The following is a 56,020-nucleotide window of genomic DNA, read 5'->3' as shown; positions in this document are numbered from 1 at the left end:
TCCATCGGCGGACCTTGCGTCCGACCGTTGAGGGTCGATGATACATTCACTTACATCCTGTTCGATAGCGTGCTTATGTTTGCATTGGTTTGTTCAACATTCATGACCGGAGGATTGCAATGTTTCGTCAGCAGCTTCGCCACACCGCAACGATTGTCCTGATCAGCCTGCTGGGCGCGACGAGCGTGCAGGCCGCCGATGCACCGGGGATGCGCTTCGGCGTGCGCGGCGAGATCACCGGGGTCAGCCCGGACAGCTTGAAAGTCCACGTCAACAGCGGCGAGAACGTGGTGATTCAGTTGACCGGCGACACCAAGGTTCGCGCCGTCACTCTGGGCAATATCGAAGACATCAAACCCGGCAGTTACATTGGTTCGGCGGCAATGCCCCAGGAAGATGGCACGCTCAAGGCGCTGGAAGTGCATGTGTTTCCGCCGGAATTGGCCGGAAGTGGCGATGGTCATCGGCCGTTCGATCTGGCCAAGGGCAGCAGCATGACCAATGGCAGCGTCGGCGATCTGGTGGTGAGCAACGGGCGGGTGCTGACGGTGAACTACAAGGGCGGGCAACAGAAGATCCTGGTGCCGGAGGATGTGCCGATCGTCAATTTGACACCTGGCGACAGAAGCTTGCTGAAGGTAGGGGTGAAGATCGTCACCTTCGTCACGCAAAGTGCGGAAGGCACGCTGACAGCGCAATCGATCTCCGCCGGCAAGGACGGCGTCACCCCACCGATGTAATCGCCTAAACACAATCCCCCTGTAGGAGCTGCCGAAGGCTGCGATCTTTTGATCTTGTATTTAAGATCAAGATCAAAAGATCGCAGCCTGCGGCAGCTCCTACATGAGGTCAGGTGTTACTGGCCGCTGTAAATCTGGTCGAAGACACCGCCGTCATTGAAGTGAGTCTTTTGCACGGTGCGCCAGTCGCCGAAGGTCTTTTCTACCGACAGAAAATCAACTTTCGGGAAGCGATCGGTGTACTTCGCCAGCACTGCCGGATCACGCGGACGCAGGTAGTTTGCCGCCGCAATCTCCTGACCTTCAGGCGACCACAGGTACTTCAGATATTCATCCGCCGCCGCGCGCGAACCTTTCTTGTCGACGACTTTATCGACCACCGACACCGGTGGCTCAGCCTCAGCCGAAACGCTCGGGTAGATCACTTCAAACTGATCACGACCGAACTCGCGGGCAATCATTTCCGCTTCGTTTTCGAAGGTCACCAGCACGTCGCCGATCTGGTTGGTCATGAAGGTTGTGGTCGCGGCGCGGCCACCGGTGTCCAGCACCGGCGCTTGCTTGAACAGTTTGCCGACGAAATCCTTGGCCTTGTTCTCGTCACCACCATTTTTCAGTACATAACCCCAGGCCGACAGGTAGGTGTAGCGGCCGTTACCCGAGGTTTTCGGGTTTGGCACGATCACTTGCACGCCATCCTTGAGCAGATCCGGCCAGTCTTTCAGGGCTTTCGGGTTGCCTTTGCGGACGATGAACACGGTGGCGGAGGTGAATGGCGCGCTGTTGTTCGGCAGACGGGTGACCCAGTTCTCAGGCACCAGTTTGCCGTTGTCGGCGAGGGCGTTGATGTCGGTGGCCATGTTCATGGTGATGACGTCAGCCGGCAGGCCGTCGATCACCGAACGCGCTTGCTTGCTCGAACCGCCGAAGGACATCTGTACGGTGATGTTTTCGTTGTGCTCGGCTTGCCAGTGTTTCTGGAACGCAGTGTTGTAGTCCTTGTAGAAATCGCGCATCACGTCGTAGGAAACGTTGAGCAGCGTCGGGGCTGCCTGAGCGATGTTGGCCAAGGCCAGGCCGGCGGCGAGAAGTGAGGCGCCAAAGAGTTTTTTCACTGCGCATTCCTTGTTATCTATTTATGTAGGAGCTGCCGAAGGCTGCGATCTTTTGATCTTGATCTTATAAAAACAAGATCAAAAGATCGCAGCCTTCGGCAGCTCCTACAGGGGGGGGGTGATGTTCAATTGCCACTGACTATAACGGGGCACGTATAGTCGTTTAAAGATTAAAAAGCTCTTTGCTTATTCCAGTTTTTTGAACAGCGCATTACCGCAGCGCGAGCAGAACGCCGCGCCATGTTCGTGGCTGTTTTTCTTGCACACCGGGCAGTCATGTTGCAGCTGTTCGCCGCGCATGGCGTTGGCCAGTTCGGCGGTGAAAATTCCCGTCGGCACAGCGATGATCGAGTAACCGGTGATCATCACCAGCGACGAAATCACCTGGCCCAGCGGAGTCTTCGGCACGATGTCGCCGAAGCCCACGGTGGTCAACGTGACGATAGCCCAATAGATGCCTTTGGGAATGCTGGTGAAGCCATGCTCCGGGCCTTCGATCACGTACATCAACGTGCCAAACACCGTCACCAGCGTGCAGACACTGACCAGAAACACGACGATCTTCTGCTTGCTGCCGCGCAGCGCCGACATCAAATAGTTGGCTTGTTTGAGGTACGGGCTGAGCTTGAGCACGCGGAAGATCCGCAGCATACGGATGATCCGAATGATCAGCAGGTACTGCGCATCGCTGTAATACAGGGCGAGGATGCCGGGCACAATTGCCAGCAAATCCACCAGCCCGTAAAAGCTGAAGGCATAGCGCAGCGGCTTCGGTGAGCAGTACAGGCGCAGGATGTACTCGCCGAGAAAGATGATCGTGAAGCCCCACTCGATGTAGGCCAGCACGTCGGCGTAGTTGCGGTGAATGCTGTCGATGCTGTCGAGCATCACGATCACCAGGCTGGCGAGGATGATCAACAGCAAGATGCCGTCGAAGCGACGCCCGGCGAGGGTGTCGCTCTGGAAAATCATCACGTAAAGCCGTTCGCGCCAACTATTGCTGCTGTCCATGGAAAATGCCTGAATCGAAGATCAGCGCAGCCTAGGTTGATTCTCCCCATGAGCGCAAGGCGCATGCTCGACCGGGGTTTTACCGAGCATCTGGATGCCGGCGCGGATCAGCCAGCCGGCGAGGATGAAGGGCGCGGTCAAAGTGGCCAGGCCGATGGCGGCAAACAGCGGTGTCACCAGCAGCGCGAGAACGATGCCGAGCAGCGGCAGCCACGGTTGTTGGCGTTGGCTGCTGAAGGCGAGGGCGGCCAGTACGGCGTTGTAGCTGCCCAGGCCTAAAAGCGCAGCGCTGGTTTCGTGGTGCAGCAGGCTCGAGCCGAGGCCGATCAGCGACGCCAGCAACGCCCAGCAAAAGGCCCGGCGATCAGCGATCAGCAAACCGATGGCGATCAGCGCGCCGGCCAGTGGATGACCGAGGAACATTACCTGGCCCAAACCACGCAGTTCGGCGGCGAGCAGGTTCAGCGTGGTCATCTCGATAGGCGCCATCGGCGCCGACGGTTCGGCGAACAGCAGCAATACCCAACTCATCGCCACGAACGGCGAGGTGTAGGCCGGAATCGATCGGCTGCTGTAAACATGTTTGAGCCATTGCTGTGTGACCATTGCACTCAAACCGCCAGCGGCGAGAATCAGCGGCGGCAGCATTGGCGACCACGGGAAATACAGGCTCAGCAGCAAGCCGAGCAAGATGCCGTTGTAGCTGAACAGTCCGGCCTGACGATCAGCCTTGGCGTAGTTGCGCCGTTGCGCGGTGAGCAAACCGGCGACGGCGCCGAGCAGCGCACCGGCGAACAGCACCGGCGCGGTCAGCAGGATCGCCAACAGGCACAGCAGGCCGCACAACGGATGGCGCTGGAGGAATATTTGACTGAAACCGTTGAGTAAAGCCTCGGCCCAGTCGGGGCAGTGGGTGTTGAAATGATTGGCAGGCATGTTGAGAAAATCTGGGCAGTTGATCGTTCCCACGCTCTGCGTGGGAATGCCTCAAAGGACGCTCTGCGTCTGCTCTTGGGACGCAGAGCGTCCCGGGCCGCATTCCCACGCAGAGCGTGGGAACGATCATGGTGGGCGGTTAAATCAATGTTTCGATACGCAGCGAGTTAGTCGATCCAGGCTGACCAAACGGCACGCCGGCGGTGATCAGCAGCGTGTCACCACGTTCGGCCATGCCTTGGGCCTGGGCGATTTCCAGTGCGGTTGAGCAGACTTCGTCGACCTGACGCAGGCGATCGTTGACCACCGAATGAATGCCCCACGCCACGCTCAGACGCCGCGCGGTTTGCAGGTTCGGCGTCAGATTGAGGATCGGCGCTTTCGGCCGTTCCCGCGCTGCACGCAGACTCGAGGTGCCCGACTCGCTGTAGTTGACCAGCACCGCCACCGGCAGCACGTTGCTGATGCGACGGATCGCGCAGCTGATCGCATCGGACACGGTCGCTTCAGCCTTCGGCCGGCTGACGTCGAGCTGGGTCTGATAATCCGGGCCGTTCTCCACCTGGCGGATGATCTTGCTCATCATCTGCACGGCTTCCAGCGGGTACTCGCCGGACGCAGTTTCTGCCGACAGCATCACCGCGTCAGCGCCTTCGGCCACGGCGTTGGCGACGTCAGTCACCTCGGCGCGGGTCGGGGCAGGGGAGAAGCGCATCGACTCGAGCATCTGCGTCGCGACCACCACCGGTTTGCCCAGTTCGCGGCAGGTAGTGATGATATTTTTCTGGATCTGCGGCACGCTCTCGGCCGGCACTTCGACGCCGAGGTCACCGCGAGCCACCATGATCGCGTCACTCAATTCAGCGATTTCGCGCAGTTGTTCAACGGCGGAAGGCTTTTCGATTTTCGCCATCAGAAAGGCTTTGTCGCCGATCAGTGCGCGGGCTTCGATGATGTCCTGCGGACGCTGCACAAACGACAGCGCGACCCAGTCCACACCCAATTCCAGACCGAAGCTCAAATCACGGCGATCCTTGGCGGTCAGCGGGCTGAGGTCGAGTACGGCTTGCGGAACGTTGACGCCTTTGCGGTCCGACAATTCGCCGCCATTGAGCACGGTGGTGTCGATCGCATCGTCGTACTTGGTCACCACACGCAGACGCAGTTTGCCGTCGTCGAGCAGCAGATCCATGCCCGCTTCCAGCGCGGCAATGATTTCCGGATGCGGCAGATTCACCCGGCGCTCATCGCCCGGCGTTGCGTCCAGATCGAGACGGAAGGCCTGACCGCGATGCAGTTGCACCTTGCCGTCAGCGAACTTGCCGACGCGCAGTTTCGGCCCCTGCAAGTCCATCAGAATGCCCAGCGGGTAGTTGAGCTGGCGCTCGACTTCGCGGATCCACTGATAGCGCTTGGCGTGGTCGGCGTGATCGCCGTGGCTGAAGTTCAGGCGGAAGATATTCACCCCGGCCTCGACCAGTTCGCGGATGTCTTCGATGCCATCGACAGCAGGTCCGAGGGTGGCGAGGATTTTGACCTTTTTATCAGGCGTCATGATTTGCAGCTCTCAAGGATCAGAATGGCGCGGAAGTCGTTGACGTTGGTGCGGGTCGGCTCGGTGACGATCAGCGCATCGAGCGCCGAGAAATAGCCGTAGCCGTTGTTGTTATCCAGCTCGTCGCTGGCGCTCAAACCGAGGGCGGCGGCGCGGGCGTAGCTGTCCGGGGTCATGATCGCGCCGGCGTTGTCTTCCGAGCCGTCGATGCCGTCGGTGTCACCGGCCAGGGCATAGACGCCCGGCTGGCCTTTGAGATTTTCGGTCAGGCTCAGAAGGAATTCGGCGTTGCGTCCGCCACGGCCATTGCCGCGCACGGTCACGGTGGTTTCGCCACCGGACAAAATCACGCACGGCGCTGCCAATGGCTGACCGTGGTTGATGATCTGGCGGGCGATGCCGGCGTGGACTTTCGCCACTTCGCGCGACTCGCCTTCGAGGTCGCCAAGGATCAGCGTGCTGAAACCGGCCTGACGACATTTCACCGCAGCGGCATCCAGCGATTGCTGAGGACGGGCGATCAACTGGAAGTGGCTGCGCGCGAGGCTTGGGTCGCCGGGTTTGACGGTTTCCGACTCAGGGCTTTGCAGCCAGGTGCGCACGGAAGCCGGGATCTCGATGCCGTAGCGTTTGATGATTGCCAGCGCTTCGGCAGAGGTGCTTGGGTCGGCCACGGTCGGGCCGGACGCGATGACCGTGGCGAGGTCGCCCGGTACATCGGAAATCGCGTAGGTGTAGACAGTGGCGGGCCAGCAGGCCTTGCCGAGACGGCCACCCTTGATCGCCGAGAGGTGCTTGCGCACGCAGTTCATCTCGCCGATGGTCGCGCCGGATTTGAGCAAGGCTTTGTTGATCGATTGCTTGTCGGCGAGGGTGATGCCTGCGGCCGGCAACGCCAGCAGGGCCGAGCCGCCACCGGAGAGCAGGAAGATTACGCGGTCGTCTTCGGTCAGGTTGCTGACCAGTTCGAGTACGCGTTTGGCCACGGCCAGACCGGCAGCGTCCGGAACGGGATGCGCGGCTTCGACCACTTCGATTTTTTCGCACGGGGCGCCGTGACCGTAACGGGTCACAACCAGGCCAGAGACTTCACCTTCCCAGCAGCGCTCGACCACTTGCGCCATGGCAGCGGCGGCTTTGCCGGCGCCGATGACGATCACCCGGCCGGTACGATCGGCAGGCAGATGGGCTTCGAGAACCTGGTTCGGATGGGCCGCGTCGATGGCTGTGGCAAACAGCTCGCGCAGCAGTTGTTGCGGATCGACCGACATGGCGGGCTCCCAATCTTATTGTTCTTGGTTAATGCTGATGATCGTTCCCACGCTCTGCGTGGGAATGCCTCAATGGACGCTCTGCGTCCGCTTCGGCAGGGACGCGGAGCGTCCCGGGCTGCGTTCCCACGCAGAGCGTGGGAACGAGCGACGGGGCAGTGGCTTATTTGTTGTCGCGAATCGAGAAGTTGGCCATGTGTTCCAGACCTTTGATCAGCGCCGAGTGATCCCAGTTGCTGCCACCGATCGCTGCGCAGGTGCTGAACACTTGCTGGGCGTTGGCGGTGTTCGGCAGGTTGATGTTCAGCTCCTTGGCGCCTTGCAGGGCCAGGTTCAGGTCTTTCTGGTGCAGGCTGATGCGGAAGCCTGGATCGAAAGTGCCTTTGATCATGCGCTCGCCGTGCACTTCAAGGATCTTCGAGGACGCGAAACCGCCCATCAGTGCTTCACGCACCTTGGCTGGATCGGCACCGTTTTTCGAAGCGAACAGCAGGGCTTCAGCGACGGCCTGAATGTTCAGGGCAACGATGATCTGATTCGCGACTTTGGCGGTTTGACCGTCGCCATTGCCACCGACCAGGGTGATGTTCTTGCCCATGGCCTGGAACAGCGGCAGGGCGCGTTCGAAGGCATCGGCGTCGCCACCGATCATGATGCTCAGGGTCGCAGCTTTGGCGCCGACTTCACCACCGGATACCGGTGCGTCGAGGTATTGCGCGCCTTTCTCGTTGATCTTCGCGGCGAAAGCTTTGGTGGCGGTCGGCGAGATCGAGCTCATGTCGATGACGATTTTGCCTTTGCTCAGGCCAGCGGCAACGCCGTCGGCGCGGAACAGTACGTCGTCAACCTGTGGGGTATCCGGCACCATGACGATGATGAATTCAGCTTCCTGCGCGACTTCGCGCGGGTTGGCCAGGGCGACGGCGCCAGCGGCAACCAGGTCGGCCGGGGCGGCGTCGTGGTGCGCCGACAGGAACAGGCTGTGACCGGCTTTCTGCAGGTTCGAAGCCATTGGGTGGCCCATGATGCCGGTGCCGATAAATCCGATTTTAGCCATGAGAAAATCCTCTTGTTTTTGTATGTCTCCCTGTAGGAGCTGCCGCAGGCTGCGATCTTTTGATCTTGATCTTCAAAATAACAAGATCAAAAGATCGCAGCCTGCGGCAGCTCCTACAGGGTCATGTGTTTGTCAGATTGCGTTGTGCGACTTCAACCAGCCGAGGCCTGCTTCGGTGGTGGTCAGCGGCTTGTACTCGCAACCGACCCAACCCTGATAACCGATGCGATCCAGGTGTTCGAACAGGAAGCGGTAGTTGATCTCACCGGTGCCTGGTTCGTTGCGCCCCGGGTTGTCCGCGAGCTGAACATGGTTGATCTCGCCCAGGTGCGATTGCAGGGTGCGGGCCAGATCGCCTTCCATGATTTGCATGTGATAGATGTCGTATTGCAGGAACAGATTGGCGCTGCCGACCTGTTCGCGAATCGACAGGGCTTGCGCCGTGTTGTTCAGGTAGAAACCCGGGATGTCGCGGGTGTTGATCGCTTCCATCACCAGTTTGATGCCCGCCGCTTGCAGCTTGTCGGCCGCGTATTTCAGGTTGGCAACGAAGGTTTTTTCTACCGTGACATCATCAACGCCTTGTGGACGAATACCGGCCAGGCAGTTGATCTGGGTGTTGCCCAGCACTTGTGCGTAAGCAATCGCCAGATCGACACCGGCGCGGAACTCTTCAACCCGATCCGGCAGGCAGGCGATACCGCGCTCGCCCTTGGCCCAGTCACCGGCCGGCAGGTTGAACAGCACTTGGGTCAGACCGTTGGCGTCGAGCTTGGCCTTGATTTCGGCAGAGCTGAAATCGTACGGGAACAGGTACTCGACACCGCTGAAACCAGCCTTGGCGGCGGCGTCGAAACGGGCAAGGAAATCCTGTTCGGTGAACAGCATGGACAGGTTGGCTGCGAAACGCGGCATGGTGGTCTCCCGTTCTAGATTCTCGTTCCCACGCTCTGCGTGGGAATGCCTCAATGGACGCTCTGCGTCCGCTTTGGGACGCAGAGCGTCCCGGGCTGCGTTCCCACGCAGAGCGTGGGAACGATCAGCGGTCAGCAGTTAATCAAGCAGCGAAATCGCCGTTGGCGCATCGTTGCCGACCAGCGCCAGGTCTTCGAATTCGTTGACGGCGTTGATCTCGGTACCCATGGAGATGTTGGTCACACGCTCCAGAATGATCTCGACGATGACCGGCACCTTGAACTCTTCGATCATCTGTTCGGCCTTGCGCAGGGCAGGGGCGATTTCCGATGGCTCGAACACACGCAGCGCTTTACAGCCAAGGCCTTCAGCCACTGCGACGTGGTCAACACCGTAACCGTTGAGTTCCGGCGCGTTCAGGTTATCGAAGGACAGCTGCACGCAGTAGTCCATTTCGAACCCGCGCTGTGCCTGACGGATCAGACCCAGGTACGAGTTGTTCACCACGACGTGGATGTACGGCAGTTTGAACTGAGCGCCGACCGCCAGTTCTTCGATCATGAACTGGAAGTCATAGTCCCCCGACAGGGCCACGACTTTGCGGTTCGGATCGGCCTTCACCACGCCCAGCGCTGCCGGAATGGTCCAGCCCAACGGGCCTGCCTGGCCGCAGTTGATCCAGTGACGCGGCTTGTAGACGTGCAGGAACTGCGCGCCGGCAATCTGCGACAGACCAATGGTGCTGACGTAGCAGGTGTCCTTGCCGAACACCTGGTTCATTTCTTCGTAAACGCGCTGTGGTTTTACCGGCACGTTGTCGAAGTGGGTTTTGCGATGCAGGCTGGCTTTGCGCTGCTGGCAATCTTGCAGCCAGGCACTGCGGTTTTTCAGCTTGCCGGCGGCTTGCCATTCACGCGCCACTTCGATGAACACGGTCAGCGCAGCGGCGGCGTCGGACACGATGCCCAGATCCGGCGTGAACACACGGCCGATCTGCGTGCCTTCGATGTCGACGTGAATGAACTTGCGGCCTTCGGTGTAAACGTCAACCGAACCGGTGTGGCGGTTGGCCCAGCGGTTACCGATCCCCAACACCACGTCGGATTTCAGCATGGTCGCGTTGCCGTAGCGGTGCGAAGTCTGCAGACCGACCATGCCGACCATCAGCGGGTGATCGTCCGGGATGGTGCCCCAGCCCATCAGGGTAGGGATCACCGGGATGCCGGTCAGCTCAGCGAATTCAACCAGCAGATCGCTGGCGTCGGCGTTGATGATGCCGCCGCCGGCAACCAGCAATGGACGCTCAGCCTGATCGAGCAGCGCCAACGCTTTCTCGACCTGAATGCGGGTCGCGGTTGGCTTGGCCAATGGCAGCGGCTGGTAAGCGTCGATGTCGAATTCGATTTCGGCCATCTGCACGTCGAACGGCAGGTCGATCAGCACCGGGCCTGGACGGCCGGAACGCATTTCAAAGAAGGCTTTCTGGAACGCGTAAGGCACTTGGCCCGGCTCCAGAACAGTGGTTGCCCACTTGGTGACCGGCTTGACGATGCTGGTGATGTCGACAGCCTGGAAGTCTTCCTTGTGCATACGGGCGCGGGGTGCCTGGCCGGTAATGCAGAGGATTGGAATCGAGTCGGCCGAGGCGCTGTAGAGCCCGGTGACCATGTCGGTACCGGCAGGGCCGGAAGTACCGATGCACACGCCGATGTTGCCGGCCTTGGTGCGGGTGTAGCCCTCGGCCATGTGCGAGGCGCCTTCAACGTGGCGAGCAAGGACGTGATCGATGCCACCGACTTTTTGCAAGGCGGAGTACAGCGGGTTGATGGCAGCGCCCGGGATGCCAAAAGCGGTATCAACCCCTTCACGGCGCATCACCAGAACGGCGGCTTCGATTGCTCTCATTTTGCTCATGGTTTTGTGCCTCTTTACGTTTTGTAATTGTATACAAGTGGCTTTGCGCAGAGTGTATTCACGGCGGACGGCGCAGGTCAATCCATTTTCTCAAGCGCCTGTTTCATTCGTCGGAAGCCTGTCTGACTGTGGCTTTTCGTCGCATGTGGCGCTTTTCGAGAATTATTGTATACAAAAAAATAACTCATTGTGTTCTATTTGTTGCATCGGGCTGCGGCAGAAAAGCGCAGCCCCACGACTTTCCCAATAACAAAATGAGGACGGCACCATGAGCGCTTTAACCTTGAAAGTCGCAGTCAAGCTGGTCAACGAAGCCATCAACGCCGGGCGCGGTATCAACGCCGCGCCGCTGACCATCGCGGTACTCGATACCGGCGGCCACCTGATCACCCTGCAACGTGAAGACGGCGCGAGCCTGCTGCGCCCGGATATCGCCATCGGCAAAGCCTGGGGCGCGATTGCCCTGGGTAAAGGCTCGCGCCTGCTCGCACTCGACGCGCAACAACGCCCGGCCTTTATTGCTGCGCTGAACAGCATGGGTCAGGGCAGCGTCGTGCCGGCACCGGGCGGTGTGTTGATTCGTGATCAGGCCGGCAATGTGCTGGGAGCGATCGGCATCAGCGGCGATCTGTCGGACATCGATGAGCAAGTCGCCATTAAAGCGGTGGAGGCGCTCGAGCTGCGCGCGGATGCGGGGGTGGCGGCCTGACCGGAAAATAAATCAGCACGTCTGATGGCGTGATGATGACGAAGCGGGGCGGGGTCTATAGACTGCCGCCCCTCTCGTTTATGTATCAAGGAAGATCTGCGTGAAGACGCTATTTGCCATGACGATGGCCGCCGCCATCACCCTCTGCACGCCCGTCCTGCATGCGACGGAAGCCCCCGACGCCGACGAAATCGCCTTTAACGCGCTGAGCCCGGTGGTTTCTGCACTGCTCAACGCCGACGATGTACCGGAGTTGATGGAGCGGGCCGAGAAGCTCGAAGAAACCGACACGTTGCAGGCAATTGCGGTTTACCTGGCAGCCTCCCGTGAAGATCCCAAGCAACTGCTGGCGCCTTATCAGGTGGCGGCGCTGTTTGCCCGCCGTGGCGATGACCGACTGGCGCTGCGCTATCTGCAGGAGGCCGATGACCGTGGCCTGTGGTTCGGCCCGCTGCTGGCAGGGGACGAAGACTTCTCCGAGCTCCGCGACACTGCCACCTACAAATCCGTACTGGCCAGCGCGCAGCAGCGTTACAAGAAAATCGCCGAGGGCAAGGTTGGCGCGATTTCCGTGCTCAATCCGTCGGCGAAGATCCCTGCGCCCAAAGCCTGCCGCCCGGTGGTGGTGTGGCTGCACGGTTACGGCGTCAATGGCGAGCTGGATGCAGACTACCAGCCGCTGGCCGACACCGGCGCAATCATTCTGGGGATCAACGGCACGCAAATGATCAACGCGGTCGACAGCTTCCGCTGGATCGGCCCCGGTTTCGAAGGCACCCATCAAACCGTGCAGAAAGGCCTCAAAGCCCTCGAAGCCCAGCAATGCATCGACCGCAAACGCGTGTTTCTGATGGGCTTCTCGCAAGGTTCGCAACACGCCGGCGCGCTGTTGGCGCAACACCCGGACGATTACGCCGGCGCACTGCTGCTGTCACCCGGCGGCAATCAACCGACGCCCATCGAAAGCAAGGCGCGCGGCAAGCGTGTGTTTGTCATCAATGGCAAAAAAGAAGGGCCGGGCAATCTACAGATGAGCGCCGATTTCCGCCAATTGTTCAGCGACGGCAACGAGGTCAAATCTCGCACCCACGAGGCCGGACACACCTTCCCGGACGACTGGAACACCTCGCTGCCGCAGGCGTTGCGCTGGTTGATGGGGGAGGAGGTTTGAGATTTTTATCCGTGAGGTCTTGCGGCGCCTGAAGAAGAGTCATCGCGAGCAGGCTCACTCCTACAAGGGTCGTGTTTTGACACAAATTCTCTAAACACCACAAACCCTATGTAGGAGTGAGCCTGCTCGCGATAGCTACCTTCCAGACACATCCCGCCAAAGGTCCGCCCACACAAGCGAATCCACAGAACTAGCCTTTCATGACCTGATCATGGAGGGCAAAGGAATGCCGGATTTACCTGCTGCACACCGATTGCGATTCGGACGCTACGCCGAAGCCAGTCGCATTTATCTGCTAACGACCAATACCTACCAGAGAAGACCCGTCTTCAGGGATTTCACCTTGGGCAGACTGGTCGTCGATCAATTTCGCAATTCACAGAATTCTGGCTTGGCCAACTCAATGGCCTGGGTGGTTATGCCGGATCACTTTCACTGGCTGATCGAGTTGCAGCAGGGAAACTTGAGTCAGCTGATGCAGAAGACCAAGTCACTGAGTGCTAAAGCGGTAAGGCAGGCTACTGGCGATAGCAACCCTCTCTGGCAGCGAGGCTTTCATGACCGGGCACTGCGGCGGGAGGAGGACTTGGTCAAAGTTGCGCGGTATGTTGTGGCCAACCCACTGCGGGCGGGTTTGGTGCAGAAGCTTGGCGATTATCCGCTGTGGGATGCCATTTGGGTTTGAGCTGAAACCGTGGCGCCTTGATCGCGAGCAGGCTCACTCCTACATTTGGAATGCGTTCCCCTGTAGGAGTGAGCCTGCTCGCGATAGCATCACCGCGGTCTTACTGATCCGGCTCACACCCCTTCAACACCAACCGGATAATCGTCTGTGCCGCCGCCTCGTAATCCGCCTCGTCCAGCTTGTCCTTCCCTGTGACCGCAGAAATCTGCCAGTCAAAGTCGGCGTAGGTCTGGGTCGCCGCCCAGATGCTGAACATCAGGTGATTAGGGTCGATCGGGGCGATTTGCCCGCGGTCGATCCAGCTCTGGATGCAGTCGATGTTGTGCTTGGCCTGGCCGTTGAGCTGCTCGACCAGGTCGGCGCTCAGGTGCGGGGCACCGTGCATTATTTCGCTGGCGAATACTTTCGAGGCGAAGGGCAGGTCGCGGGAGATGCGGATCTTCGAGCGGATGTAGCCGCTCAGCACTTCGCTCGGCACACCGTCGGGGTTGAACGGCGTCGAGGCCTGCAGAATCGGCACGATGATGCTTTCCAATACCTCGCGGTAAAGGTTTTCCTTGGACTTGAAGTAGTAGTAGACGTTGGGCTTGGGCAATCCCGCCTTGGCGGCGATGTCGCTGGTTTTGGTCGCAGCGAAGCCCTTGTCGGCAAACTCCTCACTGGCGGCACGCAGGATCAGTTCTTTGTTGCGCTCGCGGATTGTGCTCATAAACCCGGTGGTTCCTTGCCTGTTCTGGCGGTTGCGCATGGTAGCACCGGCCTCGCGCAGCGCTCAAGAATGCCCCGTGTGGTCTGTGGTCGCGTTATGCTTCGCAACATTCATACATAGAAGGAAACAGGATTCATGGCAGGAAGCAGTTTGCTGGTGCTGATCGACGATATCGCCACCGTTCTGGACGACGTTGCCTTGATGACCAAGATGGCCGCCAAGAAGACCGCCGGTGTGCTCGGTGACGATCTGGCGCTCAATGCCCAGCAAGTCTCCGGCGTGCGTGCCGAGCGGGAAATTCCCGTGGTCTGGGCGGTGGCCAAGGGGTCGTTCGTCAACAAACTGATCCTCGTGCCGTCGGCGCTGGCAATCAGTGCGTTCGTGCCGTGGCTGGTGACACCGCTGTTGATGGTCGGCGGTGCGTACCTGTGTTTCGAAGGGTTCGAGAAGCTCGCGCACAAGTTTCTGCACAGCGAAGCTGAAGACGAGGCCGGGCATGCGCAACTGACTGAGGCCGTGGCCGATCCGGCGACCGATCTGGTGGCGTATGAAAAGGACAAGATCAAAGGCGCAATCCGCACCGACTTCATTCTTTCAGCGGAAATCATCGCGATCACCCTCGGTACCGTGGCGGATGCTTCGCTGACTCAGCAAGTGATCGTGATGTCTGGCATCGCCATTGTCATGACGGTCGGTGTTTACGGTCTGGTGGCGGGCATCGTCAAACTCGACGACCTCGGCCTGTGGTTGACGCAGAAGCCTGGGCAGATGGCCAAAAAGATTGGCAGCGGCATTCTCAGCGCTGCGCCGTACATGATGAAAACCTTGTCGGTGGTCGGTACAGCGGCGATGTTCCTGGTCGGCGGCGGCATCCTGACCCACGGCGTGCCGGTGCTGCATCACTGGATTGAAGGCGTTGGTGCGGCGGCCGGCAGTGTCGGGTTTGCGGTGCCGATGTTGCTCAACGGTGTCGCGGGGATCATCGCTGGTGCGGTGGTGTTGGCGGTGGTTTCCGTTGTCGGCAAAATCTGGAAATCTGTTAAAGGCTAAAAGATCGCAGCCTTCGGCAGCTCCTACATGGGCATCGCGCACCCCCTGTAGGAGCTGCCGCAGGCTGCGATCCCTTGATCTAAAAAAAAGGGGCCATTCGACTCGCATCGAATGGCCCCTTTTTGTGTCTGCCGAAAACTATTCGGCGATCTGCAGCTTGCGTGCTTCGGTGTACACGTAACGCACTTTCTCGTACTCGAACGGCGAATTCATCTGGCCGTAGCGGAAGCTGGTCTGATAGCGCTTGTCGACTGCGCGCAACGCCCAGACTTCCGGATGGTTGGAGCTGACTTCCGACACATTGAGGAAGTTGATTGCCGATTCGGCGGTGTAGTCCACGGCCAGACCGGCGGTGTCGCGGATGTTCGACGGGCCGAAGATCGGCAAGACGAAGTAGGCGCCACCGGGTACACCGTAGAAACCCAGGGTCTGGCCGAAGTCTTCGCTTTGGCGCGGCAGGCCCATCGCCGTGGCCGGATCCCACAAACCGGCGATGCCGATGGTGGTGTTGAGCAGCAGGCGCGCGGTGGTTTCCATCGAGCGCTGACCCTTGAACTGCAACAGGCTGTTGACCAGGTTGGGCACATCGCCGAGGTTGTTGAAGAAGTTGCTCACACCGGTGCGCAGGAAGCTTGGCGTGATGTAGCGATAGCCATCGACCACCGGCAGGAACACCCATTGGTCAAAGCGGTAGTTGAAGTGATAAACCCGACGGTTCCACGATTCCAGCGGATCGTAGACGTTCAGCGCGTTGAGCGTCGAGCGCTCGAATTCGCGCTGATCCAGCCCCGGGTTGAATTTGAGTTTGGACAGCGGCTCTTTGAAGCCATCACTGTCGACCACCACCGGCGCGTTGGCTTTACTGTTGTCGGCCTGGGCCACGCCTGCGCAGAGGAGCGCTGCCATCAGCAGGAGATATTTAGCCACGGAAAAACTCCAGCATAGCGTCGCTGTTGACGCGGTAGTTAAGGTTGCCGCAGTGGCCGCCCAGTGGGTAAACGGTCAGGCGATCACCGAAGGTCTTGCGCAGGAAACCGAGGTCGCCCGGGCCGAGGATGACGTCGTCGGCGTTGTGCATCACGGCGATTTTCGGGCTGTCGTGCAGGTAATCCTTGAGTGCATACAGGCTGACCTGATCGATCAGTTGCAGCAGGCTGCCGCCGTCGGTGCGGGCGCGCCACATCGGAATCACTTGATCGGTCAGGTAGCAGTCGAAGTCGCACTGCAGCGCACGCTTGAGGAACGGCGTGAGGCTGGTGCCTTCGGTGATCGGAAATTTCGGTGGGGTGATCAGGCCGCGACGGTTGATCAAGTCGGAGGTGAACGCGATGTCGGCCGCCGAGAAGCGGAACGAGGTGCCGATGAGCATCGCCATCTGTTCGTTGGTCAGATGTTGCTTGGACTGTTGGAAGTCATAGAGCAGCGCATCGTTGAGGTCGATGTAGCCTTTCTGCTGGAAGTAACGGGTCAACTTGCTCAACACCAACTCATAGAAGGTGGTGCTGTTGTTGATGCCTTTAACTTCGGTTTGCACCAACTTGTCGAGGTTGGTCACCGAGGTGTAGAGGTTCACCGGCGGGTTGAGCAGCAGGACTTTCTTGAAGTTGAAGCTGCGACGGGTCTCGTCCAGGTGCGCAACGAAGGCGGCATCCAGCGCGCCGAGGCTGTACCCGGTCAGGTAGTACTCGGTCACCGGCACTTCCGGATTCTGCGCGCGCACGGCTTGCATCACCCGGTACATGTCTTCGGCGTCTTCCTTGGTCACGCCCGGAGTGGCAAAGCGCGAGGCGGCGCTGATGAAGTCGAAACTGGTCGGCGAGGACAACTGCACGACGTGGTAGCCGGCCTTGTAGTAGAGCTTTTTCAGGTATTCGTTGAGCGTGCTGTCATAGCGCGCGCCAGTGCCGGCGATCAGGAAGATCAGCGGTGCCGGTTTGTCCTGAGTGGCGATCCGGTAGGTGAGTTTCTTCACTGCCCAGAAATTGTCCGGCAGGATGAACTCGCGCTCCGGGCGCAACGTCAGGCTGCGATCCGACTGGTTGATGTCGTCGTCCAGCGGCAATTCCGGGCGCAAGTCCGGCGGGGTCGTGGCGATGGTCGCCTCGAACGGGTTGGTCAGGGGATAGCCATAACTGGCGGCATCGATGTCCACCGCCAGTGCGGACGCACTCAAAATAAGGCCGCTGAACAGCGCGGCGAAGCGCAAGGAACGGAGCATGACTAGATCCCTTAGAGGAAGGTGCCGAATGAAGTTCGCAGGCTATGACCACCGGGTTTGCGCCAAAGTGCCATGCATCGGCACCAAACAGGCAGAATTCCGAGTAATAGTAGCTGGACGATACACTTTGCACCGCATCAATGAACAGTTAAGTGTTGTTAGCGCTTGCACACCGCTGGCGGCAGATTAAGCTGGCCGCCGATTTCCCATGTTTGGAGTGCTTCATGTCCCGCCGCTTGCCCGTGATTCTGCTGCTCGTTCTGTTGCCGTTGTGGCTGGCTGCCAGTTATGCCGCGCGGTATGGCTTTATGGAGGACGGCAAGTGGGTGGGCATTTGCGTGGATGAGGCCAGCCGCTGGGAATGCCAGTTGCGTTCCAACCTTGGGCTGATGATTCACTTCAAAGTGCTGGGCTGGACGGCGCTCGGTGCGGCGCTGATCGGTTTTGTCGTGCCCGGGCGGGCAGGCTGGTGGCTGGCGGTGCTGGCGCTGGTGTTCGGGGTGCCGGCGCTGGCGTTGTACAACACCACTTTAGCGGTGTTTGCGCTGGTGATTGCCGGGTTGCGGTTGGTCAGAGCGTAAAAGATCGCAGCCTGCGGCAGCTCCTACAGGGTGTACGCCATCCCCATGTAGGAGCTGCCGAAGGCTGCGATCCTTTGATCTTCAGCCCTGGCGAACGCGCAGGCAGCGCCAAAGGGCTGCGACCATCAACACGCTGACCAACGCCCAGCCCCACGCCTGCTGATTCTGCAAGCCTTCCTGATACAACTGCGGCGCAATCCCCACACCGACAATAAAGGTCAGCAAAGCAATCTCGCGACGCGGCACGCTCACCGGTCGGCACAGGTAAACCAGTGCCGGCAGCACAAACGCCATGCTCGCAAAGCTGCGATAACGCGGGTCAAAAACCATCTCGAGCATCATCACGGCAGCGGCAAAACCTGCCGCCGCAACCAGCCAGCCTGCACGTCGCTCGAGCACATTGAACGCACGCTCACGCCAGCCCGTGCGTGCGCTCAGCGTCAGTGCGGCATGCGCCAATACCAGCAGATTCAACGCCGTCAGCAAGCCGACCCACAACCATTCGCTGGCAAACCGTGTAGTCACCCGCGCCAGATCACCCCAGGCGCCAATCGAGCAAGCGGCGAGGGCGCCCAACAGCGGCAACACCAGTGCCGAACGCGTGGTGCGGGCGCGCCCGCCAAGGATCAGCGTGCCAAGGAAAATCAAACCACCGACCGCCAGCCATTCTTTCCAGAACGGCACATTGGTCACGGGGCCGGCGAGCACGCCCTTGTCCTGACGATCCGCATCGAACAGTCCCCAGTAGCCACCGACCGCGCCTTCACTCGCCCGTTTCCAGGGCTGATCAAAGGCTTCGATCAGGTTGTAATGCCAGCCTTCCTTCTCGGCCATGGCGACAAAACCACGAATGAACTTGGCTTCGTTGACCCGGCTCGGCAGGGCGGTTTCACGCTGGCGGCCTTCGCTCGGCCAGCCGGTCTCGCCGATCATCACGTCTTTGGGGGCGAATTTGTTGCCGAATACCTGACGCACCTCTGCCACATGGTGCAGGGCGGCATCGATGTTCGAGGGATCATCTTCCCAGTACGGCAGCAAATGAATGGTCAGGAAATCCACTGCCGGCGCGACTTCCGGATGCTTGAGCCAGAACTCCCAGACATCGGCGTAGGTGACCGGTTGCTTGATCTGGCTCTTGACCTTGGTGATCAGTCGGACCAGTTGCGCGCCGGTGACTTCCTTGCGCAGCAACGCTTCGTTACCGACGATCACCGCGCTGACCACGTCCGGGTTGGCGTTGGCCGATTTGATCAGCAGCTCGACTTCCTTCTCCGTATCGACCGGGTTGCTGTTGATCCAGGCGCCGATCATCAACTTTAGTCCGTGTTTGCGCGCCAGATCCGGCAGCGCTTCAAGGCCGGTCATTGAATAGGTGCGGATGCATTCAAAGCGGGTCGCCAATAACGCGAGGTCGGCGTCCATGCGCTCGGGGCGCAGTTTGAACGGTACGTCGAACGGCGATTGGTCTTTATCGAACGGCGTATAGGACGCGCATTGCAGCTTGTGCGTCGGCGTCGCGGCGTCCGGCAGGATCACCGGTTTACCGAGGCCGTACCAGAAGCCGCCGAGGGCAAACAGGCCCAGCAGGCAGGCAAATAAATAAGCAGGGAAGGGGAAGCGGGACGTCGCGGACATGGTCGGGCCGAGTGGCTGCAAAGCGACGCATGTTACCTGCATTTATCCGGGGTTGGTGGCTCGCATCATTTGCACATGCAAAGTTCGGGCGGATTGTCTGGCGTCAATTATTCAGAGGCGATTAATGGCCTTCTGATGTCGTTTCTCGTTGTCTTGAGGTCGCTGACAGAGCAGGTCGCGAGCGTCGTCAGGTTGATGATCGAAAGCGTCAGCACTCCACTGATGGTCCAGCGAGTTTGCGGTCAGGCGTGATGGGGGCGCTGTGCACCATAACAATACGTTGACGCCGCCCGTCATCCGTCGGGCGCAGCATTTCGGGGAAGTAACGATGAAGATGCGACGACTTTTAGGCGCAGGTGCCGCACTGGCGCTTGCGATGGGCGCAACACTGGCCAGCGCGGAAACCAAGACCCTGAACATCGGTTACGTTGACGGCTGGTCCGACAGCGTTGCGACCACCCACGTAGCGGCCGAAGTGATCAAGCAGAAACTCGGCTATGACGTGAAGCTGCAAGCCGTCGCCACCGGGATCATGTGGCAAGGTGTTGCCACCGGTAAACTCGACGCCATGCTCTCGGCCTGGCTGCCCGTCACCCATGGCGAATACTGGACGAAAAACAAGGATCAGGTCGTCGATTACGGCCCGAACTTCAAGGACGCGAAAATCGGCCTGATCGTGCCGGAGTACGTCAAAGCCAAGTCGATCGAAGACCTGAAAACCGATGACACCTTCAAGAACCGTATCGTCGGTATCGATGCCGGTTCAGGCGTGATGCTCAAGACCGATCAGGCGATCAAGGATTACGGCCTCGACAAATACAACCTCAAAGCCAGTTCCGGCGCCGGCATGATCGCCGAGCTGACCCGTGCCGAGAAGAAAAACGAATCCATTGCCGTCACCGGTTGGGTGCCGCACTGGATGTTCGCCAAGTGGAAACTGCGCTTCCTCGACGACCCGAAAGGCGTGTACGGCGCGGCTGAAACCGTGAACAGCATCGGCAGCAAAGAGCTCGATGCCAAGGCACCGGAAGTGGCCAAGTTCCTGAAAAACTTCCAGTGGGCGTCGAAAGACGAAATCGGCGAAGTGATGCTGGCGATTCAGGACGGTGCCAAACCTGAAGCAGCGGCGAAGGATTGGGTCGCCAAGCACCCGGATCGCGTGGCTGACTGGACCAAATAACCACAAATAGCTTCGGATCAACGCAAACCCTGTGGGAGCGGGCTTGCCCGCGATAGCGGTCGGTCAGTTGACTAATCAGTTGACTGACACGACGCCATCGCTGGCAAGCCAGCTCCCACAGGTTTTTGTGTGTGCTGAAAAATGGCGAATACGTCATGGCGTTCTACTACTAAGGTCGTCTGTTACCGCGCTCGCAGCCGCATACATTAGCTATGTTCCAACAATAATTTGTGCTGCGAGGATAAAAACAATGAACGACAGCATTTACCTCTCGATTCAAAACAGTCCCCGATTCAAGGAGCTGGTTCAGAAAAGGGAACGATTCGCCTGGATTCTCTCGGCAATCATGCTCGGGCTTTACTCTGGCTTCATCCTTTTGATCGCTTACGGGCCGCACATACTGGGAGCGAAACTCAGTCCTGAGTCTTCGATTACCTGGGGTATTCCGATCGGTGTCGGGCTGATTCTTTCGGCATTCATCCTCACCGGGATCTACGTGCGCCGCGCCAATGGCGAGTTTGACGACCTGAACAATGCGATTCTCAAGGAGGCTCAGCAATGATCCGGCGTCTACTGGCTCTATTGAGTGTTGCGGCTTTCGCGCCGAGTGTCTGGGCGGCTGACGCGTTGACGGGGGAGGTGGCCAAACAGCCGCTGAACATCCCTGCGATCCTGATGTTCGTGGCCTTCGTTGGCGCGACGCTGTACATCACCTACTGGGCCTCGAAGAAAAACAACTCGGCGGCCGACTACTATGCGGCGGGCGGCAAGATCACCGGTTTCCAGAATGGTCTGGCGATTGCCGGTGACTACATGTCGGCGGCGTCCTTCCTGGGGATTTCGGCGCTGGTGTTCACCTCCGGCTACGATGGCCTGATCTACTCGATCGGCTTCCTGGTGGGCTGGCCGATCATTCTGTTCCTGATCGCCGAGCGTCTGCGTAACCTGGGTAAATACACTTTTGCCGACGTGGCGTCCTACCGCCTTGGGCAAACCCAGATCCGCACCCTGTCTGCCTGCGGTTCGCTGGTGGTGGTGGCGTTCTACCTGATCGCGCAAATGGTCGGTGCCGGCAAGTTGATCCAGCTGCTGTTCGGTCTGGACTACCACGTTGCGGTGATTCTGGTCGGTGTGCTGATGTGCATGTACGTGCTGTTTGGCGGCATGCTGGCAACCACTTGGGTGCAGATCATCAAGGCTGTGTTGTTGCTGTCCGGTGCCTCGTTCATGGCGCTGATGGTGATGAAGCACGTCGGCTTCGACTTCAACACGCTGTTCTCCGAGGCGATCAAGGTTCACGCCAAAGGCGAAGCGATCATGAGCCCGGGCGGTCTGGTCAAGGATCCGATTTCGGCCTTCTCGCTGGGTCTGGCGCTGATGTTCGGTACGGCTGGCCTGCCACACATTCTGATGCGCTTCTTCACCGTGAGTGACGCAAAAGAAGCTCGCAAGAGCGTTCTGTACGCAACCGGTTTCATTGGCTACTTCTACATTCTGACTTTCATCATCGGCTTCGGCGCGATCCTGCTGGTCAGCACTAACCCGGCCTTCAAAGATGCTGCTGGCGCGCTGTTGGGCGGCAACAACATGGCGGCGGTGCATCTGGCCAATGCGGTTGGTGGCAGTATCTTCCTCGGCTTTATCTCGGCGGTGGCGTTCGCGACCATTCTGGCGGTTGTGGCAGGCCTGACGCTGGCCGGTGCTTCGGCGGTGTCTCACGACCTGTATGCCAGTGTGATCAAGAAGGGCAAGGCGAACGAGAAGGACGAGATTCGTGTCTCGAAGATCACCACCATTGCCTTGGCGGTGCTGGCGATTGGCTTGGGCATCCTCTTCGAAAGCCAGAACATTGCGTTCATGGTGGGCCTGGCGTTCTCGATTGCGGCGAGCTGTAACTTCCCGGTGCTGCTGCTTTCGATGTACTGGAAGAAGCTGACCACGCGTGGCGCGATGATTGGCGGCTGGTTGGGGTTGATCAGTGCTGTAGGCCTGATGATTCTTGGCCCAACCATCTGGGTGCAGATTCTGCATCATGAGAAGGCGATCTTCCCTTACGAGTATCCGGCGCTGTTTTCGATGATCATTGCCTTTGTCGGGATCTGGTTCTTCTCGATTACTGACAAGTCGGCGGCTGCGGATAAGGAACGCGCGCTGTTCTTCCCGCAGTTTGTGCGTTCGCAGACTGGGTTGGGGGCGAGTGGGGCGGTTTCGCATTGATGGTTTGATGGTTTTGTAATGTTGTGCTGAATGCCCCGGTTGAGAGATCGGGGCATTTTTATTGGGCGGTTATCGGGCAGGCCGTGTTTTTTGTGCGGTTTGTGTCCATATCCGTTGCTGCGGTTAGGGCTGCTTAGGGTTCCGCCCTTACGGCGGGTCACCTTTTCCAAACGCCGAAAAGGTAACCCAAAAGGCTTGCTCCTACGTGCGGCCCGCTCGCTGGGGCTCGGGGTTCCTTCGCTCCGGGATCGATCCGGGCGCAGCGCCTACGGTTTGCTTCGCTGCACCTCCTCTCGCTGTGTTTGGCTGCGCCAAACGGTCGCTGCGCTCCCACGCCCGGATCAATCCCTCCACTCAGCCTTCCGACGTCGCCCGTGGATCAAGATCAAAAGCTGCAGCCGAGCTAACGCTCATCCTGTGTAGGAGCTGCCGAAGGCTGCGATCTTTTGATCTGCTTTGGCTTTGGCTTTGGTTTTTGATCTTTTGCCCCATCGGCAGGCCGAGCGAAGGTGTTCATCCGGGGGTTAGGCGCGCAGCGCCGTGCGGCGAAGCCGCATACATCGAGAGGAGGTGCAGCGAAGCAAACCGTAGGCGATGCCCCCGGATGGACACCGTAGCGAGGGAACACTGAGCCTCAGCGAAGTGCCGTACGCCAGGGGCAAAGCCTTTTGGTTCCTTTTTGGCGTTTGAAAAAGGGACTCGCTGTAAGAGCGAAACCGCCAGTGGCAGCTCCCGCAACAACGGATATGCCCCCAAATCCCAAATCCCAAACCCAAACAAACAAACAAAAACGGCCCCTATATAAATAGAGGCCGTTCCCGGTACAACTTAAGACGTTATCGCAAGACAGGTCTTATTTGCGGTCTTCCAGCTTGGTCAGATCACGCGACTCATAACCGGTATACAACTGGCGCGGACGGCCAATCTTGTACGGGCTGGAGAGCATCTCTTTCCAGTGCGAAATCCAGCCGACAGTACGTGCGAGGGCGAAGATCACAGTGAACATGCTGGTAGGAATGCCGATCGCCTTGAGGATAATCCCCGAGTAGAAGTCGACGTTCGGGTACAGCGAGCGTTCGATGAAGTACGGATCGGTCAGGGCGATCTCTTCCAGGCGCATGGCCAGTTCGAGTTGCTTGTCGTCCTTGATGCCCAGTTCCTTCAACACTTCGTCGCAGGTCTGCTTCATCACGGTGGCACGCGGATCGCGGTTTTTGTAAACGCGGTGACCGAAGCCCATCAGTTTGAACGGATCGTTCTTGTCCTTGGCCTTGGCGATGAACTTGTCGATGTTCGACACATCGCCAATCTCGTCAAGCATGGTCAACACGGCTTCGTTCGCACCGCCGTGGGCAGGGCCCCACAGTGCGGCGATGCCGGCGGCGATACAGGCGAACGGGTTCGCACCCGAAGAGCCGGCCAGACGCACGGTGGAGGTCGAAGCGTTCTGCTCGTGGTCGGCGTGGAGGATGAAAATCCGGTCCATGGCCTTGGCGAGTACCGGGCTGATCGGTTTGATCTCGCACGGGGTGTTGAACATCATGTGCAGGAAGTTTTCCGCGTACGTCAGGTCGTTGCGCGGGTACATCATGGGTTGGCCCATGGAGTACTTGTAAACCATCGCTGCCAGGGTCGGCATCTTGGCAACCAGGCGGATCGCGGAGATTTCGCGATGCTGCGGGTTATTGATGTCCAGGGAGTCGTGGTAGAAGGCCGAGAGGGCGCCGACTACACCGCACATGACGGCCATCGGGTGGGCGTCGCGACGGAAACCGTTGAAGAAGGTTTTCAACTGCTCGTGAACCATGGTGTGGTTTTTCACGGTGCTGACGAACTGGGCCTTCTGTTCTGCAGTCGGCAATTCGCCGTTGAGCAGCAGGTAGCAGGTTTCCAGGTAGTCCGACTTTTCAGCCAGCTGTTCGATCGGGTAGCCGCGGTGCAACAGAATGCCGTTGTCGCCGTCAATATAGGTGATCTTCGATTCGCACGAAGCGGTCGACATGAAACCCGGGTCGAAAGTGAAGCGGCCCGTGGCCGTCAGGCCCCGAACATCGATTACATCGGGACCAACGGTGCCGGTTAAAATGGGCAGCTCGACGGGGGCTGCGCCCTCGATGATCAACTGCGCTTTTTTGTCAGCCATGTGGCCTCCTATTTATGCTTGAACCATCAGACAGACCCCCCACGCAGGGCCCGCACCACTATAGTGAGATAAATTCGAATGTCAATTTGCCTAAAGTCTTGCTCCAGAAGGCTTTAAGCGCACTTTTTCCTCGAAATTGCCTGCCATTTACGCCTTTTATTCGACTTGTGCAATCAGCTATTTGGGGTAGGTGATTGCGTTGTCATTAGTAGCCTAACTGTCTATACTCGGCCACCGACCGCCAAGGGCTTTTGGGCCTGCTTTATTGGGGGTCGCATCCCTGGGTGGTGGTTACCTGACCAGTGCACTCCCCAACAACTTTGCCCTGATTGTTAGGGGCTCTTCAGTGTGAAAAAAAAGCCGTGAAAAGCCAACGACCTGTAAACCTAGACCTAAGGACCATCAAACTCCCCATCACCGGCGTTACGTCGTTTCTTCACCGTGTTTCCGGCATCATCCTCTTCCTGGGCCTTGGCTTCATGCTTTATGCATTGGGCAAATCCCTGGGTTCCGAGGAAGGTTTTGCCGAAGTGAAGGCATGCTTGACCAGCCCGCTGGCCAAGTTCGTAGCATGGGGCCTCCTGTCCGCTCTGCTGTATCACTTGGTAGCCGGTGTGCGCCACTTGATCATGGACATGGGCATCGGTGAGACGCTGGAAGGCGGCCGCCTGGGCTCGAAAATCATCATCGCCATTTCCGTGGTGCTGATCGTTCTGGCAGGAGTTTGGATATGGTAACCAGCGTTACGAACCTTTCGCGTTCGGGCCTCTATGACTGGATGGCGCAACGTGTGTCTGCGGTTGTTCTCGCGGCTTATTTCATCTTCCTGATCGGATACCTTGCAGCGAATCCGGGCATTGGCTACGACCAGTGGCACGGCCTGTTCGCTCACAACGGGATGCGTATCTTCAGTCTGCTGGCCCTCGTTGCCCTTGGCGCTCACGCCTGGGTCGGCATGTGGACCATCGCGACCGACTACCTGACGCCGATGGCGCTGGGCAAGTCCGCGACTGCAGTACGTTTCCTTTTCCAGGCAGTATGCGGCGTCGCGATGTTCGCTTACTTCGTCTGGGGTGTGCAGATTCTCTGGGGTATCTGATTCATGGCTAACATTCCAACGATTTCTTTCGACGCCATCATTATTGGTGGTGGCGGTGCCGGCATGCGCGCTGCGCTGCAACTGGCACAGGGCGGTCACAAGACTGCCGTGATCACCAAGGTTTTCCCGACCCGTTCGCACACTGTTTCCGCTCAGGGCGGCATCACTTGCGCAATCGCGTCCGCTGACCCGAACGATGACTGGCGCTGGCACATGTACGATACCGTCAAGGGTTCCGACTACATCGGTGACCAGGACGCTATCGAATACATGTGTCAGGAAGGCCCGGCTGCTGTTTATGAGCTGGACCACATGGGCATGCCGTTCTCGCGTACCGAACAGGGTCGTATCTACCAGCGTCCGTTCGGCGGTCAGTCCAAGGATTACGGCAAAGGCGGGCAGGCTGCCCGTACGTGCGCCGCTTCCGACCGTACCGGTCACGCGCTGCTGCACACCCTTTATCAGGGCAACCTGAAAGCTGGTACCACGTTCCTGAACGAGTACTACGCTGTCGATCTGGTGAAAAACCAGGAAGGCGACTTCGTCGGTGTGATCGCGATCTGCATCGAAACCGGCGAAACCACCTACATCCGCGCCAAAGCCACCGTATTGGCTACCGGCGGTGCAGGTCGTATCTACGCGTCCACCACCAACGCCCTGATCAACACCGGTGACGGCGTTGGCATGGCTCTGCGTGCTGGTGTGCCGGTACAAGACATCGAAATGTGGCAGTTCCACCCGACCGGCATCGCCGGCGCCGGTGTACTGGTTACAGAAGGTTGCCGTGGTGAAGGTGGTTACCTGATCAACAAGCACGGCGAGCGTTTCATGGAGCGTTATGCTCCGAACGCCAAAGACCTTGCCGGTCGTGACGTTGTTGCTCGCTCGATGGTTAAAGAAATCATCGCTGGCAACGGTTGCGGCCCGAATGGCGACCACGTACTGCTTAAACTCGACCACCTGGGCGAAGAAGTACTGCACAGCCGTCTGCCAGGCATCTGCGAACTGTCGAAGACTTTCGCTCACGTTGACCCGGTTGTTGCTCCGGTTCCGGTTGTTCCGACTTGCCACTATATGATGGGCGGCGTTGCCACCAACATTCATGGTCAGGCGATCACCCAGGACGCTGAAGGCGTCGACAAGATCATCCCGGGCCTGTTCGCTGTAGGCGAAGTGGCTTGCGTATCGGTTCACGGTGCCAACCGTCTGGGCGGCAACTCGCTGCTCGACCTGGTGGTATTCGGCCGCGCTGCCGGCCTGCACCTGGAAAAGGCGCTGACCGACGGCATCGAATACGACGACGCTACCGAAGCCGACATCGAAGCTGCCCTGTCGCGTCTGAACGCGCTGAACAGCCGTACCGACGGTGAAGACGTGGCAACCCTGCGTCGCGAGCTGCAGAACTGCATGCAGAACTATTTCGGTGTATTCCGTACTGGCGAATACATGCAGAAAGGTATCGCTCAGCTTGCTGACCTGCGTACCCGCATCGCCAACGTGAAAATCAACGATAAGTCGCAGGCGTTCAACACTGCTCGTATCGAAGCGCTGGAACTGCAGAACCTGCTGGAAGTGGCTGAAGCTACCGCCATCGCCGCTGAAGTCCGCAAAGAGTCGCGCGGTGCTCACGCCCGTGAAGACTTCGAAGACCGTGACGACGAAAACTGGCTGTGCCACACCCTGTACTTCCCGGGTGACAAGCGCGTCACCAAGCGTGCCGTGAACTTCTCGCCGAAGACTGTTCCGACTTTTGAACCTAAGATTCGGACTTATTAAGGGTGGCCGCCATGTTGCAAGTCAGCGTTTATCGTTACAACCCTGATCAGGACGCAGCGCCGTTCATGCAGGAATTCCAGATCGATACCGGTGGTAAAGATCTGATGGTGCTGGACGTACTGGCCCTGATCAAAGAGCAGGACGAGGGTTTCTCCTATCGTCGCTCTTGCCGTGAAGGTGTTTGCGGTTCCGACGGCATGAACATCAACGGCAAGAACGGTCTGGCGTGCATCACGCCGCTGTCCGCCGTTGTAAAAGGTAACAAGTTGGTTGTTCGTCCGCTGCCAGGTTTGCCGGTTATCCGTGACCTGGTCGTCGATATGAGCATCTTCTACAAGCAATACGAAAAGGTGAAGCCTTACCTGCAGAACGACACGCCGGCTCCGGCCATCGAGCGTCTGCAGTCGCCAGAAGAGCGCGAAAAGCTCGACGGTCTGTACGAGTGCATCCTGTGCGCTTGCTGCTCGACCTCTTGCCCGTCCTTCTGGTGGAATCCGGACAAGTTCCTGGGTCCAGCTGCACTGCTGCAAGCTTATCGCTTCCTGGCAGACAGCCGTGACACCAAGACCAACGAGCGTCTGGCTTCACTCGATGACCCGTTCAGCGTCTTCCGCTGCCGGGGCATCATGAACTGCGTCAACGTATGTCCGAAAGGCCTGAACCCGACTAAGGCCATCGGTCACATCCGTAACATGCTGCTTTCAAGCGGCGTGTGATTCAGCTGCTGTAACCGCTGTACCGTAGAGGCTGTGGCGCGGGCTTCAACCCGCGTCATGGCTATAACCAGAGCAGTAGCCACAAGCTGCCGCTCTTATTTTGAAGAAATGAGACAAGCAGGGGCATCCGGGCTGGTACCCGGACTATCAGTGTGATCCTAAGTGGCTTGTTTTAGTCGCTGCATTCGGACTTCTGCAAGTTTGCTCGGTGTCGACATCGATGGTGTTCCCCTAACCGAGGGTGACCAAGCATGCAAGAAAGCGTGATGCAGCGCATGTGGAACAGCGCCTACCTTTCAGGTGGAAACGCTGCCTATGTGGAAGAGCTTTATGAGCTCTACCTGCACGACCCTAACGCTGTGCCAGAAGAGTGGCGCACCTACTTTCAGAAGTTGCCTGCCGACGGCAACTCTGCCACTGATGTTTCGCACTCCACAATTCGCGATCATTTCGTGCTGCTGGCAAAGAACCAGCGCCGCGCCCAACCGGTTTCCGCCGGCAGCGTGAGCAGTGAGCACGAGAAGAAGCAAGTTGAAGTGCTGCGATTGATCCAGGCCTACCGTATGCGTGGCCACCAGGCAGCCCAGCTTGACCCGCTGGGGCTGTGGCAGCGTCCTGCACCTGCAGACCTGTCGATCAATCATTACGGCTTGACCAATGCCGATCTTGATACGACCTTCCGTGCCGGCGACCTGTTCATCGGCAAAGAGGAAGCGAGCCTACGCGAAATTCACGAAGCGTTGCAGCAGACATATTGCCGCACCATCGGCGCTGAATTTACGCACATCACCGATTCCGAGCAGCGCCAGTGGTTCCAGCAGCGTCTGGAAAGCGTGCGTGGTCGTCCGACGTACTCCGCCGACATCAAGAGCCACCTGCTTGAGCGCGTGACTGCCGGTGAAGGCCTGGAAAAATACCTGGGCACCAAATACCCGGGCACCAAGCGTTTCGGTCTGGAAGGCGGCGAAAGCCTGATTCCGATGCTCGACGAACTGATCCAGCGTTCCGGTTCCTACGGCACCAAGGAAGTCGTCATCGGCATGGCCCACCGTGGCCGTCTGAACGTACTGGTCAACACCTTCGGCAAGAACCCGCGTGAGCTGTTCGACGAGTTCGAAGGCAAGAAGAAGGTCGAGCTGGGTTCCGGTGACGTTAAATACCACCAGGGCTTCTCGTCCAACGTGATGACCGCCGGCGGTGAAGTTCACCTGGCCATGGCGTTCAACCCGTCCCACCTGGAAATCGTTTCCCCGGTGGTAGAAGGTTCGGTGCGCGCCCGTCAGGATCGTCGTAACGACCCGACCGGTGAGAAGGTTCTGCCGATCTCCATCCACGGTGACGCTGCTTTCGCAGGTCAGGGCGTGGTCATGGAAACCTTCCAGATGTCGCAGACCCGCGGTTTCAAGACCGGCGGTACCGTGCACATCGTGATCAACAACCAGGTTGGTTTCACCATCAGCAACCCGCTGGATTCGCGTTCCACCGAGTACGCCACCGACGTTGCCAAGATGATCCAGGCGCCGATCCTCCATGTGAATGGTGATGATCCGGAAGCCGTGTTGTTCGTGACCCAGCTGGCTATCGACTACCGCATGCAGTTCAAGCGTGACGTGGTGATCGACCTGGTCTGCTACCGTCGTCGCGGCCACAACGAAGCTGACGAGCCAAGCGGCACCCAGCCTCTGATGTATCAGCAGATCACCAAACAGCGCACCACCCGTGAGCTGTACGCTGATCGTCTGACCCAGGGCGGTGTGCTCGACGCAGAGCGTGTTCAGGCGAAAGTCGACGAATACCGCAACGCGCTGGACAACGGTCTGCACGTAGTGAAATCGCTGGTCAAAGAGCCGAACAAAGAGTTGTTCGTCGACTGGCGTCCGTATCTGGGCCACGCCTGGACTGCGCGTCACGACACGCGTTTCGATCTGAAGACCCTGCAAGAACTGTCCGCCAAGCTGCTGGAAATTCCGGAAGGCTTCGTGGTTCAGCGTCAGGTTGCGAAGATCTACGAAGACCGTCAGAAAATGCAAGCCGGCGGCCTGCCGATCAACTGGGGTTACGCCGAAACCATGGCGTACGCGACCCTGGCGTTTGAAGGTCACCCGATTCGCATGACTGGTCAGGACATCGGCCGCGGTACGTTCTCGCACCGTCACGCTGTGCTGCACAACCAGAAAGACGCGGGCACCTACATTCCGCTGGCGCACTTGTACGACGGTCAGCCACGCTTTGACCTGTACGACTCGTTCCTGTCGGAAGAAGCGGTACTGGCATTCGAATACGGTTACTCGACCACCACGCCAGACGCGCTGGTGATCTGGGAAGCCCAGTTCGGCGACTTCGCCAACGGTGCACAGGTTGTGATCGACCAGTTCATCACCAGCGGCGAGCACAAGTGGGGCCGTCTCTGCGGTCTGACCATGTTGCTGCCACACGGTTACGAAGGTCAGGGCCCTGAGCACAGCTCGGCACGTCTTGAGCGTTACCTGCAGCTGTGCGCCGAGCACAACATTCAGGTAGCGGTACCGACCACGCCAGCACAGATCTACCACTTGCTGCGTCGTCAGGTGATTCGTCCGCTGCGCAAACCGTTGATCGTGCTGACACCGAAGTCGCTGCTGCGCCACAAGCTGGCCATCTCGACCCTGGAAGATCTGGCCGAAGGTTCGTTCCAGACCGTGATCCCGGAAATCGATGCCCTGGACCCGAAAAAGGTCGAGCGTGTGGTTCTGTGTAGCGGCAAGGTCTACTACGACCTGCTGGAAAAACGCCGTGCCGAAGGCCGTGAAGATATTGCCATCGTGCGTATCGAGCAGCTGTACCCATTCCCTGAGGACGACTTGAAAGAAGTCCTGGCTCCGTACACCAACGTCAAAAATGCCGTTTGGTGTCAGGAAGAGCCGATGAACCAGGGCGCCTGGTACTGCAGCCAACACCACTTGCGTCGCAGCATCGGGAACCTCGACAAGTCTCTCGTACTTGAGTACGCGGGCCGTGAGGCTTCTGCTGCACCTGCTTGTGGTTACGCATCGATGCACGCCGAGCAGCAGGAAAAACTCCTGCAAGACGCGTTTACCATTTAACGCCTTCGCGCACCTGAAACCGAATTTAAGGAACTACAGATAATGGCTATCGAGATCAAAGCCCCCACTTTCCCGGAATCGGTTGCCGATGGCACCGTTGCCACCTGGCACAAACAACCGGGCGACGCCGTCAAGCGTGACGACCTGATCGTCGACATCGAAACTGACAAAGTCGTACTGGAAGTTCTGGCTACCGCCGACGGCGTGCTGGGCGCAATCGTCAAGAACGAAGGCGACACCGTTCTGTCCGACGAAGTGCTGGGCTCCATCGAAGCGGGCGGCGCTGCTGCCGCTGCTCCAGCCGCCGCTGCTGCTCCGGCCGCTGCCGCTGCTCCAGCTGCTGCTGAAGGCGAAGACGATCCTGTTGCTGCTCCTGCTGCGCGCAAGCTGGCTGAAGAAAACGGCATCAACATCGCTTCCGTTGCCGGCACCGGCAAGGGCGGTCGTGTGACCAAGGAAGACGTAGTCGCTGCTGTTGCTGCCAAGAAAGCCGCTCCGGCTGCCGCGCCTGCCAAGGCTGCTGCTCCTTCGGCCGCCGCTCCTGTGTTCGCCGCTGGCGACCGCATCGAGAAGCGCGTACCGATGACCCGCGTTCGCGCCACCGTGGCCAAGCGTCTGGTTGAAGCTCAGTCGAACATGGCGATGCTGACCACTTTCAACGAAGTCGACATGACTGAAGTCATGGCCCTGCGTTCGAAGTACAAGGATCTGTTCGAGAAGTCCCACAACGGCGTACGCCTGGGCTTCATGTCGTTCTTCGTGAAAGCGGCTACCGAAGCACTGAAACGCTTCCCGGCTGTTAACGCATCGATCGACGGCGCTGACATCGTTTACCACGGCTACGCGGACATCGGCGTTGCCGTTTCCAGCGACCGTGGCCTGGTTGTTCCGGTTCTGCGTAACGCCGAACTGATGAGCCTGGCTGAAATCGAAGGCGGCATCGCAACATTCGGCAAAAAAGCCCGTGACGGCAAACTGTCGATGGACGAGATGACCGGTGGTACCTTCACCATCACCAACGGTGGTACCTTCGGTTCGATGATGTCGACCCCGATCGTCAACCCGCCGCAGGCAGCGATTCTGGGCATGCACAACATCATCCAGCGTCCTATGGCCATCAACGGTCAGGTCGTTATCCGTCCGATGATGTACCTGGCACTGTCCTACGATCACCGTCTGATCGATGGCAAAGAAGCTGTGACCTTCCTGGTGACCATCAAGAACCTGCTGGAAGATCCGGCGCGTCTGTTGCTGGATATCTAAAAAACAGCGGCAAGCTTCAAGTTTCAAGCCACAAGCTCAAAGCGAGCGGGGTGGGCTTGGAGCTTGTCGCTTGCGGCTTGTAGCTTTATTGCTAAAGAGGATTTTTTGAATGTCGCAGAAATTTGACGTAGTAGTGATCGGTGCTGGCCCTGGTGGCTACGTGGCTGCCATCAAGGCGGCGCAGCTGGGTCTGACCACTGCCTGCATCGAGAAGTACACCGACGCAGAAGGCAAGCAAGCCCTGGGCGGCACCTGCCTGAACGTGGGCTGCATTCCTTCCAAGGCGCTGCTCGACAGCTCCTGGAAATACAAGGAAGCGAAAGAAAGCTTCAACGTTCACGGTATCTCGACTGGCGAAGTCAAAATGGACGTCGCTGCGATGGTTGGCCGCAAGGCTGGCATCGTCAAGAACCTGACCGGCGGCGTTGCCACCCTGTTCAAGGCCAACGGCGTTACTTCGATCCAGGGCCACGGCAAACTGCTGGCTGGCAAGAAAGTCGAAGTCACCAAGCCAGACGGCTCGGTTGAAATCATCGAAGCTGAAAACGTGATCCTGGCTCCAGGCTCGCGTCCAATCGACATTCCACCGGCTCCGGTTGATCAGAACGTCATCGTCGATTCGACTGGCGCTCTGGAATTCCAGACCGTACCTAAACGTCTGGGCGTGATCGGCGCTGGAGTGATCGGCCTGGAACTGGGTTCGGTCTGGTCGCGTCTGGGTTCGGAAGTGGTTGTCCTCGAAGCACTGGACACCTTCCTGATGGCAGCGGACACCGCTGTTTCCAAGGAAGCACTGAAAACCCTGACCAAACAAGGTCTGGACATCAAACTGGGCGCTCGCGTGACCGGCTCGAAAGTGAACGGCGACGAAGTCGTTGTGAACTACACCGATGCCAACGGCGAACAGACCATCACTTTCGACAAGCTGATCGTAGCCGTTGGTCGCCGTCCGGTGACCACTGATCTGCTGGCTTCCGACAGCGGCGTGACCCTCGACGAGCGCGGTTTCGTGCACGTTGACGATCACTGCGCGACCACCGTACCGGGCGTTTTCGCCATCGGTGACGTGGTTCGCGGCATGATGCTGGCGCACAAAGCTTCGGAAGAAGGCATCATGGTTGTCGAGCGCATCAAGGGCCACAAAGCCCAGATGAACTATGACCTGATCCCTTCGGTTATTTATACTCACCCGGAAATCGCGTGGGTTGGCAAAACCGAGCAGGCCTTGAAAGCTGAAGGCGTTGAAGTTAACGTCGGCACCTTCCCGTTCGCCGCTTCCGGCCGTGCCATGGCCGCCAACGATACCGGTGGTTTCGTCAAGGTCATCGCTGATGCCAAGACTGACCGCGTATTGGGCGTGCACGTGATTGGCCCGAGCGCTGCAGAACTGGTTCAGCAGGGCGCGATCGGTATGGAATTCGGCACCAGCGCTGAAGACCTGGGCATGATGGTTTTCTCCCATCCGACCCTGTCTGAAGCCTTGCACGAAGCTGCTTTGGCGGTGAATGGCGGCGCCATCCACATTGCCAACCGCAAAAAGCGTTAACAGACAATAAGAAACCACGGCGGTAACGGCCCGTCGTGAGCCTTGCGAGCAAGTCTCACCGCGGAATGTCCGCTGGACGCAGTCTTGCGTAGTTGCACCGGGTATCCGGAAAGGCTACGCAAGCAGCAGTCACAGGTGGCGCGGCACTCAATCGAGCGCAGCGCCGAATGCGCAGTACCTAACGAAGACGGTAAAAAGCATGAATCTTCACGAGTATCAGGGTAAGCAGCTGTTCGCTGAATACGGCCTGCCAGTTTCCACTGGTTACGCAGTAGACACCCCGGAAGCAGCAGCAGAAGCTTGCGACAAAATCGGCGGCAGTGAGTGGGTTGTCAAAGCCCAGGTCCACGCTGGTGGTCGCGGTAAAGCGGGCGGCGTCAAGCTGGTTCGCAGCAAAGAAGACGCCAAAGCCTTCGCACAGCAGTGGCTGGGCAAGCGTCTGGTGACTTACCAGACTGACGCCAATGGCCAGCCAGTCACCAAGATCCTGGTTGAATCGTGCACTGATATCGCTAAAGAGCTGTACCTGGGCGCTGTCGTTGACCGTTCGAGCCGTCGCATCGTGTTCATGGCTTCCACCGAAGGTGGCGTGGACATCGAGAAAATCGCTCACGACACTCCAGAAAAAATTCTCAAGGCCACTATCGATCCACTGGTTGGCGCTCAGCCATTCCAGGGTCGCGAGCTGGCATTCCAGCTGGGTCTGGAAGGCAAGCAGGTTGCTCAGTTCGCCAAGATCTTCGTAGGTCTGGCCAAGCTGTTCAAGGATCACGACCTGGCTCTGCTGGAAGTGAACCCGCTGGTGATCAAGGCTGACGGCGATCTGCACTGCCTGGACGCCAAGATCAACATCGACGCCAACGCAATGTACCGTCAGCCTAAGCTGAAGACTTTCCACGATCCGTCGCAAGACGATCCGCGCGAAGCGCACGCTGCCAAGTTCGAACTGAACTACGTAGCACTGGAAGGCAACATCGGCTGCATGGTCAACGGTGCTGGCCTGGCCATGGGTACCATGGACATCGTCAACCTGCATGGCGGCAAGCCAGCCAACTTCCTCGACGTAGGTGGTGGCGCTACCAAAGAACGCGTAACTGAAGCGTTCAAGATCATCCTGTCCGACACCAACGTCGCTGCAGTACTGGTCAACATCTTCGGCGGCATCGTTCGCTGCGACATGATTGCCGAAGGCATCATCGGCGCTGTGAAAGAAGTCGGCGTGAAAATCCCGGTTGTTGTTCGCCTTGAAGGCAACAACGCTGAGCTGGGCGCTAAAGTACTGGCAGAAAGCGGTTTGAACATCATCGCTGCTACCAGCCTGACCGACGCTGCTCAACAAGTTGTCAAAGCTGCGGAGGGCAAATAATGAGCGTCCTGATCAATAAAGACACCAAAGTTATCTGCCAGGGTATTACCGGTTCGCAAGGTAGTTTCCACACCCAGCAAGCCATCGAATACGGCACCAAGATGGTTGGTGGCGTTACGCCTGGCAAAGGCGGCACCGAACACCTGGGTCTGCCAGTGTTCAACACCGTTAAAGACGCAGTAGAAGCCACTGGCGCTACCGCATCCGTGATCTACGTTCCGGCTCCTTTCTGCAAAGATTCGATCCTGGAAGCGGCATTCGGCGGCATCAAGCTGATCGTCTGCATCACCGAAGGCATTCCTACCCTGGACATGCTGGACGCTAAAGTTAAGTGCGACGAGCTGGGCGTAGTCCTGATCGGCCCTAACTGCCCAGGCGTTATCACTCCGGGCGAGTGCAAGATCGGCATCATGCCAGGTCACATTCACTTGCCAGGCAAGGTCGGTATCGTTTCGCGTTCCGGCACCCTGACCTACGAAGCTGTGAAGCAGACCACTGACGCCGGTTTCGGTCAGTCGACTTGCGTCGGCATCGGTGGTGACCCGATCCCGGGTTCGAACTTCATCGACATCCTGAAGCTGTTCCAGGAAGACCCGAAGACCGAAGCGATCGTCATGATCGGTGAGATCGGCGGTTCGGCTGAAGAAGAAGCGGCTGCCTACATCAAGGCACACGTGACCAAGCCGGTTGTTTCCTACATCGCTGGTGTGACTGCTCCTCCGGGCAAGCGCATGGGCCATGCTGGCGCAATCATCTCTGGCGGCAAAGGCACTGCAGACGAGAAATTCGCTGCACTGCAAGACGCAGGCGTTAAAACCGTGCGTTCGCTGGCAGACATCGGCAAGGCCCTGGCCGAGCTGACCGGTTGGGCTGTCAAGTAAGCCTCGCGCTTAGCTGACGCTTCACCAAACAAAGGCCACCTTCGGGTGGCCTTTGTCGTTTCTGCAGATCAGAAGATCAAAAGATCGCAGCCTTCGGCAGCTCCTACATGGAATTGCATTTTCAGGGCGAACGGTCGGAATGCATTCATGGCCGGCAACTATCATTCCATGTAGGAGCTGCCGCAGGCTGCGATCTTTTGATCTTTGCCATCCCAACGAAAAATAGATACGTAAACGCGACACAAAAACGTCGCGTATCGGATAGTTCGCCCTCTAACAGTGCGTTTGTAAGCCAAATTCGTTAGGCTAGCAGCCATTTTTGCGTCTGCCGCCCACAAGGCATGCAACGCGCTTTAAGGGTCAGTCCCATACGGATCGACAGCATTTCCCTAATTACACAGGGCAATCCCCCTCTAAATTCCGATTCAGTAGTGTGGTATTACCTTAATGAAAGTTTTGAAAGGTCAGGACATCCTGGCACTTGGCTTTATGACATTTGCCCTGTTCGTTGGGGCCGGCAACATCATCTTCCCGCCGATCGTTGGCTTGCAGGCCGGACCTCACGTCTGGATGGCCGCGCTGGGCTTCCTGATCACCGCAGTGGGTCTGCCGGTGATCACCGTCGTTGCACTGGCCAAGGTCGGTGGGGCGATGGACGCGCTGAGCAGCCCGATCGGCAAGGTCGCCGGCGGCATTCTGGCGGCTGCATGCTACCTGGCGGTCGGCCCGTTGTTTGCCACCCCGCGTACCGCGACCGTTTCGTTTGAAGTGGGCCTGGCGCCGCTGACCGGTGAAAGCCCGCTGGCGCTGTTCCTCTACAGCTCGGTGTACTTCCTGCTGGTGTTCTTCATCTCGCTCTACCCTGGGCGTTTGCTCGACACCGTCGGCCGTTTCCTCGCGCCGCTGAAGATCATCGCGCTGGCAGTGCTCGGCATCGCTGCATTCGCCTTGCCGGCCGGTGACATCGGTCACGGCACGCCGGAATACGTCGCGGCGCCGTTCTCCCAGGGGTTCATCAATGGTTACTTGACCATGGATACCCTCGGCGCGCTGGTGTTCGGTATTGTCATCGTCAACGCGATCCGTTCCCGTGGCGTCGAGTCGCCGAAGTTGATCACCCGTTACGCGATCATCGCCGGGTTGATTGCCGGTGTCGGTCTGGCGCTGGTGTACATCAGCCTGTTCCGCCTCGGTTCCGGCAGCCATGAAGTGGCCGTCGGTGCAACCAACGGTGCAGCGGTATTGCACGCTTACGTGCAGCACACCTTCGGTTCGCTGGGCAGCGGTTTCCTCGCGGTGCTGATCTCGCTGGCCTGTCTGGTGACGGCGGTCGGCCTGACCTGCGCCTGTGCCGAATACTTCAGCCGCGTGCTGCCGCTGTCGTACAAGACCCTGGTGATCATCCTTGCAGCGTTCTCGTTGCTGGTATCCAACCTCGGCCTGACCAAGCTGATCGCCTTCTCCATTCCGGTGCTGACGGCGATTTACCCGCCATGCATCGTTCTGGTGGCGCTGAGCTTCTGCAAAGACTTCTGGCATGAACACGGGCGTATTCTCGGCCCGGTGATGCTGGTGTCGTTCCTGTTCGGCAGTATTGATGCGCTGAAAGGCGCCGGACTGGCTGACTGGATGCCGACGCAGCTGTCGCACCTGCCGCTGAGCGAGCAAGGTCTGGCGTGGTTGGTGCCGTGCGTGATGACCCTGGTCGTTGCAGTGGTTTGCGATCGCCTGCTGGGCAAGCGCAGCGAAGCGGTTGCCTGACGTTGGCTGACCCGCCACAAGCGGGTCTTCAGCGCTTAAACAGAAATGCCCCGTATCAAACGATACGGGGCATTTTTTATGGGCGTCAGGCAGTGTCTTTTTCCCTAGGCTAACGTCGAAGAACTGCATCGCTTTTATGTAGGAGTGAGCCTGCTCGCGATAGCGGTGTGTCAGGTAACTTCAATGGTGACTGACACACCGCTTTCGCGAGCAGGCTCACTCCTACAGGTACAGCATCTATATTCAAGGAATTGCATGTCGTTCATCCAAGCCAATCTGATCCACCTGCTTGCCGCGTGCTGGTTTGTCATCTGCTGGGGCGGTTACACCCGTTATGCCTCGTGGAAGGGCCGCGACACCGCGTGCCTGGCCAGCGTGCTGCACTTGTACCGCGAAGACTGGATGCGCCGCATGCTGCTGCGTGACAACCGCATCGCCGACGCCAGCGTGATCGGCAATCTGGAGCGCAACGCCTCGTTCTTCGCCTCCAGCACGTTGATCATCCTCGCCGGCATTCTCACCGTACTCGGCGCATCCGAGCGCGCGGTGTCGTTGCTCGCAGACATTCCGATGGTGCAACAGGCCTCGCAAGGCATGTCGGAGATCAAGCTGTTGTGCCTGGCGATGGTGTTCGTCTACGCGTTCTTCACCTTCAGCTGGTGCATGCGCCAGTACAACTTCGCGGCGGTGCTGGTCGGTTCGGCGCCGATGATCGGTGAGCGGCATGTCTCCGAGCAGGAGCGCAAGGCGTTCGCTGCGCGGGCGGCGCGGGTGATTTCGATGGCGGCCAACCAGTTCAACTTCGGCCTGCGCTCCTACTACTTCGGCATGACCATGCTGGCGTGGTTCGTCAGCCCATGGCTGTTCATGTTGATGAGCGCCGGTGTGGTGTTGGTGCTGTACCGACGCGAGTTTCATTCCGACGTTCTCGATGTAATGGTCTATACCCCTACAGAGGCGCCTCTCCCTGAGGCGAACAAAGAGGTCGTTTGATGAGTATTCCGTTCTGGTGTGTGTTTATCAGTGCATTGTTGATTTATATCGCGCGCCTGCCGGTGGGCAAGGCGATGAAAGAGCAGGGCGGTTACAACAATCACCTGCCGCGCCAGCAACAGGCGCAACTGACCGGTTACGGCGCGCGGGCGCTGGCGGCGCACCAGAACAGCATCGAGGCATTCATTTTGTTTGCGGTGGGTGTGCTGATGGCGCACACCACCCAAACGGCGGGATGGTTGATTGATACATTGGCGATCGTCTTTGTCATCGCGCGAATCATCTATTTGTGGTTCTACCTCGCCGATCTGCCCAAATTGCGCAGTCTGGTGTGGCTGGTCGGTCTGGTGTGTTCGTTGTTGCTGATGGTCAGTCCGACGTTCAGAACGGTATTGCTCTGAGCAAAGAGCTGCCGGCCAGACAGGCTATTGGGCATCAGCCGAGTGTCGTTGTAACATCCGGCGTCGGTTTTTCATGGAAGGCAGTTCTTGAACGGATTTCAATCGCGTAGATCACCCTTGCGCCGATTCGGCCGGTGGATAGGGGCGCTAATGCTGGGGACTGCGCTAGCGCAGGCCGCGCCATCCGCCCAGCCAGAGGTGCCCGAGGCAAAGCGCCTGGGCGATTTCCTCATTCGTCCGACGCAAAACAGTCTGTATGGTCCGGGGCCGCACTACACCATCGTGTTTCGCTCGCAGGAGTACTGGCCTTTCGGCGTGGACGTCGTCAAGGGTGTGCGGCCGATCAAGGCGCAACATGAAGGCCAGCCGATGCTTCTGGCGATCACTTCACGCGCCGACAGCGTCGGCACACTGCTGATCAGCGTGCAGAACGGCACGCCGCTGTCACGCCTGCTCAGCCCGCTCCAGGATGAAAAGTTTCCCGACTGGGGCGTGCCGCAACCCGGTCGTGAGGACCTGTTGCTGTTCGCCGAATCGGGCCTCGCGCTGGATACCCGAACCGGTGAGGTGCTGTGGTTCGACACCGCCGTCAAAGGCAGCGGTTACCGGGTTGTCGGGACGCTGATGTCGGTGTCTCCCGACAATAAAGTGGCCGCGTATCTGCGCTTCAAGGAAATACTGGTCGCCGGGCGCGAGGACGGCCTGGTAGCCGCTTATAAATTGCCGGCCGATGCCAATGTCGGTGAATTGGCCGACATCTTCAAAAGCGCTTACGCGCAAGCGGCCCAGGCGATCAAGGATGGCGTGCCCCACGTTAATAATCACCGGCAGGCTCGGGACATGCAGATTGCCTGGTTTGCACAGCGCTTCCATTGGCAAGCCAAAAACGACACGTGGGAACTGATTGGCCGCGGCCTCGGTCCCGCATTACCTCTTTCCGAGCGCTGAGCCTGATGAACAATTCACGGTCGGGTGACGGCCTCTTGCTGTTGATGGCAATGGCGGTATCGCTGGGAGGTTGCGTGAGTGACAATGGCGCAACCGACAGAGAGTTTCTCTCGGAGAATCTGGATGCGAGCAAGGCGCTGCTGACGTTTGACGTTGAGTTCGCGCTAGCCCCGGATTACCAGCCATCGCAGAATAAATTTCACGGCGATGAGCGCATCACTTACGGCGGTATCCCGCACATCGAAGTGCCTTATTTTCAGAAAGGCCTGGATGTCAAACAGGGTCTGACCGGGCTGCCCTATATCCTGCCCATTCCCTACCCGAAAGCCGGGATCGAGAATGGGCGTAGTGAGTTCAAGGTGTTCGGCCAGCGTCTGGATGAACAGCGCTATCGCTTTGTCGTGCCGACAAAATCAATGTGGAACAGTGGTCACACGTTCGCGCTGTTGTTTGAGCGTCGTAAGCGGCATGAAACGATCACGTTTCGCTTCGACGACAAGACGTCCTGCGCAACCTCTTTGAAAGTGACAACGCCGCAGTACGGTTATGCACTCGCTGTCAGTGCCAAGTTCAATAGTGGCGCGGGTTGTTTGAAGGTGTGTGATGGACGACCCGGTTATCCCGGTGATTGTGCCTTTCAGCCGCCGCCAACTAGTGGCGGGTAACGCTGATCTGACAATAAATCACAGGCAAAAGAAAACCCGCACTTGGCGGGTTTTCTTTTTTCTGCAGCAAAAAGCCGATTATTGCTTCTTGGCAGCTTCGTCTTGCGCGGCGGCGTTCGATTCAGCCTGAGCTTTGGCAGCTTCGGCGTTTTCTTTCGCAGCGTCGTTCACTTTATCCTGAGCTTTGTTCATGTCTTGCTGAGCTTGTTCAGCATGTTGGTTGGCATCTTGAGCTTTGTCCTCGGATTTTTTATCGCAGGCAGCGAGACCGAGGGAAGCGGTCAACATCAAGGCAATAGCTAAAGTCTTACGCATGGGGTGTTTCTCCTTATGGAAAATAACTACTGGCCTTAAGAGCTTGGCGCTGAGGGTTAAGTTCCTCATTTCTTTCAGATATATAAGTTTGTTTTTACCGGGAACTTTTGCTGTATTGCTCACTACTGGCAATTGGCTCTAACGAGAGTAATTATCAAATGTCCGAAAACCCCGTTTTTGAGCGCGCGACGCGATTTTTATCGGCACTTCGTCATTGCCAAGTGCTCGGCTTAGCGGTGCACAGTGCTTCTTCGCAAGGGCTGACGGTGATCTTGCCGTACAGTGAAAAAATCGTCGGCAACCCCCAGACGGGTGTCATTCACGGCGGCGCGATTACTTCATTGATGGACACCGCCTGCGGGATGTCGACCCTGTGCGTGTTGCCGGAGTTCGAAGTCTGTCCAACGCTCGATCTACGCATCGACTATATGCATGCCGCTGAACCGAACAAAGACGTCTATGGTTTCGCCCAATGCTATCGGGTGACTACTGATGTGATCTTCGCCCGTGGTTTCGCCTATCAGGACGATCCCGAACAGCCCATCGCCCATGTCGTCGGTACCTTCATGCGTATGGGTAAAGGCCTTAAAGGCACCAAAGGCTTCGGCGGCGCGATCAAGGGAGCAGGTCAATGAGCGATGACCTCAAGCAGCAACTGCAGCAGGCCCACCAGCAGGGTGACTACGCGCCGTTGTTGCAATTGATCCCTTACGCCGGTTTGATCGGCATCGAATGCTCGCGCGTCGGTGATGACTTGTTGTTCAAGCTGCCAGCGAACAAAGACAATATTGGTAACCCTTTATTGCCGGCCATTCATGGCGGAGTGATCGCCGGATTCATGGAACTGGCGGCGGCACTTCATTTGCTGATTTTTACCGAAACGCCGGGCGTGCCGAAGATTATCGATTTCTCCCTCGATTACCTGCGCGCCGGGCAGTTCCGCGATACCTGGGCCAGATGTCAGGTGTGCCGACAGGGACGGCGGGTGGCCAACGTCGCCATCACAGCCTGGCAAAGTACCGAAAGCGAACCGATTGCCACCGCGCGGGCGCACTTCAAAATCGATGAGCCCTTGAAATCCTGAACAGCGCCCCAAACTCACAAGACAACCCGCCGCCGACCATTTCGGGTCGCGGCCACTGCCATCTGATTGGAGTTTGATGACCATGAGTGTGGAAACTCAAAAGGAAACCCTGGGCTTCCAGACCGAGGTAAAGCAGCTGCTGCACCTCATGATCCATTCGCTGTATTCCAACAAGGAAATTTTCCTTCGCGAATTGATTTCGAACGCCTCTGACGCTGTCGACAAGCTGCGCTTCGAAGCCCTGGCCAAGCCAGAGTTGCTCGAAGGTGGCGCTGACCTGAAAATCCGTGTGAGCTTCGACAAAGACGCCAAGACCGTCACCCTCGAAGACAACGGTATCGGCATGAACCGTGACGATGTGATCACCCACTTGGGTACCATCGCCAAATCCGGCACTGCCGATTTCATGAAAAACCTCTCGGGCGATCAGAAGAAAGATTCGCATTTGATCGGCCAGTTCGGCGTGGGTTTCTACTCGGCGTTCATCGTGGCCGACCAGGTTGACGTATACAGCCGTCGCGCTGGCACTCCAGCCAGCGAAGGCGTGCACTGGTCGTCGAAAGGCGAGGGCGAGTTCGAAGTCGCCACCATCGACAAGCCAGAGCGCGGCACCCGTATCGTTCTGCACCTGAAAGCGGCTGAAGACGAATTCGCCGATGGCTGGCGTCTGCGCAACATCATCAAGAAGTACTCCGATCACATCGCATTGCCGATCGAGCTGCCGAAAGAGGTCGCACCTGCTGAAGGTGAAGAGGCGCCGGCCGCTGAATGGGAAACCGTCAACCGCGCCAGCGCTCTGTGGACTCGTCCGCGCACTGAAGTGAAGGACGAGGAATACCAGGAGTTCTACAAGCACATCGCCCACGACTTTGAAAACCCGCTGGCCTGGAGCCACAACAAAGTCGAAGGCAAGCTCGAGTACAGCTCGCTGCTGTACGTGCCGGCCCGCGCACCGTTCGACCTGTACCAGCGTGAAGCGCCGAAAGGCCTGAAGCTGTACGTGCAACGCGTGTTCGTCATGGATCAGGCCGAGTCCTTCCTGCCGCTGTACCTGCGCTTCATCAAAGGCGTGGTCGATTCCAACGACCTGTCGCTGAACGTGTCGCGTGAGATTCTGCAGAAAGACCCGATCATCGATTCGATGAAGACCGCGCTGACCAAGCGCGTGCTCGACATGCTGGAAAAACTGGCGAAAAACGAGCCTGAGCAATACAAAGGCTTCTGGAAGAACTTCGGTCAGGTCATGAAAGAAGGCCCGGCAGAAGACTTCGCCAACAAAGAGAAAATTGCCGGTCTGCTGCGTTTCGCATCGACCAATGGCGACGACGGCGAGCAGATCGTTGGTCTGGCCGACTACCTGGCCCGCGCCAAGGAAGGTCAGGACAAGATCTACTACCTCACCGGCGAAACCTACGCGCAGGTCAAGAACAGCCCGCACCTGGAAGTCTTCCGCAAGAAAGGCATCGAAGTGCTGCTGCTGACCGACCGCATCGACGAGTGGCTGATGAGCTACCTCAGCGAGTTCGACGGCAAGACCTTTGTCGACGTGGCACGCGGTGACCTCGATCTGGGCAACCTGGACTCGGAAGAGGACAAGAAAGCTGCAGAAGAAGTCGCCAAGTCCAAAGAAGGTCTGGTTGAGCGTCTGAAAACCGCGCTGGGCGATTCCGTGGCGGAAGTTCGCGTATCCCATCGTCTGACCGATTCGCCGGCCATTCTGGCCATCGGCGAGCAGGACCTGGGTCTGCAAATGCGTCAGATCCTCGAAGCCAGCGGGCAGAAGGTGCCGGATTCGAAGCCGATCTTCGAATTCAACCCAAGCCACCCGCTGATCGAGAAACTCGACGGCGAGCAGAGCGAAGAGCGTTTTGGCGACCTGTCGCACATCCTCTTCGATCAGGCAGCCCTGGCTGCCGGCGACAGCTTGAAGGATCCGGCCGCTTATGTGCGCCGCCTGAACAAGCTGCTGGTTGAACTGTCGGTTTAACCAAGTTGCAGAAAAACCCGCTTCGGCGGGTTTTTTCATTCTGGTGTTTAACAAATCAGGAGTCAGAAATGAGCCAAGTCACTGTACGTTCCGTGGTCTATCAGATCGACGGCCAGCCTTATGAAGGTCGTTTGGCGTTCGACGCCGAGCACAAGGGCGCGCTTCCGGGTTTGTTGATGGCGCCGAACTGGATGGGCGTCAGCGCCGGTGCCGAAGAGATCGCCAAATCGGTGGCGGCCAAGGGCTACGTGGTGTTGATCGCAGACGTTTACGGTCAGGCCGTACGTCCACAGAATGCTGATCAGGCTGGCGCGGCGATGATGCCGTTGAAGGACGACCGTGCGTTGCTGCGCAAGCGTATGCAGGCGGCGTTCGAGCAGTTGCAGAAGCAGGGCGAGGCGGCGGTGGACACGTCGAAACTCGCGGTGTTCGGGTTCTGCTTCGGCGGTTGCTGTGCACTGGATCTGGCGCGCACCGGTGCGCCGGTGAAGGCGGCGGTGTCGTTCCATGGCACGCTGGATTCGCCGAACCCGGTTGACGCGCAGAACATCAAGGGCGCGGTGCTGGTGTTGCACGGTGCTTCTGATCCATTGGTGCCGAAAGAGCAATTGCCGGCGTTTGAAGACGAGATGAACGCGGCGAAAGTCGATTGGCAACTGCTGAGCTACGGCGGTGCAGTGCACTCGTTTACCGATCCGCATGCCAATGTGCCCGGCAAGATGATGTACGACGCGAAGACCGCGAAGCGCGCCTTCAAGTCGATGCATGATTTGCTGGATGAAGTGTTCAAGGGCTGATTCAGTTGTCAGGCACTGACTTGGTCAGTGTCTGACAGGGCCCCATCGCTGGCAAGCCAGCTCCCACAGGTTTCGAGTCGTTTGCAAAATTTGTGTTAGACGAAAAAACTTGTGGGAGCTGGCTTGCCAGCGATGACTGACTCACAGGCGACACAGCACTACGGTAATTCAATCCGTTCGACTTCCCCCGGCACCGTCGGCCAATCGCCGGCCGCCCATTTACGCCGCGCTTCATCGATCGCCGCCGGATCGCTCGCGACAAAATTCCAGTTGATTCGCCGAGGCCCGTCCAGCGGTGCGCCGCCAAACACCACCGCGTGTACATCGCTCTCGGCAAACAGGCTCATCTCTTCCCCAGCCGGCAACACCACCAACGCATGTGGCTCAATCGCTTGGCCATTCAATTGCGCATCCCCACTCAACACATACACCGCCCGCTCTTCGTGCTCGGTCGGGATCAGCAGGGTGGTCGCCGTTTGCATCTGCACTTCGGCATACAGCGTAGGAGAAAGCACCGGCACCGGTGATTCCAGGCAAAAGCCTGACCCGGCAATCATGCGGATCTGTACGCCAAGGTTATCGCTGACCGGCAAGGTCGCCGCCGGGTGATGGCTGTAATGCCCCGGGCCTTGCTCGTGATCCTTGGGCGAGGCCAGCCAGATCTGCAAGCCGTGCATCGTGAAGCTCTGCTCCCACAACGGCTCCGGCGTGCGCTCGACGTGAGCAATCGCACTGCCTGCGGTCATCCAACTGACATCGCCAGCACTGACCACCTGGTCGGAGCCGAGGCTGTCCTTGTGCTGGAGCTGGCCTTCAAACAGATACGTAAGCGTCGACAGACCGATGTGCGGGTGTTGTCGGATGTTCATGCCTTTGCCCGTCGGATAAACCGTCTCGAGCATGTGATCAAAAAACACGAAAGGCCCGACGCTGCGGCATTTGGCTGACGGCAACGGGCGCAGAATCGGCTGGCCTTCGACGTCTTCGGCGCGCGGGCGGATGATCAGGGGTTGCGTGTCCATGGTGCATTCCAGGCTGAGCGGGTGATGCCAGAAGCATAACCCGCCGCTGGCATGAGGAGGATTACTGGCTGTCGAAGCCTTGCGGGGCGTGGGTTTCGATCGTCACTTCGCTGGTGGTCATCAGTTTGTGGATCGGGCAACGGTCGGCGACACGCAGCAGTTCCTCGCGCTGGGCGTCGGTGAGCACGCCTTTGAGGGTGAGGGTGACGTGCAGGACGTATTTGCCTTTCTGCTCCTCACTGTTGTCGCGTTTGACGTCGACCCCGACGCCGGTCAGCGGGATGTCTTTCTTCTTCGCGTACATCTTCAGGGTCAGCGCCTTGCAGGCACCGAGGGCGGCGTCGAAGTAATCGTGCGGCTCAGGCGCCGAGCCTTCGCCGCCGGCGGATTTCGGCACATCGGCAAATAATTCATGGTCATCGATCTGGACGGTGTGACGAAAACCTTCGGCAGAGACGGTATTGACGGTAACAGTCATGGGAACCTCACAGGCAGTAGGAAAAGTCGTTCGATCAAACAAGACCTTGCAGTTATAGAGCATTCCCACCGGCGCGCGTTCCACTTTCCTGCAGGATGAACCCTTGTTGTCAGGGCGCGGTCTAGGCTATGCCTACTTCCCGGAGATTACTTGTGTCCCTGTATCGTTTGAGTCTTGCCTGCTTTCTGCTGCTTGCCGGCAACGCCAGTGCCCGCGAATACACCTACAGCGACGCGCACCTGCATTACGTGGATTTTTTCCAGGAAAGCGCGGGCATGGCGAAACTGCTGACGGCCATGCAGGACGGTTCTGTCGAACATGTGATGATTTCCGGTATTCCGGTGGCGAAGAAGTGGCACGAAGACGAACCCAAACGTCCGCGTTATTACGCCGGCGATGATGCTGATGCCTATTGGTACAGCGCGACTGACGTGATCGTTGCCGATGCGGTGCAGAAACTGCCAGCCGAGAAACGTCCCTACTTTCATCCGTTTCTGTCGGGCTTCAATCCCAATGACAAGAACTCCGCCGCGCACATTCAGCGCATGCTCGAGATGTATCCGGGCGTGTGGCAGGGCATCGGTGAGGTGTTTACCCGGCATGACGACCTCACGGCGCTGACCGCCGGCGACACGCCGCGCGCCAATAACGAGGCCATGACCAGGATCTATCATCTGGCCGCGGAGAACGATCTGCCGGTGATGCTGCATTCCAATATCACCTCCAAGCGTGAGAAAAATCCGCTGTACTTGAAGGAAGTCGAGGAGCCGCTGCGCAATCACCCGCACACGCGGTTTATCTGGGCGCACGCGGGCACCAGTGCAGAAATCCATCGGCATCAGACGCAGCTGCCGTTCCTGCTGCCGACCCTGACGCGCATGCTCGAGGCGTACCCCAATCTGTTTATTGATTTGTCGTGGAGCATGCTCACGCCGTACCTGCTGGACGAGCAGGGCAAACCGCGCCCGGAATGGCTGGCGTTGGTCGAGAAGTACCCAGAGCGCTTCATGCTTGGCTCGGACGTCGTAGGGCGTTTCAACAAGCTCGGTCAGGAAATGCACAGCTTCGAACCGTTCCTCGATGCGCTGCCAGAAGGCGTTGCGCGCAAAGTCGCGCGGGACAACTTCCTGGCGATCTTGCCGCGAACGGTGCTCATGTCCGGCAAAACCCCGCTGAATCGTTAATGCCGACCGTTTGAAGGATCAAGGCCTTTTGATATCGCCTTTTCGTCTTACGCAATTTTTCGCCGGGCCGATACCTTCTTAAGCAACCAGCTGCAGGGTTGATGCAGCGCTTTTGGAAGGAACCAGAGCAATGAGTATCCGTAGTCTCAATATTGCCCCGCGCGCCGGCCTCGGTTTTGGCCTGTTGGCGCTGATGGTCTTTGCCCTCGGGGCGTTCGCGTTATTGCAAATGTCGAACATGCGCGCGCAGTCCGATGAGGTCGACAACAACTGGCTACCGAGCGTGATGGCGGTGGGCGAGATGAGCCAGGACATGCTGCGCCTGCGTGCGCTGACCATGCGCCTGCTGCTCAATCGCGATCCGCAGGCGCTTGAGCAGAATGTCACCAAGCTCAACGAGCTGCGTGGCGTACTCAGCGAAGCCCAGCAGCGTTATGACGTGCTGATCGTATTGCCCGAGGAGCGCAAGCTGTTCGACCGCTTCAAGGTCGCCGAGCACCAATATCTGGAGCTTCAGGCGCAGGTCATGCAGTTGTCTGCGCAGAATCGAGTGGAGGAGGCGGCGACCATCCTTAATGGTCAGATGAGTCCCTTGGCCGATGAAATCGCCGTCATCCTGCGCGAGCTGGTTGAGATGAACAAGCACAACGCCAATCTTGCCACTGAAGCGGCACGGCTGGTGTTCATCAATTCACGGGTGTGGGTCGGGGTAATGATCGGCGTCACCGCGCTGATCACCATCGGCCTGGCGCTGCTGCTGACCCGCAGCATTGTGCTGCCGCTGGCGCAATCGTTGGGCGTCGCCGAAGTGGTCGCCGGTGGCGATCTGACGGGCGATATCAATATCAGCGGCAAGGACGAGCCCGCGCGCCTGTTACAGGCGCTGAAGAGCATGCAGCACAACCTGCGCGACACGATTCGGCAAATCTCCGAGTCGTCCAGTCAATTGGCCTCAGCCTCTGAAGAATTGAGCTGCGTCACGGAAGACGCCACGCGGGGGTTGCATCAGCAGAGTCTGGAAATCGAACAGGCGGCCACGGCGGTCAATCAGATGACAGCCGCGGTGGAAGAGGTGGCCAGCAATGCGGTGGCCACCTCTGAAGCCTCGCGTGAATCCGATCGCATCGCCCAGCATGGCCGCGAACAGGTGCATCAAACGGTGTTGTCCATCGAATCGCTGGCCGATGATGTGACGGCCAATGCGAACCAGGTGGAGGATCTGGCACAGAAGGTCTACAGCATCAGCAAAGTCCTGGAGGTGATTCGTTCGATTGCCGAGCAGACCAATCTTCTGGCGCTGAATGCTGCGATTGAGGCGGCGCGGGCCGGTGACGCGGGGCGAGGCTTTGCGGTGGTGGCGGATGAGGTGCGGGCGTTGGCCCATCGCACGCAGCAATCGACTCAAGAGATTGAGCAGATGATCGGCGGGATTCAGCAAGGCACCGATTCGGCGGTCAGTTCGATGCAGCAAAGCAATGTGCGGGCGCGCTCGACATTGGAACTGGCCAAAGCGGCAGGCGTGGCGCTGGAGGAGATTGCTTCGGCGTTTACCCTGATCAACGAGCGCAACCTGGTAATCGCCAGCGCTTCGGAGGAGCAGGCGGCGGTGGCGCGGGAGGTGGACCGCAACCTGATGAATATCCGTGATCTGGCGATGCAGACGTCGGCGGGGGCCAATCAGACCAGTGCGGCGAGTCAGGAGTTGTCGCGGCTGGCGGTAGACCTGAACAGCATGGTCGCCAAATTCTCCGTCTGAAATTACCCCTGTAGGAGCTGTCGAGTGAAACGAGGCTGCGATCTTTTGCTGTTGATTTTTTAAGATCAGAATCAAAAGATCGCAGCGTGCCGCAGCTCCTGCAGGGGCACAAAAAAGCCCCGCATTTCGCGGGGCTCTTTGTTCTTGCGATGGATCAGCTGCCTTTAACGGTTTTGCCGTTGACCGTGCCGTCCTGGAGCATGATGTTGTACTCCTTGCCGTCGGTTTCAACCTGTTGCAGGCGAACCAGCAGGTAATCCCAATCCTTGGCGAACCAGAGGACGGTGATGCGCTTGCTTTGTGTCGGGTCGCGTACGCGCTCGACCTTGATCGCGTCGATCTGGCCAGCTTTGGTCTCGACCTTTTCCGAACCCAGCACGCGGAAGTCATAGGTATCGACTTCGCCGTCATCGACCACTTGATAGCTCATGGTCTTTTTGCCGGCAGCCACGTCATGTTGCAGTGCCAGTTGGTAGGTGGACTTGTCGACCATGCCACGGTTCAGCGGGATTTTCACCGCGTCGCCACGGTCGGTGCCGGTGACCATCTTGCTGTTCCAGTCGAAATCCAGATCAGCCTTTTTGGCTTTGCCCAGGCCGCCACGTTCGAAGTGGTAGGACTGCGGCAGCAAGGTGTCCTTGTCCAGAGTCAGGGTGCTTTCTTCACTCAGGCTGGCGATCATCATCGAGGCCTTGAAGCTGAGTTTCCAGACGCCGTTGGCTTCCTTGGTCAGGCTGCGTTCAGCGGTGCCGCTCATGGGCAACTGCTTCCAGTCGGCGGTGTAGCTGGCGGAGAACGGTTGAAGTTCTGCAGCCTGCGCGAAAGGCAGGGTGAGCAGAGCGCAAGCGAAGAGCAGGGCGCGACGCATAATATCTCCTAGTGTCGAATCAAGTGGCCGCTGGCCGCGAGTAACTGGCCATCCAGTAAAGCACCGTGTTCACCGAGTGTCAGTCTGCCTTCGGCAAACCAGCGTACCGCCATCGGATAGATCAGGTGTTCCTGAACGTGAACTCGCTGCGCGAGACTGTGCGGCGTGTCGTGCAACTCTACCGGTAATACTGCCTGTACGACCAGTGGTCCGCCATCGAGTTCCTCGGTGACGAAGTGGACGGAGCAGCCGTGCTCGGTGTCGCCGGCCTCCAGCGCGCGCTGATGAGTGTGTAACCCTTTGTATTTGGGCAGCAGCGACGGGTGAATGTTGAGCAGGCGACCCTGGTAGTGGCGAACGAAGTCAGCGCTGAGAATGCGCATGAAGCCGGCCAGTACCACGAGTTTCGGATTGAATTCGTCGATCAGTTCGATCAGAGCAGCATCGAAGGCCTCGCGACCTTCGAATGCCTTGTGATCCAGCGAGCGGGTGGCAATACCCGCATCACTGGCGCGCTGCAGGCCGTAGGCGTCGGCGCGGTTGGAAATCACCGCAGCGATGCGAACCGGGCTGTCGCCGGTCCGCGTGCTGTCGATCAAGGCCTGCAAGTTACTGCCGGTGCCGGACAACAGCACCACGACATCACAGGTTGCGGACATTAATGAGCCTTAAGGTTCTGCAGATCAACCTGAGCTGCGCCTTCGGCGGCAGCAGCGATCTGACCGATCACCCAAGGCTGCTCGCCAGCGTCACGCAGGGTGTTCAGGGCGACTTCAACGTGTTCCTGGGCCACGCAGATGACCATGCCGACGCCGCAGTTCAGCACGCGGTGCATCTCGGTTTCGTCAACGTTGCCTTTTTCCTGCAGCCAGTCGAACACGGCCGGGCGAGTCCAGCTAGCCACGTCAACCACGGCTTGAGCGCCTTTTGGCAGCACGCGCGGGATGTTGTCGAGCAGGCCGCCACCGGTGATGTGGGCCATGGCTTTGACGGCGCCGGTGTCTTTGATCAGCTTGAGCAGCGGCTTCACGTAGATGCGGGTCGGGGCCATCAGCAGGTCGGTAAGCGGTTTGCCGTCGAGCTGGATGTTTTCGATGTCGGCACCGGAGACTTCGATGATCTTGCGGATCAGCGAGTAACCGTTCGAGTGCGGGCCGGACGATGGCAGGGCGATCAGTGCGTCACCGGTGGCGACTTTCGAGCCGTCGATGATTTCAGCTTTTTCCACGACGCCGACGCAGAAGCCGGCCAGGTCGTAGTCTTCGCCTTCGTACATGCCTGGCATTTCAGCGGTTTCGCCGCCGACCAGCGAGCAACCCGACAGTTCGCAGCCAGCGCCGATACCGGTAACCACTTGGGTCGCGGTCTCGACATTGAGTTTGCCGGTGGCGTAGTAGTCGAGGAAGAACAGTGGCTCAGCACCGCAAACGACCAGGTCGTTGACGCACATGGCGACCAGGTCGATGCCGATGCTGTCGTGCTTGTTCAGGTTCAGCGCCAGACGCAGCTTGGTGCCAACGCCGTCGGTGCCGGAAACCAGCACTGGCTGCTTGTAGCCGGCCGGGATTTCGCAGAGGGCGCCGAAACCGCCCAGGCCGCCCATGACTTCCGGGCGCGCAGTGCGCTTGGCGACGCTCTTGATGCGTTCGACCAATGCTTCACCGGCGTCGATGTCTACACCGGCGTCCTTGTAGCTCAGGGAGGGTTGCTTGCTCATGATCCAGGCCTTTAGGGGAGGGGATTCAGGGGTAACGACCGAGTTCAGCGGGAACATCGAAATCGAGGGGGCGAGTGCCTCACGCGAGTTTCGAGGTGCCCGGCTGTTGCCGGTCTGCGAAGGCGCGCGATTTTATCAGGCTTGAGGGGCAGCGGCCATCCTCGCACCGACGGGCAGGGCCATATCCGCAGAAATTTTTTGCAATTGAGGCGTATGACTGCCTGTATAAGGTGTGGCGATTAACCGTCTATCGTTATCACTGTGCAAAAACTTATCGCCGCCGTGTGAATGTTTTGCAACGGCCGAGGGTCACAGCCTTGCTTAACCGGTTCATGCGGCCTGTTCCAGCCGCTCCTGTCGACGGGAATTCTCCATGCGTTTTTGTAAATTATTGTTTGTCGGTTGTTTGTCATTGATCAGCCTGGCGAGTCACGCCGAAAACCTCAAAGGCCTTTATCAGGTGCGCGAGCCGGTCAATGGCCAGGCGCCGCAAGAGCGTGATCGCGCTACGCAAGCGGCGCTCGACACGCTGGTGCTGCGCCTGACCGGCGATCCGAAGGCCCCGCAGAACCCGGGGCTGGCGGCGATTCGCAAGGATCCGCAGCAAATCATCAGTCAGTTCGGTTTTGATGCCGGGCCGCCGGAGGTGCTGAAGGTCGATTTCGATCCGGCGACCACCGAGCAGGCGCTGCGTCGCGCCGGCTTGTCGTTGTGGGGCGCCAGTCGGCCGTCGATTCTGAGTTGGTGGCTGAACGATTCGGCTGAGGGTTCAAGCCTGGTCGGTGACGGCCAGGCCGCTGCTGCACCGTTGCGTACAGCCGCGCAACATCGCGGTTTGCCGCTGCGTTTGCCGCTGGCGGACCTCAGTGAACAACTGATCGCCACTGCGCCAGCGCTGGAAGGCACCGACGCGGCACCGTTGCGCGGCGCCTCCGAGCGTTACAACGCCGATGCCTTGCTGGCGGTGCATGCGCGCGAAGAAGGCGGGCAGTGGCAAGCCAAATGGCACTTGTGGCTGGGCGATCAAAAAGAAGCCGGCAGCGTCCAGGGCGCCGATCAGGCTGCCGTGGCCGACGCGGTGATGCTCGCGGTGGCTGAGCGCCTGGCACCACGTTTTGTTGCCAAGCCTGGTGCTTCGGGGCAGCAGACCCTGGAAGTGCAGGGCATGAATCTTGAGCATTACGCAACGCTGTTGCGGTTACTCGAACCGTTTGGCGTGCGTCTGCAAAGTGTTGACGGCGATCGTATCGTTTATCAGGTCAATGGCAGCGCCGATCAAATGCGCGCGCAATTGTCGCTGGCAAAGTTGCAGGAACTGCCTGCCGAAGCCCCGGTTCCTGTAGCAGCGCCTCAGCCGGCGGTGGCAGGTGCCGCGCCGGTCGCGGTGCCTGCCCCGACACCGGCGGCGCCGTCGTTGCGGTTTCGCTGGTAAGTCTTTCCTTATATAGAAGCAACAGGAGTGGTACATGGCCGATACGCGGCGTTGGTTCTGGCTCGGTGGGGTAGTCCTGCTTTGCGCGTTTGTATGGTTGCTGCACCCGATCCTCACGCCGTTCCTGGTGGCGCTGTTGCTGGCGTATCTGTTCGATCCGCTGGTGGATCGCCTGGAGCGGCTCGGTCTGTCGCGAACCTGGGGCGTGATCTCGGTATTTGCCTTGTTCACCCTGATTGTCACGGCGCTGTTGCTGGTGCTGGTGCCGATGCTCGCCAAGCAGCTAGTGCGTTTGTACGAGCTGGCGCCGCAGATGCTCGACTGGCTGCAGCACACCGCACTGCCGTGGGCGCAGGCGAAGCTGGGGCTGTCGGACGGCTTCTGGAAATTCGACAAGGTCAAGGCTGCCATCAGCGAGCACATGGGGCAGACCACCGACATCGTCAGTGTGGTGCTGAGCCAGGCGACGGCGTCGAGCCTTGCACTGATTGGCTGGTTGGCCAATCTGGTGCTGATCCCGGTGGTGAGTTTCTACTTGCTGCGCGACTGGGACGTGATGATGGCGAAGATCCGCAGCCTGTTGCCGCGTGATCGTGAAGAGCGCGTGGTTGCACTGGCGGGTGAGTGTCATGAAGTGCTGGGCGCATTCGTGCGCGGACAGTTGCTGGTGATGCTGGCGCTGGGCGTGATTTATGCGGCGGGCTTGATGATCGTCGGTCTGGAACTGGGGCTGTTGATCGGTTTGATCGCAGGTCTCGCGGCGATCGTGCCGTACATGGGCTTCGTCATTGGCATTGGCGCGGCGCTGATTGCCGGGCTGTTCCAGTTCGGTGGTGATTTGTATCCGATGATCGGGATTGTCGCGGTGTTCATGGTCGGTCAGGCGCTGGAAGGCATGGTGCTGACGCCGTTGCTGGTCGGTGACCGCATCGGTCTGCACCCGGTCGCGGTGATTTTCGCGATTCTGGCGGGTGGCGAACTGTTCGGGTTCACCGGGGTGCTGCTGGCGCTGCCGGTAGCGGCGGTGATCATGGTGCTGGTGCGCCATGTCCACGACTTGTACAAGGATTCCGAAATTTATAGTGGTGTCGACGAACCGGAGTTGTAATACCGGCGGGCGGCCCGGTGGAAGCCGGGTTGGCCCGTGTCTTGCGGGCAATGCTGGCAAGACACCGTCAGAGAATCTGTCATAAAACCAGCGTGTTAACGCAAACCTTTGATTTTGCTTGGACTCTGTCGCATTGTGCGCTCAGCTTCACGGGTATAAACTTCGCAAACTTTACACAGAGGCCACTAACGGTTCCTTGAGAACTGTTCAGTCAGCATGAAACCGATTCAGCTGCCCCTAGGTGTGCGTCTGCGTGACGACGCCACCTTCATCAACTACTACCCAGGCGCCAATGCCGCTGCACTCGGCTATGTCGAGCGCCTATGCGAAGCCGACGCCGGGTGGACAGAAAGCCTGATCTATCTGTGGGGCAAGCACGGCGTAGGGCGTACGCATCTGTTGCAGGCGGCTTGCCTGCGTTTTGAGCAGATGGGTGAGCCGGCAGTCTATCTGCCGTTGGCGGAGTTGATGGATCGCGGTGTTGAAATCCTCGACAACCTTGAACAGTACGAACTGGTTTGCCTGGATGATCTGCAGGTGATCGCCGGCAAGGCTGATTGGGAAGAGGCGATGTTTCATCTGTTCAACCGCTTGCGTGACAGCGGTCGCCGCCTGCTCATCGCGGCCTCCACCTCGCCGCGTGAACTGCCGGTCAAACTGGCCGACTTGAAGTCGCGGCTGACCATGGCGCTGATTTTCCAGATGCGCCCACTCTCCGACGAAGACAAATTGCGTGCCTTGCAATTGCGCGCATCGCGTCGCGGTTTGCACCTGACCGATGAAGTCGGGCATTTCATTTTGACCCGTGGCACGCGCAGCATGAGTGCGCTGTTTGACCTGCTCGAGCAACTTGATCAGGCCTCTTTGCAGGCGCAACGCAAGCTGACCATCCCCTTCCTCAAAGAAACCCTCGGCTGGTAGTCATCCCTTTTATTCCGGGGCTCTCAGCGGCGTTCGGCATA

51 protein-coding genes and 1 pseudogene are annotated in these 56,020 nt (G+C 58.8%); 33 read left to right on the top strand and 19 right to left on the bottom strand.

Annotated elements, in window-relative coordinates; translation table 11 throughout:
- Positions 1-119 precede the first annotated feature (119 nt).
- A complete protein-coding gene (locus ACQ4MY_RS15765) occupies positions 120-740 on the top strand; it encodes a hypothetical protein (protein ID WP_440095757.1) in 621 nt (206 codons plus the stop codon).
- Positions 741-856: 116 nt separating this feature from the next.
- On the opposite strand, the gene ACQ4MY_RS15760 is transcribed toward ACQ4MY_RS15765, so the two are convergent.
- The 8 genes from ACQ4MY_RS15760 to gcl form a co-directional block, all read right to left on the bottom strand.
- Positions 857-1,855 (bottom strand): sulfate ABC transporter substrate-binding protein, encoded by a 999-nt coding sequence (locus ACQ4MY_RS15760; protein ID WP_034151535.1) that lies wholly within the window; start codon positions 1,853-1,855, stop codon positions 857-859.
- A 186-nt stretch (positions 1,856-2,041) separates the two neighbouring features.
- A complete protein-coding gene (locus ACQ4MY_RS15755; RefSeq protein ID WP_129391015.1) occupies positions 2,042-2,866 on the bottom strand; it encodes an ion transporter in 825 nt (274 codons plus the stop codon).
- 21 nt (positions 2,867-2,887) lie between these two features.
- Positions 2,888-3,802 (bottom strand): urea transporter, encoded by a 915-nt coding sequence (locus ACQ4MY_RS15750; protein WP_440095756.1) that lies wholly within the window; start codon positions 3,800-3,802, stop codon positions 2,888-2,890.
- 139 nt (positions 3,803-3,941) lie between these two features.
- Entirely contained in the window at positions 3,942-5,357 is a 1,416-nt protein-coding gene (gene pyk / locus ACQ4MY_RS15745) for a pyruvate kinase (protein ID WP_110720781.1), read from the bottom strand.
- A complete protein-coding gene (locus tag ACQ4MY_RS15740) occupies positions 5,354-6,628 on the bottom strand; it encodes a glycerate kinase type-2 family protein (RefSeq protein ID WP_440095754.1) in 1,275 nt (424 codons plus the stop codon). The genes pyk and ACQ4MY_RS15740 overlap by 4 nt, the downstream gene beginning before the upstream one ends.
- Positions 6,629-6,791: 163 nt before the next feature.
- The gene (locus tag ACQ4MY_RS15735; protein ID WP_007919937.1) at positions 6,792-7,685 is read right to left on the bottom strand and encodes a 2-hydroxy-3-oxopropionate reductase; all 894 of its coding nucleotides are present in this window, start codon (positions 7,683-7,685) and stop codon (positions 6,792-6,794) included.
- Between the two features lie 132 nt (positions 7,686-7,817).
- The gene (gene hyi, locus ACQ4MY_RS15730) at positions 7,818-8,600 is read right to left on the bottom strand and encodes a hydroxypyruvate isomerase (protein ID WP_440095753.1); all 783 of its coding nucleotides are present in this window, start codon (positions 8,598-8,600) and stop codon (positions 7,818-7,820) included.
- 138 nt (positions 8,601-8,738) lie between these two features.
- Positions 8,739-10,514, bottom strand: coding sequence for a glyoxylate carboligase (gcl, locus tag ACQ4MY_RS15725; protein WP_053118459.1), 1,776 nt, complete (start codon positions 10,512-10,514; stop codon positions 8,739-8,741).
- A gap of 268 nt (positions 10,515-10,782) precedes the next feature.
- On the opposite strand from gcl, the gene ACQ4MY_RS15720 reads away from it, so the two are divergent.
- From ACQ4MY_RS15720 to ACQ4MY_RS15710, 3 genes are all read left to right on the top strand, one after another.
- On the top strand, positions 10,783-11,223 hold the full coding sequence (locus ACQ4MY_RS15720) for a GlcG/HbpS family heme-binding protein (protein ID WP_008083511.1): 441 nt from the start codon (positions 10,783-10,785) through the stop codon (positions 11,221-11,223).
- Positions 11,224-11,323: 100 nt separating this feature from the next.
- A complete protein-coding gene (locus tag ACQ4MY_RS15715) occupies positions 11,324-12,394 on the top strand; it encodes an alpha/beta hydrolase (RefSeq protein WP_440095751.1) in 1,071 nt (356 codons plus the stop codon).
- A gap of 226 nt (positions 12,395-12,620) precedes the next feature.
- Positions 12,621-13,079: an REP-associated tyrosine transposase gene (locus tag ACQ4MY_RS15710; RefSeq protein WP_440095750.1), complete on the top strand. Its 459-nt coding sequence runs from the start codon at positions 12,621-12,623 to the stop codon at positions 13,077-13,079.
- 100 nt (positions 13,080-13,179) lie between these two features.
- Here ACQ4MY_RS15710 and ACQ4MY_RS15705 read toward each other — a convergent pair whose 3' ends face one another.
- Positions 13,180-13,788 carry a TetR/AcrR family transcriptional regulator gene (locus ACQ4MY_RS15705; protein ID WP_008083515.1) on the bottom strand — a complete coding sequence of 203 codons (609 nt, stop codon included), beginning with the start codon at positions 13,786-13,788 and terminating at the stop codon, positions 13,180-13,182.
- A 135-nt stretch (positions 13,789-13,923) separates the two neighbouring features.
- Between ACQ4MY_RS15705 and ACQ4MY_RS15700 the strand changes: the two genes are divergently transcribed.
- Positions 13,924-14,838, top strand: a complete 915-nt coding sequence (locus ACQ4MY_RS15700; protein WP_440095749.1) for a DUF808 domain-containing protein — start codon at positions 13,924-13,926, stop codon at positions 14,836-14,838.
- A 138-nt stretch (positions 14,839-14,976) separates the two neighbouring features.
- Here the strand turns inward: ACQ4MY_RS15700 and ACQ4MY_RS15695 are convergent, their stop codons facing one another.
- Both ACQ4MY_RS15695 and ACQ4MY_RS15690 read right to left on the bottom strand, forming a co-directional pair.
- Positions 14,977-15,765, bottom strand: a complete 789-nt coding sequence (locus ACQ4MY_RS15695; protein ID WP_008087290.1) for an MlaA family lipoprotein — start codon at positions 15,763-15,765, stop codon at positions 14,977-14,979.
- Positions 15,758-17,056 carry a serine/threonine protein kinase gene (locus ACQ4MY_RS15690; protein WP_440095747.1) on the bottom strand — a complete coding sequence of 433 codons (1,299 nt, stop codon included), beginning with the start codon at positions 17,054-17,056 and terminating at the stop codon, positions 15,758-15,760. The genes ACQ4MY_RS15695 and ACQ4MY_RS15690 overlap by 8 nt, the downstream gene beginning before the upstream one ends.
- A gap of 224 nt (positions 17,057-17,280) precedes the next feature.
- On the opposite strand from ACQ4MY_RS15690, the gene ACQ4MY_RS15685 reads away from it, so the two are divergent.
- Entirely contained in the window at positions 17,281-17,637 is a 357-nt protein-coding gene (locus ACQ4MY_RS15685; RefSeq protein ID WP_440095746.1) for a hypothetical protein, read from the top strand.
- Positions 17,638-17,718: 81 nt separating this feature from the next.
- Here ACQ4MY_RS15685 and ACQ4MY_RS15680 read toward each other — a convergent pair whose 3' ends face one another.
- The gene (locus tag ACQ4MY_RS15680; RefSeq protein WP_440095745.1) at positions 17,719-19,314 is read right to left on the bottom strand and encodes a glycoside hydrolase family 17 protein; all 1,596 of its coding nucleotides are present in this window, start codon (positions 19,312-19,314) and stop codon (positions 17,719-17,721) included.
- 286 nt (positions 19,315-19,600) lie between these two features.
- On the opposite strand from ACQ4MY_RS15680, the gene ACQ4MY_RS15675 reads away from it, so the two are divergent.
- The 3 genes from ACQ4MY_RS15675 to ACQ4MY_RS15665 all read left to right on the top strand — a co-directional run bounded on the left by ACQ4MY_RS15675 (position 19,601) and on the right by ACQ4MY_RS15665 (position 22,669).
- Positions 19,601-20,452, top strand: a complete 852-nt coding sequence (locus ACQ4MY_RS15675; RefSeq protein ID WP_008087297.1) for a glycine betaine ABC transporter substrate-binding protein — start codon at positions 19,601-19,603, stop codon at positions 20,450-20,452.
- Positions 20,453-20,702: 250 nt separating this feature from the next.
- Positions 20,703-21,014: a DUF485 domain-containing protein gene (locus tag ACQ4MY_RS15670; RefSeq protein ID WP_008087300.1), complete on the top strand. Its 312-nt coding sequence runs from the start codon at positions 20,703-20,705 to the stop codon at positions 21,012-21,014.
- On the top strand, positions 21,011-22,669 hold the full coding sequence (locus tag ACQ4MY_RS15665) for a cation acetate symporter (RefSeq protein ID WP_440095744.1): 1,659 nt from the start codon (positions 21,011-21,013) through the stop codon (positions 22,667-22,669). Before ACQ4MY_RS15670 ends, ACQ4MY_RS15665 begins: the two co-directional genes overlap by 4 nt.
- A gap of 853 nt (positions 22,670-23,522) precedes the next feature.
- Here ACQ4MY_RS15665 and gltA read toward each other — a convergent pair.
- A complete protein-coding gene (gene gltA, locus ACQ4MY_RS15660; protein WP_008077946.1) occupies positions 23,523-24,812 on the bottom strand; it encodes a citrate synthase in 1,290 nt (429 codons plus the stop codon).
- Between the two features lie 362 nt (positions 24,813-25,174).
- On the opposite strand from gltA, the gene sdhC reads away from it, so the two are divergent.
- The 14 genes from sdhC (at position 25,175) to ACQ4MY_RS15590 (ending at position 41,310) form a co-directional block, all read left to right on the top strand.
- Positions 25,175-25,549, top strand: a complete 375-nt coding sequence (sdhC, locus tag ACQ4MY_RS15655; protein ID WP_045122948.1) for a succinate dehydrogenase, cytochrome b556 subunit — start codon at positions 25,175-25,177, stop codon at positions 25,547-25,549.
- The gene (sdhD, locus tag ACQ4MY_RS15650) at positions 25,543-25,911 is read left to right on the top strand and encodes a succinate dehydrogenase, hydrophobic membrane anchor protein (protein ID WP_007977503.1); all 369 of its coding nucleotides are present in this window, start codon (positions 25,543-25,545) and stop codon (positions 25,909-25,911) included. Before sdhC ends, sdhD begins: the two co-directional genes overlap by 7 nt.
- A gap of 3 nt (positions 25,912-25,914) precedes the next feature.
- On the top strand, positions 25,915-27,687 hold the full coding sequence (sdhA, locus tag ACQ4MY_RS15645; RefSeq protein ID WP_008077944.1) for a succinate dehydrogenase flavoprotein subunit: 1,773 nt from the start codon (positions 25,915-25,917) through the stop codon (positions 27,685-27,687).
- A gap of 11 nt (positions 27,688-27,698) precedes the next feature.
- Complete coding sequence (locus ACQ4MY_RS15640; RefSeq protein WP_008077942.1) at positions 27,699-28,403, top strand: succinate dehydrogenase iron-sulfur subunit; 705 nt, start codon at positions 27,699-27,701, stop codon at positions 28,401-28,403.
- 251 nt (positions 28,404-28,654) lie between these two features.
- Positions 28,655-31,486, top strand: coding sequence for a 2-oxoglutarate dehydrogenase E1 component (locus ACQ4MY_RS15635; RefSeq protein WP_440095743.1), 2,832 nt, complete (start codon positions 28,655-28,657; stop codon positions 31,484-31,486).
- Positions 31,487-31,528: 42 nt separating this feature from the next.
- Complete coding sequence (gene odhB, locus ACQ4MY_RS15630) at positions 31,529-32,749, top strand: 2-oxoglutarate dehydrogenase complex dihydrolipoyllysine-residue succinyltransferase (RefSeq protein ID WP_053118490.1); 1,221 nt, start codon at positions 31,529-31,531, stop codon at positions 32,747-32,749.
- 109 nt (positions 32,750-32,858) lie between these two features.
- A complete protein-coding gene (gene lpdA / locus ACQ4MY_RS15625; RefSeq protein WP_008082973.1) occupies positions 32,859-34,295 on the top strand; it encodes a dihydrolipoyl dehydrogenase in 1,437 nt (478 codons plus the stop codon).
- A 199-nt stretch (positions 34,296-34,494) separates the two neighbouring features.
- Positions 34,495-35,661 (top strand): ADP-forming succinate--CoA ligase subunit beta, encoded by a 1,167-nt coding sequence (gene sucC, locus ACQ4MY_RS15620; RefSeq protein ID WP_007919879.1) that lies wholly within the window; start codon positions 34,495-34,497, stop codon positions 35,659-35,661.
- On the top strand, positions 35,661-36,542 hold the full coding sequence (sucD, locus tag ACQ4MY_RS15615; RefSeq protein ID WP_008082972.1) for a succinate--CoA ligase subunit alpha: 882 nt from the start codon (positions 35,661-35,663) through the stop codon (positions 36,540-36,542). Before sucC ends, sucD begins: the two co-directional genes overlap by 1 nt.
- A gap of 447 nt (positions 36,543-36,989) precedes the next feature.
- Positions 36,990-38,303 carry a branched-chain amino acid transport system II carrier protein gene (brnQ, locus tag ACQ4MY_RS15610; protein WP_008082971.1) on the top strand — a complete coding sequence of 438 codons (1,314 nt, stop codon included), beginning with the start codon at positions 36,990-36,992 and terminating at the stop codon, positions 38,301-38,303.
- 255 nt (positions 38,304-38,558) lie between these two features.
- Entirely contained in the window at positions 38,559-39,296 is a 738-nt protein-coding gene (locus ACQ4MY_RS15605; protein WP_440095742.1) for a DUF599 domain-containing protein, read from the top strand.
- A complete protein-coding gene (locus ACQ4MY_RS15600; RefSeq protein WP_008082968.1) occupies positions 39,296-39,697 on the top strand; it encodes an MAPEG family protein in 402 nt (133 codons plus the stop codon). Before ACQ4MY_RS15605 ends, ACQ4MY_RS15600 begins: the two co-directional genes overlap by 1 nt.
- A 150-nt stretch (positions 39,698-39,847) precedes the next feature.
- Positions 39,848-40,645 (top strand): hypothetical protein, encoded by a 798-nt coding sequence (locus tag ACQ4MY_RS15595; protein WP_440095741.1) that lies wholly within the window; start codon positions 39,848-39,850, stop codon positions 40,643-40,645.
- A 5-nt stretch (positions 40,646-40,650) separates the two neighbouring features.
- On the top strand, positions 40,651-41,310 hold the full coding sequence (locus ACQ4MY_RS15590; RefSeq protein ID WP_440095739.1) for a hypothetical protein: 660 nt from the start codon (positions 40,651-40,653) through the stop codon (positions 41,308-41,310).
- Positions 41,311-41,388: 78 nt separating this feature from the next.
- On the opposite strand, the gene ACQ4MY_RS15585 is transcribed toward ACQ4MY_RS15590, so the two are convergent.
- Complete coding sequence (locus ACQ4MY_RS15585; protein WP_008082962.1) at positions 41,389-41,625, bottom strand: hypothetical protein; 237 nt, start codon at positions 41,623-41,625, stop codon at positions 41,389-41,391.
- Positions 41,626-41,783: 158 nt separating this feature from the next.
- Between ACQ4MY_RS15585 and ACQ4MY_RS15580 the strand changes: the two genes are divergently transcribed.
- The 4 genes from ACQ4MY_RS15580 (at position 41,784) to ACQ4MY_RS15565 (ending at position 45,493) form a co-directional block, all read left to right on the top strand.
- Positions 41,784-42,260, top strand: coding sequence for a PaaI family thioesterase (locus tag ACQ4MY_RS15580; protein ID WP_440095738.1), 477 nt, complete (start codon positions 41,784-41,786; stop codon positions 42,258-42,260).
- Positions 42,257-42,709 carry a PaaI family thioesterase gene (locus ACQ4MY_RS15575; RefSeq protein WP_105709280.1) on the top strand — a complete coding sequence of 151 codons (453 nt, stop codon included), beginning with the start codon at positions 42,257-42,259 and terminating at the stop codon, positions 42,707-42,709. The genes ACQ4MY_RS15580 and ACQ4MY_RS15575 overlap by 4 nt, the downstream gene beginning before the upstream one ends.
- A gap of 82 nt (positions 42,710-42,791) precedes the next feature.
- Complete coding sequence (gene htpG, locus ACQ4MY_RS15570) at positions 42,792-44,696, top strand: molecular chaperone HtpG (RefSeq protein WP_008082953.1); 1,905 nt, start codon at positions 42,792-42,794, stop codon at positions 44,694-44,696.
- A 68-nt stretch (positions 44,697-44,764) separates the two neighbouring features.
- Entirely contained in the window at positions 44,765-45,493 is a 729-nt protein-coding gene (locus ACQ4MY_RS15565) for a dienelactone hydrolase family protein (RefSeq protein WP_440095736.1), read from the top strand.
- Positions 45,494-45,651: 158 nt separating this feature from the next.
- Here ACQ4MY_RS15565 and ACQ4MY_RS15560 read toward each other — a convergent pair whose 3' ends face one another.
- Complete coding sequence (locus tag ACQ4MY_RS15560) at positions 45,652-46,515, bottom strand: pirin family protein (protein WP_440095735.1); 864 nt, start codon at positions 46,513-46,515, stop codon at positions 45,652-45,654.
- 61 nt (positions 46,516-46,576) lie between these two features.
- Complete coding sequence (locus tag ACQ4MY_RS15555) at positions 46,577-46,993, bottom strand: OsmC family protein (RefSeq protein WP_008082948.1); 417 nt, start codon at positions 46,991-46,993, stop codon at positions 46,577-46,579.
- Between the two features lie 128 nt (positions 46,994-47,121).
- Between ACQ4MY_RS15555 and ACQ4MY_RS15550 the strand changes: the two genes are divergently transcribed.
- The 3 genes and pseudogenes from ACQ4MY_RS15550 (at position 47,122) to ACQ4MY_RS15540 (ending at position 49,933) form a co-directional block, all read left to right on the top strand.
- Positions 47,122-48,177: an amidohydrolase family protein gene (locus tag ACQ4MY_RS15550; RefSeq protein WP_440095734.1), complete on the top strand. Its 1,056-nt coding sequence runs from the start codon at positions 47,122-47,124 to the stop codon at positions 48,175-48,177.
- 130 nt (positions 48,178-48,307) lie between these two features.
- Positions 48,308-49,078: pseudogene (locus ACQ4MY_RS15545) on the top strand (MCP four helix bundle domain-containing protein); the annotation flags it as partial.
- Positions 49,070-49,933, top strand: coding sequence for a methyl-accepting chemotaxis protein (locus tag ACQ4MY_RS15540; RefSeq protein WP_440095798.1), 864 nt, complete (start codon positions 49,070-49,072; stop codon positions 49,931-49,933). The pseudogene ACQ4MY_RS15545 and the gene ACQ4MY_RS15540, both read left to right, overlap by 9 nt.
- Before the next feature lie 154 nt (positions 49,934-50,087).
- Here the strand turns inward: ACQ4MY_RS15540 and ACQ4MY_RS15535 are convergent, their stop codons facing one another.
- From ACQ4MY_RS15535 to purM, 3 genes are read right to left on the bottom strand one after another with little or no spacing between them, the layout of a single operon-like run.
- Positions 50,088-50,801: a DUF3108 domain-containing protein gene (locus ACQ4MY_RS15535; RefSeq protein WP_008082942.1), complete on the bottom strand. Its 714-nt coding sequence runs from the start codon at positions 50,799-50,801 to the stop codon at positions 50,088-50,090.
- An 8-nt stretch (positions 50,802-50,809) separates the two neighbouring features.
- Complete coding sequence (gene purN, locus ACQ4MY_RS15530; protein WP_158830688.1) at positions 50,810-51,460, bottom strand: phosphoribosylglycinamide formyltransferase; 651 nt, start codon at positions 51,458-51,460, stop codon at positions 50,810-50,812.
- Entirely contained in the window at positions 51,460-52,518 is a 1,059-nt protein-coding gene (purM, locus tag ACQ4MY_RS15525) for a phosphoribosylformylglycinamidine cyclo-ligase (RefSeq protein ID WP_008082936.1), read from the bottom strand. The genes purN and purM overlap by 1 nt, the downstream gene beginning before the upstream one ends.
- A 373-nt stretch (positions 52,519-52,891) precedes the next feature.
- On the opposite strand from purM, the gene ACQ4MY_RS15520 reads away from it, so the two are divergent.
- The 3 genes from ACQ4MY_RS15520 to hda all read left to right on the top strand — a co-directional run bounded on the left by ACQ4MY_RS15520 (position 52,892) and on the right by hda (position 55,979).
- Entirely contained in the window at positions 52,892-53,950 is a 1,059-nt protein-coding gene (locus ACQ4MY_RS15520) for a DUF2066 domain-containing protein (protein WP_440095732.1), read from the top strand.
- A 34-nt stretch (positions 53,951-53,984) separates the two neighbouring features.
- Positions 53,985-55,058 carry an AI-2E family transporter gene (locus tag ACQ4MY_RS15515; RefSeq protein WP_158830690.1) on the top strand — a complete coding sequence of 358 codons (1,074 nt, stop codon included), beginning with the start codon at positions 53,985-53,987 and terminating at the stop codon, positions 55,056-55,058.
- Positions 55,059-55,274: 216 nt separating this feature from the next.
- Positions 55,275-55,979, top strand: a complete 705-nt coding sequence (hda, locus tag ACQ4MY_RS15510) for a DnaA regulatory inactivator Hda (RefSeq protein WP_008082931.1) — start codon at positions 55,275-55,277, stop codon at positions 55,977-55,979.
- Positions 55,980-56,020: the final 41 nt, after the last annotated feature.

This window comes from Pseudomonas sp. SM4 (assembly GCF_051913165.1).
Classification (GTDB): Bacteria; Pseudomonadota; Gammaproteobacteria; order Pseudomonadales; family Pseudomonadaceae; genus Aquipseudomonas.
The sequence above is the reverse complement of the archived record's forward strand: the minus strand, read 5'-3'. Positions and strand labels throughout refer to the sequence as shown.

Excerpts from the sequence above, each read along its gene's own strand:
- brnQ (WP_008082971.1), top strand. The coding sequence starts at position 36,990 with ATGAAAGTTTTGAAAGGTCAGGACATCCTGGCACTTGGCTTTATGACA.
- ACQ4MY_RS15585 (WP_008082962.1), bottom strand. The coding sequence starts at position 41,625 with ATGCGTAAGACTTTAGCTATTGCCTTGATGTTGACCGCTTCCCTCGGT.
- ACQ4MY_RS15705 (WP_008083515.1), bottom strand. The coding sequence starts at position 13,788 with ATGAGCACAATCCGCGAGCGCAACAAAGAACTGATCCTGCGTGCCGCC.
- hyi (WP_440095753.1), bottom strand. The coding sequence starts at position 8,600 with ATGCCGCGTTTCGCAGCCAACCTGTCCATGCTGTTCACCGAACAGGAT.
- ACQ4MY_RS15665 (WP_440095744.1), top strand. The coding sequence starts at position 21,011 with ATGATCCGGCGTCTACTGGCTCTATTGAGTGTTGCGGCTTTCGCGCCG.
- sucC (WP_007919879.1), top strand. The coding sequence starts at position 34,495 with ATGAATCTTCACGAGTATCAGGGTAAGCAGCTGTTCGCTGAATACGGC.
- ACQ4MY_RS15700 (WP_440095749.1), top strand. The coding sequence starts at position 13,924 with ATGGCAGGAAGCAGTTTGCTGGTGCTGATCGACGATATCGCCACCGTT.
- ACQ4MY_RS15675 (WP_008087297.1), top strand. The coding sequence starts at position 19,601 with ATGAAGATGCGACGACTTTTAGGCGCAGGTGCCGCACTGGCGCTTGCG.
- sdhD (WP_007977503.1), top strand. The coding sequence starts at position 25,543 with ATGGTAACCAGCGTTACGAACCTTTCGCGTTCGGGCCTCTATGACTGG.
- ACQ4MY_RS15560 (WP_440095735.1), bottom strand. The coding sequence starts at position 46,515 with ATGGACACGCAACCCCTGATCATCCGCCCGCGCGCCGAAGACGTCGAA.
- ACQ4MY_RS15720 (WP_008083511.1), top strand. The coding sequence starts at position 10,783 with ATGAGCGCTTTAACCTTGAAAGTCGCAGTCAAGCTGGTCAACGAAGCC.
- gltA (WP_008077946.1), bottom strand. The coding sequence starts at position 24,812 with ATGGCTGACAAAAAAGCGCAGTTGATCATCGAGGGCGCAGCCCCCGTC.
- gcl (WP_053118459.1), bottom strand. The coding sequence starts at position 10,514 with ATGAGCAAAATGAGAGCAATCGAAGCCGCCGTTCTGGTGATGCGCCGT.
- purM (WP_008082936.1), bottom strand. The coding sequence starts at position 52,518 with ATGAGCAAGCAACCCTCCCTGAGCTACAAGGACGCCGGTGTAGACATC.
- ACQ4MY_RS15690 (WP_440095747.1), bottom strand. The coding sequence starts at position 17,056 with ATGCTCCGTTCCTTGCGCTTCGCCGCGCTGTTCAGCGGCCTTATTTTG.
- sdhA (WP_008077944.1), top strand. The coding sequence starts at position 25,915 with ATGGCTAACATTCCAACGATTTCTTTCGACGCCATCATTATTGGTGGT.
- ACQ4MY_RS15755 (WP_129391015.1), bottom strand. The coding sequence starts at position 2,866 with ATGGACAGCAGCAATAGTTGGCGCGAACGGCTTTACGTGATGATTTTC.
- ACQ4MY_RS15685 (WP_440095746.1), top strand. The coding sequence starts at position 17,281 with ATGTCCCGCCGCTTGCCCGTGATTCTGCTGCTCGTTCTGTTGCCGTTG.
- lpdA (WP_008082973.1), top strand. The coding sequence starts at position 32,859 with ATGTCGCAGAAATTTGACGTAGTAGTGATCGGTGCTGGCCCTGGTGGC.
- purN (WP_158830688.1), bottom strand. The coding sequence starts at position 51,460 with ATGTCCGCAACCTGTGATGTCGTGGTGCTGTTGTCCGGCACCGGCAGT.
- ACQ4MY_RS15750 (WP_440095756.1), bottom strand. The coding sequence starts at position 3,802 with ATGCCTGCCAATCATTTCAACACCCACTGCCCCGACTGGGCCGAGGCT.
- ACQ4MY_RS15595 (WP_440095741.1), top strand. The coding sequence starts at position 39,848 with ATGCTGGGGACTGCGCTAGCGCAGGCCGCGCCATCCGCCCAGCCAGAG.
- ACQ4MY_RS15765 (WP_440095757.1), top strand. The coding sequence starts at position 120 with ATGTTTCGTCAGCAGCTTCGCCACACCGCAACGATTGTCCTGATCAGC.
- ACQ4MY_RS15535 (WP_008082942.1), bottom strand. The coding sequence starts at position 50,801 with ATGCGTCGCGCCCTGCTCTTCGCTTGCGCTCTGCTCACCCTGCCTTTC.
- ACQ4MY_RS15580 (WP_440095738.1), top strand. The coding sequence starts at position 41,784 with ATGTCCGAAAACCCCGTTTTTGAGCGCGCGACGCGATTTTTATCGGCA.
- htpG (WP_008082953.1), top strand. The coding sequence starts at position 42,792 with ATGAGTGTGGAAACTCAAAAGGAAACCCTGGGCTTCCAGACCGAGGTA.
- ACQ4MY_RS15640 (WP_008077942.1), top strand. The coding sequence starts at position 27,699 with ATGTTGCAAGTCAGCGTTTATCGTTACAACCCTGATCAGGACGCAGCG.
- hda (WP_008082931.1), top strand. The coding sequence starts at position 55,275 with ATGAAACCGATTCAGCTGCCCCTAGGTGTGCGTCTGCGTGACGACGCC.
- ACQ4MY_RS15565 (WP_440095736.1), top strand. The coding sequence starts at position 44,765 with ATGAGCCAAGTCACTGTACGTTCCGTGGTCTATCAGATCGACGGCCAG.
- ACQ4MY_RS15600 (WP_008082968.1), top strand. The coding sequence starts at position 39,296 with ATGAGTATTCCGTTCTGGTGTGTGTTTATCAGTGCATTGTTGATTTAT.
- ACQ4MY_RS15710 (WP_440095750.1), top strand. The coding sequence starts at position 12,621 with ATGCCGGATTTACCTGCTGCACACCGATTGCGATTCGGACGCTACGCC.
- pyk (WP_110720781.1), bottom strand. The coding sequence starts at position 5,357 with ATGACGCCTGATAAAAAGGTCAAAATCCTCGCCACCCTCGGACCTGCT.
- ACQ4MY_RS15740 (WP_440095754.1), bottom strand. The coding sequence starts at position 6,628 with ATGTCGGTCGATCCGCAACAACTGCTGCGCGAGCTGTTTGCCACAGCC.
- ACQ4MY_RS15550 (WP_440095734.1), top strand. The coding sequence starts at position 47,122 with ATGCCTACTTCCCGGAGATTACTTGTGTCCCTGTATCGTTTGAGTCTT.
- ACQ4MY_RS15515 (WP_158830690.1), top strand. The coding sequence starts at position 53,985 with ATGGCCGATACGCGGCGTTGGTTCTGGCTCGGTGGGGTAGTCCTGCTT.
- ACQ4MY_RS15575 (WP_105709280.1), top strand. The coding sequence starts at position 42,257 with ATGAGCGATGACCTCAAGCAGCAACTGCAGCAGGCCCACCAGCAGGGT.
- ACQ4MY_RS15520 (WP_440095732.1), top strand. The coding sequence starts at position 52,892 with ATGCGTTTTTGTAAATTATTGTTTGTCGGTTGTTTGTCATTGATCAGC.
- ACQ4MY_RS15670 (WP_008087300.1), top strand. The coding sequence starts at position 20,703 with ATGAACGACAGCATTTACCTCTCGATTCAAAACAGTCCCCGATTCAAG.
- ACQ4MY_RS15735 (WP_007919937.1), bottom strand. The coding sequence starts at position 7,685 with ATGGCTAAAATCGGATTTATCGGCACCGGCATCATGGGCCACCCAATG.
- sucD (WP_008082972.1), top strand. The coding sequence starts at position 35,661 with ATGAGCGTCCTGATCAATAAAGACACCAAAGTTATCTGCCAGGGTATT.
- ACQ4MY_RS15540 (WP_440095798.1), top strand. The coding sequence starts at position 49,070 with ATGCAGCACAACCTGCGCGACACGATTCGGCAAATCTCCGAGTCGTCC.
- odhB (WP_053118490.1), top strand. The coding sequence starts at position 31,529 with ATGGCTATCGAGATCAAAGCCCCCACTTTCCCGGAATCGGTTGCCGAT.
- ACQ4MY_RS15635 (WP_440095743.1), top strand. The coding sequence starts at position 28,655 with ATGCAAGAAAGCGTGATGCAGCGCATGTGGAACAGCGCCTACCTTTCA.
- ACQ4MY_RS15680 (WP_440095745.1), bottom strand. The coding sequence starts at position 19,314 with ATGCAGGTAACATGCGTCGCTTTGCAGCCACTCGGCCCGACCATGTCC.
- ACQ4MY_RS15555 (WP_008082948.1), bottom strand. The coding sequence starts at position 46,993 with ATGACTGTTACCGTCAATACCGTCTCTGCCGAAGGTTTTCGTCACACC.
- ACQ4MY_RS15590 (WP_440095739.1), top strand. The coding sequence starts at position 40,651 with ATGAACAATTCACGGTCGGGTGACGGCCTCTTGCTGTTGATGGCAATG.
- ACQ4MY_RS15605 (WP_440095742.1), top strand. The coding sequence starts at position 38,559 with ATGTCGTTCATCCAAGCCAATCTGATCCACCTGCTTGCCGCGTGCTGG.